Raw genomic sequence first — 52753 nt, 5'->3', positions numbered from 1 at the left:
GACTCCACCTACATTCAGATGGAAACCACAGATAATACTGTGGATGAACTATCGGCTACAGAAAATTCTCTAGATATCAGTTTTGGTGAAACTTCCGATTCAGTCGATATCAGTCAAGAAGTGTTAGATACTGAGGGTAATAATTTAGAAACTACCTTTGAGTTTACAGAAAATACAGTTTTTGAAGGTACAGGACTGAGTTTTACAAATGATTTATTGTCTCCAAAAACTGATCTACCAGAAGCAGAAAACCAGGAAGAATTAGGAGAAAACGCAGCAGAAATTGACTCACATCCTGTGAATAACTTCACACAAACGGTTATTCAGGAAGCTGTAGAAACCGATTTATGGGATTTAGGAGAGACATCTGAAACTGTAGTAGTCTCAGAAAGCGAAAATGCTATTGTTGCCTCAACTGAAGAATTGGTAACGACAGAAACCGTTGAAGTAGTTGCTTCAGAAAATGAATTTGCAGACTTAGAAGCATTACTAGGAGAAGAAGTAGCACTTAACCCCAAAGCTACGTCAATACCAGAAGTAGATTTTGCAGCCCTAGAAGAATTGCTCGGTACAGATAACGACAGCGATGTCCACGACGGGCTACACCCACGCCAGCCCTTCAACACTCAACCAGTCTTGGCGAAAAATGTCATTCCATCACCAGGCATAGATGAATTTGGTGACTTGGAGAAGTTGCTGGCAGAAGCAGATCAAACAATATCTCATTCACCAGTAGCAAAATCGAATACCAGCAAAGCTCCCCGTCCCTCTACTCGTCGGGCTGCGAGATTTGAAGAAACGATGAAGGTTCCAGTTAAGCAACTGGATGATATGAGTAATTTAGTTGGTGAGTTGGTGGTAAATCGCAATACCTTAGAGCAGGATCATGAACGGCTGCGGCAGTCATTAGATAACTTACTAATTCAGGTACAACAACTCTCGGATGTGGGCGCAAGGATGCAAGAGTTGTACGAGCGATCGCTATTAGAAGCTTCTCTGTTAGCTGGACGCAAAAAGAAAGACTCCAGCTTCCAAGCGCCTGATTCTAATGCCGATAGGGGTTTTAGCGAGTTAGAAATGGATCGTTTTACTCCCTTCCATACACTCTCACAGCAGATGATTGAACGCATTGTGCGAGTCCGTGAGTCGGCAAGTGACATTGATTTCGTTACCGAAGAAACCGAGCGGGTAGCAAGGCAGTTCCGCCAAGTAACCACCCAGCTACAAGAGGGACTAACAAGAGCGCGAATGGTGCCTTTTGCCCAAACTATCGATCGCTGGCGGCGAGGAGTGCGCGACAACGCCATCAAGTGTGGCAAGCAAGTGGAGTTAGTGATCGAAGGTGGCGATACCTTAATTGACAAGATGATTTTGGATCATCTGACCGATCCGTTAACTCACATGCTGAATAATGCGATCGCTCACGGTATTGAAACGCCAGAAGAACGACAAGCTGCTGGTAAACCACCCGTGGGAATCATTACTATCCGTGCCTTCCACCAAGGTAACCAAACGATCATTTCTGTAGGCGATGATGGTGCTGGTATCGATTCAGCAAAGGTTAAAGCGAAGGCGGTGAAGATTGGCATGATTACGGAAGCGCAAGCAAAAGCCATGTCTCGTCTGGAAGTCTATGATCTGTTGTTCCAGTCTGGTTTTACGATTAAAGACCAGGCAGATGAAATTTCTGGTCGTGGTGTGGGTATGGACGTAGTGCGCTCCGAGATTAGCGAAATCCGTGGGACAGTGAACACCGATTCTGCGATCGGTAAGGGAACCACCTTCACCATCCGTCTGCCACTGACTCTGAGTATTTGTAAAGCTCTCTGCTGCGTCTCTGATCGATCTAGAATTGCTTTCCCGATGGACGGTGTAGAAGATACGCTGGATATACCAGTCAAAAATATTCAGCACGATGCCAATGGGCAATCATTTATTTCCTGGCGCGATACGGTGTTGCCATTCCGTCCTCTGAAGGAACTTTTAACCTTCAATCGCCAGATTAGTCGCGGTAATGTCTATGGCGGCACCAGAGATGATGATATGGTTTCTGTGGTCGTCGTGCGATCGGCAAATACCCTGATTGCTCTACAGATTGACCTAGTGTTAAGTGAACAAGAAATTGTAATTAAGCAATTTGAAGGCCCAGCACCTAAACCTATTGGTGTAGCTGGCGCTACAGTCCTTGGTGATGGTCGCATTATGCCTATTGCTGACGTGCTGGAAATAATTGACATCTTCCAGGGACGGATTTCTACACAAATTGGTGGCAATTCTTGGCAACAGAAAGGGATTCCTGTAGACACCTCTCCTACGAAGATTGACCCGACAGTGCTGATCGTCGATGACTCAATTACAGTCCGAGAATTGCTCTCCTTAACATTTAACAAGGCAGGTTATCGCGTAGAACAGGCACGTGACGGACAGGAAGCTTGGGATAAACTCCGCTCTGGTCTGCCTTGCGATATCGTATTTTGTGACATCGAAATGCCCCGCTGCGATGGTCTGGAATTACTCTCTCGCATTCAGAAAGACTCTAACCTCAACCACCTACCGATCGCTATGCTCACCTCTCGCGGTGCAGACAAGCACAGACAAATAGCAGCTCAACTCGGTGCTAGTGGCTACTTTACCAAGCCCTATCTCGAAGAAGCTCTACTTGAAGCTGCGGCGCGGATGTTGAAAGGGGAGAAACTTGTTAGCACTACAAGTAATGTTTAGTAATTGACACTCCCACCCCTTGAAAGGGTGGGATTCTTGGTTTACCGATGTGACTTGTCTCAACTAAATATTAATCAAGACTGCGGCTAAAGCGCTAACCTAAGCATATTGGAACCTGTATTAGTGTAATCAAGCCAGCAAAGGGATTTTGCCAGTTCTCTATGCATGATCGGCACAAAGCTGGGTAGTTCACTTTTTGCAGATATTAAGGGCAAATGCTTCAGCTAGTTCTTCGACAGGCTGCTAGTGATTAATAAAAAATAATTACTCAGCTTGAATAAATAATCGAAATATACTATACATACATTTTATTTATCAAAACCAAACTAAGATAAGGATCTTTCTCGATTTCTGTGCTTTACTTCAGTACAACTTTTTGAGGATAATCCCAAAATAGCTGAAAATATTGCCTAAATGGCAACATTGCACTGCTGAGTTTAGGTATTGTCAGTGTTGAGTTTATCCATTGTGGATTCTACACTCAGACTTGTCTATTAATTACGTAAAGTTTGTATAAAGGACTATAACTAACCTGCTTTTAATACTGGATCTCAAATTTGCACTGTCATCTGCTCAACTTTATATATACAGAAGGGGGGAATTTGGTATATTTAATCATTTTCCTATACCAAAATCTACGTTATAAAGAGAATAGATGAAACATCTAAGCAAGAGCTATTATAACGATGCAAAACTACGTTATAACCTGTTCTAACAGTCAATTTGGCTGCAAATCGCCAATAAAAGCGAAATATGTAACTTTTCTGTAGTTGACTAGTGCTAGATTTAAGTTACTCTTAAAGCGGAACGCTTCCTGTAAGAATCTACCCTGACAGAAGTGTATAAAGATATAGTTAAATTTAGCAATTCTGTCCGAGATTTTTTATTTGCAAACTGAATAGTTTGATACGGCGCTCAAAACCCTGATCTACTACCCTAAACAAGGTAGTCAATTAACGACTCAATATCATCTGTCTGGTAATTGTAATGAATAGCTTACAATACCAATGGATGAGAAAATCTAAAGAAAATATAAAAGAAACTCAAATGACTGTGGTGTCTGGAGGACAAAAGTGTTTCTGAGACTAGCACATCAACATCGACAATTCGTCCAAGACTTGGTAATGAACCTGCAAGCCTTGGCGGTTGTATTAGAGCGGCGCGGCTATCCTGCGTCCTGTTACACCTGTGGCGACCAAATGAATAGTGCATCGTTTATGGTTAGCTTAGGTGATAACCATCTGATTCGGTTTTTAGTGTCCGATTACGGGATTACTTGGACGGAAATGCGGGATGACCGCGAATTAATGAAGCTAGAAGGTGCGGAGGCAATTAGCCAATTAGACGAACTGGCTGATCTTGTCAAGCAATCTATGCAAACCGATACAGGCTCTAAAACTCTTGCCAAGAAGTATTAAGGTTCCAAAGGTCGATCGCAAATTAGAAATTGATTATCGGTAATTGGTAATGATGGCTTAGTTAGCGATCGCTCTTAACCTCTTCTCCATAAATATTAAGTGATTGGCTCGTGGCTGGCCCATCGCATATTTTTTGGTATCTGCTAAAACCTTGCGAACCAGATTTTGAACCTTTAGCCGGAAGGTTGATAAAACGCACTGCTAATCACAATTAAGATAATTAGTAATTACTAATTCATAATTCATATTAATTAAAAGACAAGTTAAAAAGCTGCAACTATCAAGCAAGAAACACTGTTTTGCTTTGGGTTTAAATCTATTTACATAACGCAATTATGAATTATGAATTATAAATTATGAATTTTTAATGAATTTTCTAGCTGACACATCAACCACAAACTTGAAAAAGACATTCTCTGGCAAAGCTAAAGTCCATTGCCAATCAAAATAAAGGGTGCCCAATAGTATGGGTGACTAAAGCTACTAACTGCTGCTACAGGTGCATTGTGACTTAGAGACTTCCTGTCTCCAGTAATTAATGAGACTTGGGCTTGTCGTAAAGCTTCAGTTTTAGTCAGCTTATCGGTAGATAAGATACCATAAAAAGCACTCATGAGTGCTTGTGTACCACCATCATCCACAGACCACAACGAGGCGATCGCAGCTCTTGCGCCGGTTTGTTGCATTTGATAGCCAAAGCCCAAAATTTCCTCACCGTTACCCAACTTGCCTCCCAAGCCGGTTTCACAGGCGCTCAACACTACCAAATCTACATTGGGGAGTGACCAAGTGGCGACATTTCTAAAGTTAACGCGATCGCCATTCCCAAATAAAATAAACGAATCTTCTGGTTTACCCACCACAAAGGCTGCATGAGTCGCTAAATGGACAATTGTATAGTCATCCATTTGGGGTACAGCGACTTTGGGACTAAAGGCATCGTCTAAAAGCTTCGTAGTTTCAGGAACCGCAGCTGCTAGACTTTCCACCTCCCGCGTTGCAAAGGGTAAGCCAGCGAAAGCAACTTGCCGATTACCAACTTTGATTTGATAATTACCTTTAGTAAAAGCGCCGGCTAACACCCGTAAAGTAGATTGTTGTGGGGTGTTTAAGTTAGTCAGGCTGGCAGATGTAATGTGATTGACACTAAAACGCTGCACTAGCCATTGTTTACCATCATATAAAGCAGTTAAAGGAATGTAGCGTAACTGGTCATCTGGAGCGTAAATCAGAGTTTGTGTACCTGATAGCTTCAGGTCTTTTTCTATTGGTTTAATTAGCCAGTCATACAATTGGCGTGCAGGTGCTTTGATATTTCGACTGGGATTGATTAAAGCTTGGCGGAAAGTACCAATTGTTTGATGAAGGTTTTCGCGTTTTACAGCAACGGTGCGATGAATTGGTGGAGATTCAGGAGTTACCAATACCAATTCCAAACTATCTTTTAAAATCAGTGGGTAGATTAGTGCCGATTTTTGAGGTAATCGCGCCAAATTATCCCGAAGTTCGTTGAGACTCTCCAATTCCAAATTTTGCCGCCTAGCTGTACGGCTAATTTGCTCTACCTGTGCTTTCACTGAAGGACTATTGATAAATTCGTTAAATTCATCCAAGAGTTGCTGTTGATTTAGGACTAATTGCTCGATGCGTTGTTTCTGTTGGAGCGATCGCTCTTTGGGGGAAATCTTCCGTAATGTCGTCAGTTCTTTACCCAGCACAACAGCATTATCCACACTTTGATCCAACTTTTGTTTAATTGGTTTTTCTGTTGCCGCTATATTAATACCTTTGGCAGTACGTTGATTACCTGACACATTCTGGAGATATTCCTCTAGTTCTTCAACTTTGAGTAAATCCATTGTCCTTTGTGCTTCAGCAACACGTTCCTGTTTGAGCAATCGTTCACCCAAAATGCGATAAGTCTGGCTAACAGTTATGCTGTAAGCATCTGGTTGTGGTGCACTCAGTGCTGACGGTTTCAAGCGAGCTTTCTCACGATTAATCAAGCAGTGCTTGTAAAAAAAAATTGCTAAGTCTGGTTTGTTTTGGATATCAAATAAGTAACCTATGTTACTGTAGGTTTTGCCAAGTTGAACGAGATCCCCAAGTTCTTTGTTAATTAATATTGCTTGCTGATAGGATTGAAGTGCTTCGGGATACTTTTTTTGACTTTGGTAGATTCTGCCAATATTATTGAATGTTACTGCTTCCCAAGAGCGCTCTCCAAGTTCTCTAGTTAGGGCTAATGCTTTCTGTAATCTCTGCAACGCTTCTTGCGATTGACCTTGACGAGATTCTTTGATAGCTTCTTCATTGAGCCTTGCAATTTCTGAAAGCTGATTATTGTTGGGTAAAGCTTGAGCTTTTTCTCCAGAGTTGTACCTCAAGCTTGCATTTCTGCTTACCTGGTTATTGTCTGGATACACCATCCCAAAACCTAGTAAACTAAGTAGAGTCAAAGTAACAACACTCACATACCGGAGATTAGGCTGCATAACAAAACACTCCCTATACTCGGAAGTGTAAATATTAAATCAAGAAGTCAGGCAACGCAATTAATTTTTATGCTATTCAATAATTTGGAAAATTTATAGGTGCTGAGAATTTGAACATGTCAGAAGAAAAACCCAGCCAACCAAAACTACCACCAACCAGCGCCCTTGACAATCCATCAAGTCATGAATTTGGGAATTGGTTTGAATATCCTGTCAGAGTGCAACCTCACCACACTGACTATGCAGGTATTGTCTGGCACGGTTCCTATCTAGCTTGGATGGAAGAAGCGCGGATTGAATGCTTGCGCTCTATAGGGATTGAATTTGCTGATTTAGTCGCTATTGGTTGCGATTTACCAGTTGTAGAACTGTCGGTGCGCTATCACCGTTCAATTCGATTGGGTATAGCAGTGGTGGTAAAAACACGCATGGCTGAGGTCACTGGCGTTCGAATCAATTGGGATTATGCCATTGTCTCAACTGATGGACAAGAATTATATGTCACTGCCAAGGTTGCTTTAGTAGCTTTAGATAGCGAAAGAGGCAAAATTATGCGTCAGTTACCGCCGAGTTTTAAGGATGCATTGGCTAAAATTTCAGCATTAAATAATAATTGAGCAACAAAGGTTACAGACACCATTTGCTTGAATGTTGAAAATTTTATCTGTTCCTTTTTCGTAATTCACCTTTTTTAATGAAGGTGAATTTTTAATTTTTTACTTGCCGTTTTGGAACTGTGATATAGTTTGCGTAAACTGCGTTATATGATGCCAAATATCTTGTGGGGTAATGCCAAAACCAATGTTTAATAAAATCAGGATTGCAGCAAGAGTTAATGCATTACTAACGGTTGCTTTCAACAACTTCCACAATATTATAAAGATAATCCAGGCTACAATCAACGTAGCAATCATAATGTAGAAATTCCTTAACAATAGCCCTTACCTGAAAAAGTGTTTATTCAGAAAGGGGAATTTTTTATCTGAAATAAAAATTACTAGTACTAAAGCTATTAGACCTAATTGGGAATAGATACTAAAGCTAAAATTTTTTAACTGTACCAATGCTATTTTACCTGAAAACGAGACAATGATTCAGATAAAAGGCAACTTATTTGGCAATTTGGCAGAATTATTAAAAAGATTTTTTATTGATATTTCTGTATAAATAATTACACTATAAAAAGTTTTATTTTTGGAAGGATACAGTAACGCTATTCGATTTATGACAATCAAAAGGCTCAGAGTAGAGTGTATGGTAACAAAAATTTATACCAAAGTTGGAAAGTTTTATAGCATGGCATATTTAGGGTTGGTTGCCCTAGGTTTTGCAGCTAATGCAATAATTTGGATTATGATAGCTCGAAATAATACTGCTGGGAATGAGATATCTTTTACAACAATATTTTTTCTGGCGATCGCTACTTTCGTGACAGTTGCCACAATAGTTGGAATATTTAAAGAAAAGGTGTGGGCAAAATGGATTACAATTGCGATCTTTAGTTGGTATATTTTTGGTATTACTCAGACAATCATCAGCGTATATTTATCAGGCTCATCTGTAATATCTAGAACGTCCTTTAAAGTAATACATTTAATCGCTTTAATTCTTCCAGTTTTAGGAATTGTTTTGTTATTACAAAAGCCAAAAACAAATGTCTCTAGTTAATCAATAGCTATCTCAGACAAAGAATCTAGCAAGGCAGAGTAGCAAAGTAGCGGATGGACGAAAATGCAGTTGTAGAGGTTACTTATCGCAACTTAATTTAACCGTTAGCCTTCAGCATTAAGCTGAAGGCTAAACAAGAATTGGTCAAGAGCCAGAAAATCTGCCTTTTAGGTATCTGAACTACAGGTTTTTACCGCAGAGAAATTATCCGCGATTGAGTTTCTAACTTTTCAGTCGCTATTAAAACTTCTTGTCTTGCCCATTTATCTGCTGTCAAAATGTCATCTAAAGAGGGATTAGCACGGTTATCATTTTGATGGCGATCGCACACCCATTCGATACACCGGGGAATATCTAAAAATCGAATTTTTTCTTCTAAAAATAAAGCTACAGCTTGCTCATTGGCAGCATTCAACACAGCTGGCATCGAACCACCAGCTTTACCCACAGCATAAGCTAACTTCATGCAAGGATACTTTTGGTGATCTGGTTCACGGAAGGTTAAATTTCCAGCTTTGACTAAATCTAGTCGTTCCCAGTTGGTGTAGATGCGATCGGGCCAAGATAGAGCATACAGTAAGGGTAAACGCATATCCGGCCAACCGAGTTGGGCTAAAACTGAAGTATCTTGCAGTTCAATCAGCGAGTGAATAATGCTCTGGGGATGAATAACAATTTCGATATTGTCATAATCTAACCCAAACAGAAAGTGAGCCTCAATTACTTCCAGTCCTTTATTCATCAAAGTAGCAGAGTCTACTGTGATTTTCCTCCCCATCGACCAATTAGGATGCTTAAGGGCATCAGCAACGGTTACATTTGCTAACTTTTCTACATCCCAGTCCCGGAAAGCCCCACCAGATGCTGTGAGCAAAATTTTTCGCAAGCCTGCCTTTGGTACACCTTGGAGGCATTGAAAAATTGCGGAATGTTCGGAATCTGCTGGGAGTAATTTTACACCGTGTTTTTCGACTAGGGGTAGAACCACAGGGGCCCCAGCAATCAGGGTTTCTTTGTTCGCTAAGGCAATATCTTTACCAGCTTCAATAGCTGCGATCGTTGGTAGTAAGCCAGCACAACCAACGATACCAGTGACAACAGTTTGGGCATCGCCGTAACGTGCGACTTCTATCACTCCGGCTTCGCCTGCCAGTAGAATCGGTTGGGGATCGAGATCAATGATTGCTTCTTTGAGCGCTGGTAATTTATCTTCTGAGCAAATGGCTGCTATTTCCGGCCGAAACTGCCGAATTTGAGCAGCCAACATCTCTACATTGCTCCCAGCTGCCAATCCCACAATCCGAAACTGATCTGGGTACTGAGTGACAATATCTAAAGTCTGAGTACCAATAGAACCAGTGGAACCAACAAGAGTAATCGCTTTCACAATTGCTTAAGGATTTACAGACAACTCCCACTATAAATTGCTGGGGACTCTTTAATAACAGCAATCCCTATAATCGATACACTGACAACGAGTAGAGACGCGGCGAGGGGGAGGTGCAAAGAAGGACTATTTACCCGTGTCCTCGTCACTACGCCCCAATCCGTTAATTTCAACTTGATAGACTGCTAGCCATAAAGTACTAAAGTTGCTCAATTTTCATATAACTAGACAAAAATTGTATTTATAAATACTATACTTTTAAAGATAAATTCCGAGAAAATTGGCAAAAGTAACCAAATAAGAAATAATTTCAATTAATTGCTAATTTGTCCAGTTTGTTAATTATGTTGGTGGAGGATTTAATATGCAAAACATTACTCATAAATTGCTGTGTTGCAGCCATAGGTAAAAGGATGCATAAAGGAGTTTGTTGAAGCACTCAACCTTATGGTCAAAGTTCAGATAGTTATAAAAAAAGTTTTATGGAAAAATTATTTCCTGTTTCCAGCAGCAATATGGTTTGCCAGCCGAATATTCATCTGGACAGCTATGTTGCTGGTTGCGCCAAAGCTACCGTTACCAGCAGAAAAATTATTGCCCCATTTTAGCTGGGGGGTTGTTGATGCATGGGATAGTATGCATTACCGAGCGATCGCTACTTCTGGCTATGAATTTGTAAATGATGGTAAGCAACATAATCTTGCTTTCTTTCCCCTTTTTCCCTTAACCATCTGGGTTTTGATGAAGTTGGGCTTACCGTTTGAATTAGCAGGTACGTTAGTCAACAACCTGGCATTTTTCGCAGCACTTTACTATTTATACTTTTGGGTCAAAGAGCATTATGGCATCAATGCAGCGCAGTGGGCGACTGCTGTGGTTTCTTTGTATCCATCTTCTATGTTTACGGGGGTAATTTACACAGAAGGGCTGTATTTATTTTTGAGTACGGCCGCTTTGCGGGCGTTTGATCAAAAGCAGTATGGTTGGACTGCGCTTTGGGGGGCGATGGCGACAGCAACACGTCCCACAGGTATGGCACTAATTCCAGCATTTGCGATCGCAGCTTGGAAAGAACGCCGACCACCCATTGCCTATATAGCTGGTTTGACTACCGCGATTGGCATACTTCTATTCAGTTTGTATTGTGCGATTTATTTTGGCAACCCTTTAGCATTTATCGAAGCACAACGAGGATGGCGGCCAACTCTGGGGTTTGATTGGCAGGGTTGGTTAAATATGCTTATGCAAATTGCAGTTGGCACAAAAAATTGGCAATATGGTTGGATTCAAAAACCATCTGGGGGCATTCAAGACCCCTGGTATCTCTTGTTGTTTGGCGTGATTGTTGCCAGTAGCTATCTTTTATGGCGTTTCCGTCAACATTTTCGTTCTGGGAAATTATTCTATAGCTTTTATGCTTTAGTCTTATTTTTGTTGATTCTGGCAAGTGAAGAGTGGATCAATAACTTGCTCAACTTGTTCATGGTCTTGGGTGGTGGCTATATGTTGTGGCGCTTACACACGCAACTGACCCCAGTTACAGTTATCTATGGCTTTTGTGGTATTGGTTTGCTGCTAGCCTCTGGGGGGACTATCTCCTTAAGCCGTCTCGCCTACGGTATTGTGCCTCTCAATATAGCCATTGGTGTGCTGCTATCTCGCCATCCTCGCCAGGGATATTTAATATTGGGCGTTTTTGTGACATTACTAGCCAAAATAGCTGTAGGATTTGCCCAAGAGCGCTGGGTTGGTTAGAAGGTTTGATCCATATATTTAAATTTCCTAATGAATGTATCCAATCAAACGAAGATAGCGATCGCTTCATTATTTGTAGGTGTAGGTGCCATTTCTTTTGGCTCTATTTTTATGAAATTGAGCGAAATTGAACTCAGCCCCAATGCCACTGTATTTAATCGTTTTTGGCTTGCTAGTTTGGTCTTCTTGCTGTGGCATGGATACAAGGCAATACGGCAGCGATTTTCCTTAGACAAACCTATAGAACAGCAGACCTACACCAGTCGGGATCTATTGCTATTGCTAGGTGCTGGTATTCTTTGGGCTGCCACTTTAGTCTTTTTAGCTTGGTCACTAACTCAAACTAGCGTTGCGATTTCTAGTGTGTTGCATAATCTCGCCCCGATATTTACTAGCTTAGGGGTGTGGCTGTTATTTCGTCAGCGTTTTGAGAGCCAATTCCTGATTGGGATGATCATCGCCCTTGGAGGAGCGATCGCTATTGAATTTGAGGAACTGCAAATTGCTACAGACGAAGTTCAAGGAAGCTTTGCTGCGATCGTTTCTGCGGTTTTCTTGGGTGGATACCTGCTGATCGTAGAAAAATTACGAACCAAATTTTCTCCCGCCACAATCCAGTTGTGGATCTGTGCGATCGCTGCTTTAGTCATCTTCCCCATACTTTTGTTCACTCAAGATCAGCTTTTCCCCTCTACACTCAGTGGCTGGCTTTGGGTAATTTCCTTAGCGCTGATCTGCCAAGTTTTAGGTCATGGGCTTTTGACCTATAGCCTTGCTAGGTTTTCCTCCGTGGTTGTCTCCTTGGTGCATCTGTTAGAGCCTGTATTTAGCGGCATTTTCGCTCTTGTAATTTTTTCGGAAAAATTAACTTTCTCAAATTGGATAGGTTTCGCTGTAGTTTTAATAGGTTTATACTTAGCCGTATCTAGCCAAGCTGCTATTAATTACCCGTTCCAAGAATCAGTCAAAAATATAATTACCATTCTCGTTAAAAGTATGACGCTCAAACTGTCATTACTAAAGCAACAATTCTCTGAAACACCAGCTTTATTAGGAACTATCTCATTATTTATTGCCCTGATTCCCATATCTTTAGCACCATCTCTGACCAAATTGTGTCAACAAGAAATTGGTGCAAATGCTGTAGTATTTCATCGCAGTTGGATCGCCACAGTCGTCTTTGCGCTATGGAATGGACTTGAGGCTTTCCGCAGCCAAAAGTCCGATAACCAATCTATAGAACAGAAGCCTTTTACGAGTCAAGATGTGTGGTTGTTGTTGGCAATGGGAACAGCTGCTGCAACCTACCTCCTCTTGTGGGCTTGGTCGCTGAGTCAAACTAGCGTTGCCAACGTGGCTTTACTGTCTAATTTGAACTCCTTATTTGTTGCTTTGGCTGGGTATCTTTTATTCGGTCGGCGCTTCGATAACAGATTCGTTATTGGTCTGGTTATGGCACTTTTAGGAGCGATCGCATTTGAACTCAATAAGGTGCAATTCGCAACTGACCAAATACTCGGTGATGCCTTAGCATTGCTAACTGCGATTTTTATGGCTACGTGTATGCTGCTAATAGAACGACTCCGAACCCGTTTTAGCACCGCAACCATCATGCTATGGCGCTGTGGAATCACAACAATGTTTCTACTACCCGTCCTCCCATTTCTCGAAGATAGACTGCTTCCCTATTCCTGGATGGGTTGGTTTTTCATCATTTTCCAAGCCCTCTTTTGCCAAGTGTTAGGTCAGGGACTTTTGGCTTATAGCCTCAGCAGAATCTCTTCAAGTGTCGTCGCCGTCACGCTTCTTATCGAACCAGTCCTAGCCTCCATTTTTGCTTGGTTTATTTTTTCAGAACAAGTAGGTTTGTTTGACTGGGCAACTTTTGCCGTAGTTTTAGCGGGTATCTATCTAGCCCAATCTAGTCAATCCACAGTTCAAGTAACGAACGAAGGATCGTAGCACCATGATAGGTAGTGAACAAACCCAGCATCCTCATTGGGGATAACCAATTATCTAATTTTTTAGGTAATATCCTATCTAATATTCGTTGGTGTAATTAATTTTTGGTAACCAGAGTAAATCCGTTAGCTGCTCCTATAATTTGACTACCAGTTAAATTGATTTGCTTTAAAGCCGCATTGTCTAACAGTAAATAAGATTTATTAGATAACATTTTTTGTAAAAGTGGCACAGTTGCAGCAGTGACCTTGCAATCGCTGTAAAAGTCTAAACTAGGACGCTCATAAGCAAAAGAGGTATAAATTTGTGTTCCTGGTGAAACATTTGCCCGAATTAAGGCTGCGACTGGTTTAACTGGAAAAGCTTCATTTAATTCCCAAATCCAAGATTGCGAACTTACTAACAGAGTTAAAACTAAATACATCCCTGTAAATAACACTGGAATAAAGTTGCGATCGCGTTGCTTAATTAGCCAAGCTACGATGCCCATAGTTATTGCCAAAACAATGCTCATAACCATTAAAACAGGTTCTTTATTTGCAATAACAAAGTAAACAAAACCTCCTAGACCAGCAATAGCAATAATAGCTATAAATATTGTCCAACTTCGTACCTTAAAATGACCATGCTGCCAAATTTCGCTCAGTTTAGCACCAATCGCCAAGGCTAAAAATGGATATACAGGCATAATATACCACGGCAGTTTAGTTCTCATTAAAGAGATAGTTACTAAGTAAATAATTGTGCCGATAATAATTAGGTTTCCCCAGGTAGTGCGACGTTTTTTCCAAGCTAGATAAATACTTTCCGGTAAAAATAATAGCCAAGGAGAACTATACTTAATTAACTCGATTAAATAGTACCAGGGAGGCCCAGTATGACCTTCAACAGATTGTGTAAGGCGATCAAAAGTTTGTGCTTGAAAATTCACTTTGAAGAAATTTTCACCATAATATTGCCATTGAGCAGCAAACCAAGCGATCGCTGGTGCATTTCCTAAAAATATTCCCACTACTAGGTAGGGGCTTGTTAACAAAGCAAGCTGCCGATCTGCAATCAGGAATAAACAAGCTATTGTTCCTAGTGGCAAAACCATCATCCCTTTAGTTAGAGTGATTAACCCTAGACAAAATCCCACACCGAGAGCATACCGATGATTCTGCCTTGCTTTTAGCAAACAAACCAATAACAGCAAGAAAAAGGTAATAGTTGCACCATCTAGCATTGCTAGCCGTCCGTGACGCAGCACAGGCAACATCGTCAGGTAAACTAAAGCGGCAAACAAAGCTGGTAAAGTTTGGTTAAAAAGCAAGCATCCCACCAAGTAAAGCAAAGGCACTCCCAAGGCAGTTAACACTGCACCTGGTAGACGTGTTGTCCATTCATTCACACCCCCGATGGAGTAAGTCCAAGCAATTAGCAAGTGCATCAGAGGTGGCTTATTATGATAAGGTTCACCTCCCAAAGTGGGGTAAAGCCAACGCATTGAACCAAGTGGGGCACGCCAAATTTCACGGGCAACCTGTGCCACAGTACCTTCATCCCAGTCTCGTAAAGGGGAGTTTCCTAAAAATATCAGCCATAGAACTAGAGATATTACCAGCAAGCTTAATAACCATTCTTTTTCTTTGAATAGACGCATATCTAAAATCGGGATCATCATCTCAAAGGCTGTCAGGCGGGATTGTACCCCAGATTCTACAATGGGAGTTTGGTTACTTTTGTTGGAAAAGCGGTGTTTATATGGAGCGATCGCGATCGTTCTTTGTAATGGTGTGTGGCCATCCAAGGTAGATAGCGGTTTCAAGCTCCTAACTCAATCCCATTAACCTTGCTCCTTGATAAAACAACGTACTCACAACCCACGCTAATCCTAGCCCGTAAACAATCGATATCAAGGTAAACCGAATACTCTTAGACTCGCTACGAATAGTTGCCACCGTTGCCAAACAAGGTGTGTAGAGCAGACAAAACAGCATGAAACTATAGGCTTGAATTGGTGAAATTGTCTGAGCTAGAGTTGCTTGGACAGCATTGGCATCGGCGAGATGATAGATGCTTGCTAGAGAACCCACTAAAATTTCCTTGGCAATGAAGCCAAACAGTAAAGCAATGGTTAATTCTTTGGGAATACCAGCCGACTAAAAGCGGGATGGCGATTAATATCTGCCCAGCATTACCAATTGAGTTGGCTGTGTCTTGAGGTAAATTGCTCAACAGCCAAACACCAGCGACACCTGCTGTAATAAATCCTGTGGCCCGTTGCAAAAAGTGTTTTAATTCACCCCAACCACGTAAAAATATTTGCTTAAGTGTGGGGAAGCGGTAAGCACTAGGGGAATAAACGACGCTACCGTAGCTAACCCGCCATAAACCCCATCAACTAAAAAGCCCCGCCAAAACTCTGATAAATTAACTGCACGGATGCAGGGATAGGGGGGAAAGAGTAATAATCAATACTTCTCGCTTAAGCTCTAAGTTAAGAACATGAGGAGTGAGGAAAATTTCTCCTCATCACTCCTCATAAGCTACTCCTTACACTTGCTTCAATACAACAGTTTACTGATGCACTAAACCTCTAACTAAAGATGCACATTATTGTTAAATAAAAAAGTATCTATCTAAACAGATGCTAGGAGATACAGTACTTACACAGTATATATTGCTAGTTGTCAACCATGATTGAAGAAGAATTAATACAGAAATCTGAGTGGAGGAAGCTTCTAATCAGAAGTTCAGAGAGTCAGAATTTATGGTTTTATTCTGGTAAGCGATGCCTTTATTCTTTCTTGATAAATCAGTGAATAATAACTAAGTAGGCATAATTAACATAGAATAAAATCCTAGTACGTAGTGAGCGATTCGTTGCTCAGATAGGAGTTTATGAGGGCTAAAGTCCTGATTACAAAATTTAATTTATTTACGCCTAGCTATTTAAACAATGAGTAGTTATTTTCAAAACACAATAATTTACTTAGCACCAGTCAATATACTTTCGATATCTGCAAGCTGCACCACTCCTGAAAAAGTTGGACTATTAATTACAAAGAAAGGTGTGCCAGAAACAGCTAATTTTTCTGCTAGTTGGATATCTTTCGTAATTGCAGAAGTAGTAAGAGTAAGATTGCCTTTAAATTTACCCAAATCCAAATTTAGATTTTTAGCAATATCTAAATATAATGCCTCACCTAGTTGCTTTTGATTAGTAAATAGAGCATCATGATATTCCCAAAATTTTCCCTGCTGATGTGCCGCCCAAGCCGCTGTCGCCGCTGGCAACGCTTCAGCATGAATTGAAGTCAGCGGGAAATTTTTGTAAACTAATCTGACTGTATCTGGATACTTTGCTAACAATTCTTTCAATGTTTTATGCGCCTCAGCACAGTAGGGACATTGAAAATCTGAAAATTCTATTAGCACAATTTTTGATTGAGTTGAACCTGTGGTGGGAGACTCACCAATCACTGTTTGAGGATTTGTCTTTAAATCCTGTAAAAATGCTTGCCGTACTTGCTTGATTTTTTGTTGTTGTTGCTGCTGATACGCTTGAACAGATTCAATAATTTCCTCTGGATGTTCGCGGATAATTTGCAATACTTGCTGTTCCAGTTGCGGATCAATGCGGCTAGCAGCTTGTGCAGGAAATGGACAGGTGACAACCAAAAATAGTACACCTATTGCTGTCCAAGTACGCATAAACCAATCAAAGAATGTACTCATACAAAAACTCATAAATATTTTTTCAAAAGGATTCTATGCATTACTTTTTACTTATTAGGGATTTCCAAATAAAGAAAGATAGATGCGCAGGCTACCACAGGGAGACGAGAAATAGAGAGGGTTTTTGCGTCAGTTTTGGGATATTTTTTATTTGCAAGTGCCTTAAAACGATCCAGCAATCATCCCAGCAAGTAAAATAAAGCCAATCCACACATTCTGCCGGAACATCTGACCATAAATAGGATTAGGTAAGTCTCGCTGTCTTAATCGCAGAAACTGCGAAACCCATCCGATAGTAGCAACTGCAAGGCTAATCCAGAAGGATAAGTGCAGATGTATGAGTATGCCTAACCAAGCCAATAATAAGATTGTGCCAGCAAAGAAAATTCCAATAGCTACAGGGGCATAATTCCCGAAAAATAGGGCGCTAGAATTAACACCAATGCGGCGATCGTCTTCCTTGTCGCTCATGGCGTAAACTGTATCAAATCCCAATGTCCAAAGTACAGTCGCGCCCCAAAGTAACCAAGTTGCTTGGGAGATGGTTTGTGTCACCGCACTCCAGCTAATCAATACGCCAAAACCCCAAGCGATGGAAAGCACCAGTTGCGGCACAGGAAACACCCGCTTTGCACCTGGATAAAGCAGAATTACTGGCACTGCTGCCACGCATAACCAGAAACTCAAGGGGTTAAGATAAAAGGCCAGGATCGCTGCACATGCTAGCGATACGATCGCAACTACAATCCCAACTTTCACAGACAAGGCACGAGAAGCGAGGGGGCGATCGCGTGTTCTCTCCACTTCTGGATCAATATCCCGATCCCACAAATCATTGACTACACACCCAGCTGCACTTGTGGCCAGAGTACCCAATATAATCACACCAACCAGAGGTAAAGGCGGTTTCCCCGAAGCTGCCAAAAATACAGCCCAAAGGGCAGGAATCATTAAAATTAACCGTCCTTCTGGTTTATGCCAGCGCAAAAGCCGGATAATTACAAGCCAAACTGGTTCCTGGGGGCGTTCTGGCGTCCTTAACATAGAAATCAACAAATAACTTTAGATAGATGAATTAACACATCTTTACATCTATAGAATAACGTTATTTGTTATTTGTAAAAACATAACCTCAAGTGGCAACTTTAAATATCTTTAAATAGTCACTAGGTTAGAAGCAGTAGGGTGAATATACTTAGCTCAGTTACCCTCGTCCGACGATGAACCGGACATGGAGACACAAAGACACGTAGACACGGAGAAAAAATCACTGCGTCTCACCCCTCCCCGCGTCTCCACTTTCAGAGCAAGTATGTTGTAACAAATATCAGTGCCAGCTACCCCGACATACCACCGTTTGCCATCATTTCTTATAGAGAGAGAAAACTAGATGCTGAATTTAGTTTCTAGCTGGGAGAGTGTTCCAACTCAACCACCTAAGCAACATCGGATTATTGCTGCCATTGACCTGGGAACAAATTCTCTACACATGGTAGTAGTCAAGATTGACCCCACACTACCAGCTTTCAGCATTATCGCCAGAGAAAAAGAAACTGTGAGACTTGGCGATCGCAATCTCACTACAGGGGAACTCAAACCGGAGATAATTAAAAAGGCGATCGCAGCTTTAGGACGCTTCCAAGAAGTTGCCAAAACTATCAATGCTGAAACAATCATTGCTGTGGCAACTAGTGCTGTACGGGAAGCCCCGAATGGTAAAGATTTTTTGCACAGAGTAAAAACGGAGTTGGGTTTAAGCGTTGACTTGATTTCTGGTCAAGAAGAAGCGCGACGAATCTACCTTGGTGTACTATCGGGGATGGAATTTCACAACCAGCCCCACATGATTGTTGATATTGGCGGTGGTTCCACAGAGTTAGTTTTAGGCGATAGTCACCAAGCACGCACTCTCACCAGTACTAAAGTCGGTGCAGTGCGACTCACTAGCGAGTTAATTACTACTGACCCCATCAGCAACATCGAGTTTCAGTATCTGCAAGCATATGCACGCGGGATGTTAGAACGTTCCGTGGATGAGATACTAGCAAACCTAGAGTTTGGGGAATCTCCTCGTTTGGTGGGTACATCTGGCACAATTGAAACCCTGGCGATGATTCATGCGCGAGAAAAGTCGGGTGTTATTCCTTCCACCCTCAATGGCTACCAGTTCAGTCTTAAAGACTTGCGAGAGTTGGTAAATCGCTTGCGGAAACTAAGTAACTCAGAAAGGGCTACCATACCTGGGATGCCAGATAAGCGCCCTGAAGTTATACTCGCTGGTGCAGTGATATTACAGGAAGCGATGACCCTTTTGGGTAGTGAATCGGTAACAGTCTGTGAGCGTTCTTTGAGGGAAGGCGTAATCGTAGATTGGATGCTAACCCACGGTTTAATTGAAGATAAGCTGCGCTACCAAAGTTCAGTTCGGGAACGCAATGTTTTAAAACTTGCTAATAAATACCACGTCAATTTAGAATATAGCGATCGCGTCGCCACATTTGCCCAGAGTTTATTTGACCAAACTCAAGGTACCCTACACCACTGGGGATCTGATGAGCGACAACTGCTGTGGGCGGCTGCAATATTACACAATTGCGGTCATTATATCAGCCATTCATCTCACCATAAACACTCTTACTATCTAATTCGCAATGGTGAATTGCTCGGTTATACAGAAACCGAGATTGAAATTATTGCCAATTTAGCGCGTTATCATCGCAAATCGCCGCCTAAGAAAAAACATGAAAATTCCCAGATATTGCTGACTAAACACCAGCGACAAATGGTCAGTCAATTGAGTGCAATTCTGAGATTGGCAGTGGCTTTAGATAGACGACAAATTGGTGCGATCGCTCAAGTACAATGTGAGTATTATGCACAATTTAGGCAAGTCAACTTGCTGATTTTTCCATCTCAACCTGATGATGATTGTGCTTTAGAACTTTGGAGCTTAGATTATAAAAAAGGAGTGTTTGAGGAAGAATTTGGAGTGAAACTGGTAGCGACTTTAGAAAAGTCTAGAGTTGCTAACTTGTCTTAGACATTAGGGTGCGTTACACTACGTTAACGCACCTGCACATAAGTTGTATTTTCTTCTTGTAAAAATTTATAATTTTTCAGATTAAGCTTTATCTTTAATTTTTGCATCCTACTTAAGGAGCAATTTATAAACTGTCCTAAGAAGTATTTAAAAATAAAAATTGCTAATTATAATATAGTCAACAATCTATTTATATAGGTTATGTTGCTATTGGATATCTAAGCCGGGAAAACTTAGGTATCCTTATATAAAATTTTAATAAAGCAAGCTCAATTGCTCGGTTCTTTACACTGAAGACTACTCACACTTCAGCATAGAGCTTGTTATTTCTTCTTATATTATTTCATATATTTGACAATTTCCCTAGCTTTTTCGTTTCCTAAGCTTGCAGAATTCCGTAAATTTTTCATTTCTTGAAAGTTATTCCCATGCAAATAATGGCTAGCAACACTTAAAAATTAGGCTTCGTCATTATTGGTATTTATCTTAATTGCTTCGTTACAGTCATCTAGAGCATCGATTCAGTAATTAAAAACCTAACCCCTCAGCCCCCTTCCCTAGCAGGGAAGGGGGCTGAGGGGTTCTTTCCGGATTACTGAATTGGTTTTCTAGTTATTTACTATAATCTTTCAATTTAAAATTGACTGAACAACAGTTCACGTAGTCTTTATCAAGGTTGGAATTTGTTGCAGAATTCAAATTGTTAGCAAAAACAATAGGAGTTCATTTATTTCTGGGTTTTCCCCGCAAACGGAGTTTGACCACCAAACAACAACTGATAGATAATTACTGCTAACCGGAAGCGATTTACCTGATAAAGCTTTTTAAAGCTATCTGTCTTCTTACAATCTCCAGTATTTTGTAACTTTAGCTACAAGAGACGCTACGTGATGGTGCAAAGCACCCGCCAGAGGCGATCGCAAAACTACATAATTCGGTAAAATTGGGTAAAGCAATTTTTGCGCTTGTTAAACAAAGGCATCAGCAAACCCATGCAACTGAAACTCAGTGCATCTAAACTTCCCTTCGCCCCTCTCCTCTTAATTGCCCCCTTTTTCCTATGGGGGACGGCAATGGTAGCCATGAAAGGAGTGATACCCCATACCACACCGCTATTCATGGCGGGAGTGCGTCTGATACCAGCAGGGATGTTAATTCTGATTGCAGCAGCATTCATGGGTAAACCCCAGCCGAAGGGTTGGGCTGCATGGCTGTGGATTGCCTTATTTGCCCTCGTAGATGGGACGCTGTTTCAAGGCTTTTTGGCAGAGGGATTAGTCAGAACCAGTGCGGGGTTAGGGTCTGTGATGATTGACTCGCAACCCTTGGCCGTTGCCTTACTATCGTTGTGGCTATTCCAAGAACACATTGGTTTTTGGGGATGGCTGGGACTAGGCTTGGGTGTCACAGGTATTAGTTTAATCGGCTTACCTGATGAGTTGATTTTACATTTTCTCGACTCAGGCGCAAATATCACAATTGGTAACTGGCAAGATTTGTTTGCTAGCGGCGAGTGGTTGATGCTGTTAGCAGCGCTATCAATGGCAGTGGGAACAGTGTTGATTCGGTTTGTGTGCCGACATGCTGACCCAGTAACCGCTACAGGATGGCACATGATTTTGGGTGGATTGCCACTATGGGGAGTTTCATCAGTGGTCGAATCTCAACAGTGGGAGAATCTGGGAGCATCTGATTTAGTGGCTTTGGGTTATGCTACCGTATTTGGCAGTGCGATCGCCTACGGATTATTTTTCTACTTTGCCTCTAGTGGCAGTCTCACTAGTCTTAGTTCTCTCACCTTTCTCACACCGGTCTTTGCCCTACTATTCGGCAATCTCTTCCTCTCAGAAGTCCTCAGTCCATTGCAGTGGGTCGGTGTTTTCCTAACTTTAATCAGCATCTATCTCATTAACCAACGTGATACTTTAGCAGCGCAAAACGACACAGTTACCGTGGGCGAGATAGCTAATATACAGCAACCAGTTTTAGAAACATCTGCTAAAAAATTGAACCCCATAACTCTAGGAGTTAGAGAATCTGAACGAGAAATTTTACCGTAATTCGTAATTTGTAATTCGTAATGACGCTCGTTCCTCTCTATGAGATGCTGCGCGAACGCTTCTCTACCAGACGCTACACGAACGCGAACGTAATTCGTAATTCAGTAGGGAGATGAGGGAAAATAACTAATGCCCAATGCCCAATAAAAAAATGACAGTTAACATTTGGTCATCTTGAAGGTATTGTGGTATCGAAGACTTCAAAAGCACGTTCAGGCTGAAACTTGCAATATGAGGCTATGCCGTTCCTCAATTCTGATAATTACCTGTTTTTCTTGCGTGGGTTTTTACCCAAATCGCTCAAGCACAGCCACACCTAACCTAGCACCTGAAATTTTAGAACTTGCACAAGCTAGTTCAACAGTTACTGCTAGTCCGGCTGTTTTGAGATACGGTAGTCGCAAATCAGATGTGCAGAGATTACAAACCCAATTAAAGCAGTTGGGATATTACAGTGGCATGGTAGATGGACAGTATAACGCCACTACGGAAATCGCTGTAGCTAAATTCCAGAAAGTAAAGGGTTTAAAAGTAGATGGTCTTGCTGGTCTGGCGACTAGGGAGAGACTACAAGCAGCTTTGGCTGCCAAAAATCAGATAGTTGCCTCTCCAATTGTTACCTCTCCTGCTTCGACTTCCCAACCAACTACAACACCCAAAGCAACCGAGAGAGGTTTTGTCTGGTGGTTAATATTTTCCATCGGAATTCTAGGAAGTATTGGCGCATTTATTTACCTGCTGAGGTGGTTTCGTCAGGTCAAACAAGTGCAATCCGAAATATCAAATACTGAAAGTTTGGGTGAAGCCGAAAAAGACCCAATGATAATACCCTCACCAGAGACAGTAACTAGTCTACAAACACCTACGCCACCACTTGCCACACAATTACTGCTACCAGAAAAAACTTCCCGGCTTGCTAAACTCAATATCGTTGACGAATTAATTCAAGACTTACGCAGTTCTGACCCAACGAAGCGGCGCAAGGCTATTTGGGATTTGGGTCAGCAGGGAGATTCGCGGGCAATTCAGCCGATGGTTGACCTGATGATTGATGCTGATTCTCAAGAAAGCAGTTTAATTTTGGCAGCTTTAGCAGAAATTGGCATTCGCACGCTCAAACCGATGAACCGTGCTCTAGCAATTTCAATCCAAGATGAAAGCCCACAAGTGCGGCAAAATGCGATCCGTGATCTGACGCGCGTTTATGACATGATGGGTCAAATGAGTCAAATGTTGCGCCATGCGTTAGATGACCCAGATGCCGAAGTGCAAGCAACAGCACGATATGCTTTAACTCAGATAAATCGAATGCGTGGCTTGGCGGAACAACAAAATCTACCAGAAGATTCACACAGTGATTCACGAGAATAAACCTAAAAATATTTCAATTGGATTTGGATATTAGTGTTTGGGCCTGCTACCAAAAATGCTGCTTCGCTAAATTTGGGCGCTCTTGTGCGAATTTCTGGGTTGCTGGAAAATCCAAAGCCTTCGCTAGGTATACCAAAGCCATTACTATTGAGAGTGCCGTCATTATTTTGATCGTGGAGGACAGCAACGGCGTAACTACCTGCTTTCAAGTTCTCAAAGGTAATGGATAAGGGAGCGCCAGTAATCTTGGTACACTGCTTTTGTAAGCCACGATCGCGATCGCTAGGAAATCCTTCACTGCTAGCAAATATACTGGCGCAGATTTGTCCTTGTTTATTCTTCAAGCCATCAATTTCCACGGTAAGTTTACCGTTAAAATTTGCCTTGGCGCTAAATGACCATGCCAGATTTCCCAGAACTGCCAATAGTAGCATACTAACTCTCAATCCTCTAACCATAAAATTTTCACAAGGTAAAATAAGTATTGCTGAAATTAAGTTTTAACTTTAATTCAGATCACGCAGATTCATAGTGACATTATTCGGTCAATACTCGCAAGCATCCTGCTATATTTCGTCTCTAGATTTGTCTAAGTAAGTCGGCGTAAATAATTAATAGTTTGATTTATTTTCGCCACTTCTCCTGTTAACATAGTATCAATTAATACTAGTTAAAAGAATATTGGCAATACATGAATAGTTGTAGGAGCGTCATCTATACACCCCTACCTATGTATCTGTATTAGCTACTTCGTAAAATAGTACTAGTATTTTTGGCTGCGATCGCAAAATAATAAAGCACCAATCAGGTAAAAATTTGAAAAAGTAGGAGGTATAAAACCCCCTACTTTTCCCCACTTGGATAGAGAATCTTGTGGAATCAGTTCAATCTACTAATGGTGTGTTGGTAGCTGATATTAGAAATATGCCAGAGAGTAAACCAAGGAAATATTTACCCTAAAATTTTCCAATTGAGCTTTGTTCTCCAGAAAATCCAGTTGCATCACCTTCTTTGAGAAATCCACTGTAGGCTTCCATACCGTGTTCACCGATATCTAAACCTTCTAGTTCCTCTTCTTTGGATACTCTGATACCTAAAGTAGCTTTCAGGGCCAGCCAAAAAATACTACTGAGTAAAACAGTGAAACCACCTACTGAGACAACGCCCAGCAACTGAACACCGAACTGTCCAAAGCCACCACCTGCAAATAAACCTTTTGCTGGGCCAAGTGCATCGCCATACCAAGTATAAACACCAGGGCCAACAGACCACAGACCTACTGCTAGAGTTCCCCAGATACCACAAACTAGATGAACTGAGGTAGCTCCCACTGGGTCATCAATGCCAAGTTTGTCAAAGAATGTTACAGAGAAAACTACCAGTATTCCAGCAATGAAGCCAATGAGTAAAGAAGCAGGAATACTTACGTAAGCACAAGATGCTGTAATACCAACCAAGCCAGCTAAAATACCATTGATAATCATTGATAGGTCTGGTTTACCTAAGTACAACCAAGCTGTAATGGTGGCGGCAATTCCACCGGCAGCACCAGCCATGTTAGTGGTGACAGCAATGTGACTGATCGCACTAGGATCGGCAGCCATTACAGAACCTGGGTTGAAACCAAACCAGCCCAACCACAGGATTAGACAGCCCAAAGTGGCAATACTCATGTTGTGACCGGGCAAGGCCACAACTTGCCTATCTTGATATTTACCAAGACGGGGCCCAAGAAACGCTGCTCCCATCAAAGCTGCCCAACCACCGACAGAGTGAACCACCGTAGAACCGGCAAAATCCCAAAAGCCTCTGTCTGCTAGCCAACCACCACCCCAAATCCAGTGTCCGGTAATGGGATAGGCAATACCTACAAGTAGGAGGCTGAAAATCAGGAAGTCAACAAACTTAATTCGTTCGGCTACTGCACCGGACACGATTGTTGCTGCTGTTCCGGCAAACACTAGCTGGAATAAAAACTTCGCACTTAGGGGTACACCAGTCCAACTAATGGCATCGAAGATACCTTTATAAGCATCTCCTGTAGCCGGACTGTTATCTTCGCCTCCTAAGAAAAACCCATTCAATCCAATGAAGTCGTTGCCATCACCGAACATTAAGCCAAAACCGATCACCCAAAAGGCAACGCTAGACAGAGCAAATACAATCAGGTTTTTGGAAAGAACGTTGACAGCATTTTTCTGGCGACAGAAGCCGGTTTCTAACATACAAAAACCAGCGTTCATGAAGAACACTAAAAAGGCTGCGATCGCAACCCACAGCGTATCAAGAGCAACTTTAAGTTCTGCTGTTGTTGGCCCTGCGGCTGGAGTTTGGGCAACTGCGGCATAACCCCAACCCAAGACAATCAGACAAGCTAAAGGTAAACAAGCTTGCCAGCTGGGAGAGAGTCGCTTAATTGCTAGATTAAATAGCTTGACTTTTGAGTTGGTCTGTGAATTTACAGCGTAATTTCTTGAAGACAGACGCCTATTTTTTGTTTTTGATTTTTGTTTGTACATGAATTTGAACATCATCCTCAAAACCATCCTTAAAAAAGGGAAAAAACAGGTTAAGCAGAAAAAACTACCGTCCGAACTTAAATCCAGTGGTTTTTGATATTTTTCCTTTAGACCACTTGTTTAAAAACCAGAAACTCAAATAACCTTAATAGGAGTTTAAGAAACTATTGGCACATCTGTAAATATTTTTCGTAGTTCTTCTTAAGAAATTTATGATGTAATCTCTGAAACAGCCAAGTCTTCTTCACTTAATCTTTAATCTTTAAAAAAGAAGCTTTGGCTAGGAAATTGCTGGAAATTGTCAATATCATCCCTATAAAAAGGATGTAACACACTTACATTCAAGGAAAATTGGGATGGTAGTATTGGTTCAATTTATATGACAGCTTTTGGGGAAGGGCTTTTAATTCAAATTTACTACTCTTGGTTTTGGCACAACTGTTGTGGCACAACTATTTAAAAAACCCAATGCCAATATAGATATGGCTATCCTACAATCATTTTTTTAAGGGAAAAGCGTTACCACTCACTCTAGAATTCACTCTCAAAAGCACTGACTCCAGGATTCTTAGGTGAACTACTGGCAAAGTCATGATAACTCAAGGGATAAATTTGACTGATTGTCTATTTACTCAAACCAAAAAACTGTATCGTTTAATACATTTTTTCGCTTATGTTATGGCAAATAGCTGCTAATGCAACAAATAAAGCAGCTAGACCCTTTATAGGTAAGTATTTTCCGATATCCGGGTCAAACTATTCTGAATGTTATTAAATTTTTATACAAAAAGTTAATTGTTAGAAATCGCCTTGCCCATTAAGCACCAATCAGTGAGGTAAACAACTATCGAAACTCCCATACAAGCTTAGAGCCTGAGTTAAATAGAATCGTAGTGGCAAACAAGGCTAACAATCCTAATTTCCTCAAAGAAACCGGGTTTAGAGTACCTGTAATATGGGAGACTTGGCAATATTCCCTAGAAATCAGATTCAAGATGAGTAACACAATTTCGGATATCGCAGTCAAGACCATCAACGGTGAAGATAAGCAATTAAACGACTACACCGGTAAGGTACTCTTAATTGTGAATGTGGCATCCTACTGCGGTTATACTTCTCAATACGAGGGGCTAGAAAAGTTGAACCAGAAGTATGGGGAAACAGGATTACGTATTTTGGGGTTCCCCTGTAACGATTTTGGTTCACAGGAGCCAGGAAGTAATGAAGAGATAGTGCAATTCTGCACGAGTAAATATGATGTTACCTTTGAACTATTCGATAAAGTTCATGCCAAAGGCTCGCAGCAGCATCCACTTTATGAGCGACTTACCAAAGCCGTTGAGCCAACGGGAACTGTTGCTTGGAATTTTGAAAAATTTTTAGTTAATAAGCAAGGTGAAGTAGTAGCTCGATTTAATAGTAGTGTCCAGCCAAATTCACCAGAATTAATTGCCATAATTGAGAAAGAATTAGCTAAATAGTCATTAGTCATTAGTCACCAGTCATTAGGTTGTACTATTGGTATTGATTTTTGGCTCTGGACTGTTAAATTTATTTACATCCAGTCCCTTAATTTAGAATATTGTCTCGATGAGTAGTTTAATTTATTTGTGTCTAATTTGTCATGAACGTTGCAATCATTGGTTGTGGTTATGTTGGTTATAAAGTCGCTCAATATTGGCAGCAAAAAAAGGATTTTGTTGTCAGTGTAACCACAACTTCCCCTGAGCGTGTGCCGGCACTACAATCAGTAAGCCAAAGAGTTGTAGTTACCTGCGGGAATGACCTAGAGAGTCTAAAATCTGTTTTGCACAATCAAGATGTTGTCGTTTTAAGTGTTGGTGCAAAAGGTGCGGAAGTTTATGAAGAAACTTATCTACAAACTGCCCAGGCTTTAGTTTCATCATTGCAGCAGTTTCCAACTGTAAAACAATTAATATACACAGGTAGCTATGCAGTGTATGGTGATAGGAATGGTGTATGGGTAGATGAAGAAACACCGCTTGCACCCGCCAATTTAAATGCACAAATACTCCGAAAAACAGAAGATGTGTTGCTATCAGCATCTAGCGAAAATCTCCGCGTTTGTATTTTTCGCTTAGGAGGTATTTATGGGACTGGCAGGGAACTGGTGAAAATATTTAGCAAATATTCTGGTACAACCCGTCCCGGCGGTGAGGATATTACAAATTGGATTCACCTGGATGATATTGTTGGTGCGATAGAATTTGCTCGTCACCGTCGTTTGCAAGGGATTTATAATCTGGTAGATGATGCACATCTCACCAGTCGAGACTTGCTAGATAGCTTATTTGAAAAACATAATTTACCCAAAGTTAAATGGGATACTTCTATCAAGAGTACTCGCCCATATAATGCGTGGGTATCGAATGAAAAGCTGAAAGAGGCTGGATACCAGTTAATTCATCCACAGATGATTTTTTAGTAAGTATTAAAAACTAGGAATTATGCAACCATCTGCTGTAACTAACACAACCAATTTGACAGCATCTCCTAGCCAGTTTTACAGTTGGAATAATTATCATTGCGCCTACGCAGTTCATCAACCAACTAACACAACACCTGAGGGTATTCCCTTACTTTTAATTCATCCTATTGGTGTTGGATTGTCGCGGCAATTTTGGCAGCGATTTTGTCGGGAATGGTATAATACAGGACAACGTAATTCAATTTACAACCCTGATTTACTAGGATGTGGCGAAAGTGATATGCCTCATCTGGCTTACACTCCTAGTGATTGGGCAGAACAGTTGCAGTACTTTTTACAAACAGTAGTGCAAAAACCTGTCATTGTTGTAGTACAAGGTGCTTTATTACCAGTTGCTATCGAATTAGTCCAAAAAGAATCAAATTTAATTGCCGGACTTGTACTTTCTGGACCTCCAGCATGGGGTTTGATGACAAATAAATCATCAGAATGGCAGCAAAAACTCCTTTGGAATCTGTTAGATTCGCCTTTTGGGAGTGCTTTTTATCGCTATGCACGCACCCCAAAATTTTTACGTTCTTTCTCGACTCGTCAACTCTTTACTTCTGAAAATTCTGTGGATGCAGAGTGGTTAAATACATTGCTTGTCGGTGCAGAAAATCCTGCTAGTCGCCATGCAGTGTTTTCTTTTCTAGCAGGGTTTTGGCGACAGGATTATACTAGTTTTATCGCCTCTATTCAGCAACCAACATTAGCGGTTGTGGGGGAAACTGCATCGAGTATTAGTGAAAAAAGTAAACAAGAAACGCCAGACGAACGCTTGACTCATTACCTCGCCTGTTTGCCTCAAGGTCGAGGTATAAAAATAAATGGGCGCAATGTTTTACCATATGAATCAACCGCTGAATTTGTAGCAGCGATCGCGACCTTTATTAATGAAGTTTTTTAGCTGATTGATAGTTACATCATACCAGTCTTCCCATGATAGGTTATGACTGGAATTGATTACTTCAGGAAGCAAAACTATGTTCCCCAATCGCCGAGGACAAAGAGTTCCCAATGTCACTTTTCATACTCGTCAGAATAACGAGTGGGTTGATGTGACAACCGATGAATTGTTTGCTGATAAGACAGTAGTTGTCTTCTCCTTACCAGGTGCTTATACTCCAACTTGTTCATCAACTCATCTCCCTGGCTACAACGAGTTGGCAGGGGTTTTCAAAGAAAATGGTGTCGATGACATTATCTGTATTTCTGTCAATGATCCCTTTGTGATGAACGAATGGGCAAAAGTCCAAGAGGCAGAAAATATCACTCTCATTCCCGATGGTAACGGTGAATTTACCGAAGGCATGGGGATGCTGGTAGATAAATCAGACTTGGGGTTTGGGAAGCGATCGTGGCGCTACTCGATGCTGGTGAAAGATGGTGTAATTAACCAGATGTTTATTGAGCCAGACGAGCCAGGAGATCCTTTTAAGGTGTCCGATGCCGAAACAATGCTCAGATATATCAACCCCCAAGCAGTGAAGCCCGAACTAGTTTCCTTGTTTGCAAAAGTCGGTTGTCCCTTCTGTGCTCGTGCTAAGGCGATGCTCAAGGAACATGGTCTTAACTACGAAGAAATTACCTTGGGTAAGGATATCACTACACGCTCTTTACGAGCAGTTACAGGTGCGACAACAGTTCCCCAAGTGTTTATTGATGGTAAATTAATTGGTGGTTCTGAGGCATTAGAAGCTTATTTTGCTGCTAAATAGGTTTCAGTTGGCGCACACAGCCTTCACCTGTGTAAACTTCAGATGAAAGTCATAATATTTTTGACAATAGCCTGATTTGTGAAAATTGAAAGCTACAGATCCCTGACTTCGTAAAAGTTGTCGGGGATTTTGTTTCTATTCAACAATTAACAAATCTTCAGATGAATAGATATATTTTTGTCCAGCTATTTGCTACTTATCAGATAAAATTGATTCGGATTGAATCTCCATTTATTTAAAAGACAATATGTTTGTTAGAATCCGCCGAATTCTGAGTCAATTTTTTAATCAATCAAGGACAATCAACAACGAACCGCTGAATAAAGTGAGTTTGATTGTGATTATTTTAATTGATATTTTTATCTTAATTAATGTTTTTACCGGACTTGATGATATTAGCAGATGGCATATCAGCCCGACTGAGGCTTATCCATGTTATTCAGAGTGGCAAAATTATCGGGAAAAAGCCACTAAAGATAAAGACTATGAACTTGTTAGACTTTCATTGCCAGATTACCAGAATAATCAACTCAGTTTTCAGGACAACTATCAACAAGCTGAAGCCGGACATCTGGGTAAGGTTTCTCAAACGTGCTTGCAATATGCCGGCTACAAAGATAAGAGTAACAATCCTGAGAACCAGCAAATCATAAAAGTTATTGATCAGAAACAAGCAAAAATCAGTAACCTTGAACAAACCAATCGCACTATTAAAGCCCAGTATGACTCAACGCTCTTAGAAAAAATTGCAGGTCAGGGTCGTGAACAATCAATTAATCAAGTTAGTGCTGAAAAAGCTAAACAGACATTAGAACAAAATAATCGCCAAATTTCTATTCTTAAACAAGAAATTTCTACTCTTAAAAATGAACTGCTTGCCAAACCAGAAAGCATTAGTTTTCTAGCCTTTATTAAAGATGACAATCAATTTCGGGAAGTTGATAAAGGGTATCAGCAGGCATCATTTTGGTATCCAAGTATCCAGCTTGCTTTTCAATCCCTCTTTCTTCTACCGCTGATTCTCATTGCCTTATCAGTCCACAAATTTGCTCAAAGAAGAGGATATGGACTCATCTCGCTAATTAGCTGGCATTTGCTAGTTATCTTCTTTATCCCACTAATCGTTAAAATATTTGAATTTCTTCAAGTAGGTGCAATATTTAAATTTTTATTTGATATTATTATTGCCCTTTTTGGTGGTTTACTTTTCCTGATAAATTATGCTTATATTTTGCTGATTCCAATTATTGGTTTTGGAATTATCCAGTTTTTTCAAAATTTTGTCTTTAATGCTAAAGTCCAAGCAGCTAGCAGAGTTCAAAAATCACGCTGTGTCAATTGCGCCAAGAAAATTCGACATCTTGATACTTACTGCCCGCACTGTGGTTATTATCAAGATATTGAATGTCAAAACTGCCATAATCTTACTTATAAACATTTACCGTATTGTAAACATTGTGGAGCTTCTCAAACTTCTAGTATTTTGTAATCGATGAAGTTTTGAAAGTTTCGACATACTTGGCTCATAACATATAGCAATCTAATTGGATTTTTACAAAAATCCAATTAGATTGCTATATATCTCTTCTATACTTTTTTGGTAGGTGTATTTGATGTAATCTTTGCACTTTTTGGAAACTTAATGAGACTTTTGAGTAAGAAGTTAGGGCTTAGGATTCTTCCCGGCTTCTGGCTTCTGAATACTGAAGCGAGAGGGTATTGCACACAATTATGAACAGCGATATGTACTCAGTGGTAAACTTGTCAATTAAGTTTTAAAGAATACAAAAATTATATTGGCATCTTGATATACATGTAAAAAAAAGGAATTAAATTTGACTATTTTAGAATTTTCATTACTAATTTGGATTGGTTCATTTATCGCTGGCTTGTTAGGGGCGCTAACTGGATTAGGGGGCGGAGTAGTAATTCTTCCCTTATTGACTTCAGTATTTGGCGTTGATATTCGATATGCCGTTGGCGCTTCACTGGTATCTGTAATTGCTACTTCTTTGGGTGCAGCATCTACCTACATTAAAAAAGGCTATACCAATTTGCGATTGGGAATGTTTTTAGAAGTAGCCACAACCATTGGTGCGATCGCAGGAGCAATGATTGCTACTTTTGTCTCTGTGAAAGCCCTAACTATCGTGCTAGCGATCGTCCTCATTTATTCAGCATACCTTTCACAACGACCCAGAATAGAACATGGTGAAGATCAAGTAGCAGACCCTATCGCAAATTATCTGAAATTGAATGGTACTTATCCAACTTCTGATGGAGTGATGTCTTACCAAGTTCATTCAGTACCAATGGGATTTGGTGTGATGTTAATAGCCGGAGTGCTTTCTGGGTTGCTTGGTATTGGTTCCGGGGGATTTAAGGTATTGGCGATGGATCAAGCCATGCGTCTACCCTTCAAAGTTTCTACCACCACTAGCAATTTTATGATCGGTGTCACAGCAGCAGCATCAGCCGGAGTTTACTTAGCACGGGGTTACATCGATCCGGGACTATCCATGCCAGTGATGTTGGGGGTATTACCTGGTGCTTTCTTGGGCGCACGAATCCTGACAGGCGCTAAAACACAAATTTTGAGACTTATCTTCAGTCTTGTGCTGGTGGTAATGGCTTTAAAAATGGTCTACAACAGTTTAATAGGGGGGCTATAAAATGTATAAATTTAATAGTAGCTTTCGGTGGACATTACTGACACAGCCAAATAGTGAAGTGGTTGTACTAACCTTACCGCAGGAAGTTCTAGACTGTAATATCGAACAATTAGAACAGTCCACTACTAATAGCTGTCAGATTGATGCTAACAACAAGATTACGAGAATATCAAGTGATCAGCAATTAAAATATTTGCTCAGTAACTTCCTGAAATATGGTGTTTTGATAGCTAGTTCTGTAGTTTTACTGGGAGGTATACTCTACTTAATTCATCACGGTTCTGAACCTGCTGGATATCACTTTTTTCAGGGAGAACCATCCGAATTTAGCTCACCAGTAGGTGTAGTAAAAGCAGTTTTATCAGGTAGCGATGCCTACGGCGGGCTACGCCTACGCGGTATTATTCAACTCGGTTTGTTACTACTAATTGCTACTCCAATTGTGCGAGTTTTTATTTCTCTATTAGCTTTCCTGCTACAGCGAGAATATATCTATGTGATTGTTACCTTATTAGTATTGTCTAGCCTGATTTACAGTCTTGTAGGAGCATCTTATTAGGAATATTTTCAAAGATTAAGGGGAAAAATTAACCTATTTCCCTTAATCTAAAAGTTTGGAGATGCATCCAAAAAAATTTTATGGATATTAAGAACTTTGTAAAATATCATTGATTGAGCTTATACTCTGTTTAATTTGTTCTGTCAGAGAAGTTCTTAATAAATCAAGGGTTTCAGATGAAAGATTTAGTAATCCTAAAGCATATAATAGACTCGAAATTCCAATAAATAAAGCCAAAAATCTCCCCAAACAACCGGGATTAATTTCAATAAAACCCAATTTAGATTGTCCGATAACAGCAATCGTTATAAAAATAATTCCTGTTATTAGAAATGTGCTATTTGGCGTTAAATCTGTCATTTTTATATTAATAAGCTTCGTTACTTTTGTTTTAGCTATTATTATACACTGATTTTATAAAGCCTGTATAAGTTTTTAGAAAAGCGAGTAAAATTGCATCTCTACATTTGAGCTATTATAGTGAGGTAGGGCGTATTCAATTATTATGGTTGTTTTGCGATCGCGCCTAGAACTACCCGCCCATCGCAAAGGCTCAATATTTAGTAAATCAGCTTGGTAAATACGAATGGTAACGGGAATTATTCGTAGCCACCGCCAGAAGGTAAGTAACAAAAATATATCGTACCACCGTCGTAGTATAGCTTCTAACCAGCTTAACGAGCGATCGCGGCGGCTGATGTAAAAAGTACGTGCTAGAAGCTCCAAAGCAAAAATAATGTTTAAAAACAGGAATATATGAAATTCTAGCCTGTGTATTTGTTTCTTCTAGGGCTGGACAGTATTGCAACCATTCAAATAAAGCAGCAGTACCAAGAAAAATGAAAGTTATAGTAGCGACCACTTGAAGCGTGATCCTGTAACGAATAACAAAAATTATGTATATATTTTGTGATAGTAAAATCAAGATTTTTTATTGGAAAAAACAGAAATGTTATGAATATTTCACCTGAAAATTTGCCCACATCACAAAACCATCAATTCGGCAGTCTAAATATTTTAGCCACTCAACGATTTCGTGATTGCTATTGTGTAATAATGTATATTTTCGCTCATCTTTGACTAAAGTTAAACCTGTTTGTGGATTTTCGATGCTCGTTGCAAGATTGCGGTTAAAACGTTCATCTAATAATTTCAGCAGTTGTTTTACTTTGGCTTGCGCTACTTCTAAACTTAATAGGGTGTAATCTTGTTGTTGAATTATCTGCTGAAGTTCGATGATATTGCTAAATTTTCGCCGACCCAGAGTGCCTTGAGTTAGTAGCAATAGTGCTGCCGCACCATTTTTAAAGTCCTGTTGATTTAGTGCAAAATAATTCCAATCACCGTAAGCATACTGGATTAATTCATCTTTGCCAGTCGGTAAAACCATTCTGGAATGCCAACCGTAATCTGTTACATAGATTGTAATTGGCTCAACAGGATCAGCCGGCGGTACAATGGTTGCGGGAGACAACATCCAAACCAATAAGATAGAAAAAATTACTACGGAAGCAAATTTGGTAATGCGGCATAAACGCATATCTGATACATAATCCTATGGCCAAGGTAGCAATAACTGCGGCTTTAGCTCACCGCGCTTGAAGGCTCTAACAAAACTATCGGCTAAAACTTTTGGTGTCCACGGTGCTTGAGCAACAATCACCTCAGCAATGGCAATGCTCATCTGGGTGTCGTCGGTGTAGCTGCCAGGATTGAGTCGAAAACGCGGATGTTCGACGTATCGACTCAAATCGTTGTTAACGATCATTTCATCAGCATATTCAAAGCCTGCACCATAGGCATCTGCAATCGCTAACTCTAACAGCATATTGATATTAAATTAAAAACGGACGCGCCAGAAAAAAGCTAGCAACTGATTTAGCATCTACCGGCTCTCCCTCCAGAATAGCTTTCTCTAATTCTTCGGGAGTCAAAAACACAGTTTCGATATCCTCGTCTCCATCTTGTGGTGGTGGTGTCTCCAGCTTTTCTAAATCTCGCGCCAGAAATGCATAGATAATCTCATCAGAATAGCCGGGAGCTAGGAAAAATTCGCCTAATTTGTCCCATTTTTGGGCACTATAGCCAGTTTCTTCTTCGATTTCACGCTGTATCGTCTCTAGGGGATCTTCATTTGGTTCCAAAGTTCCTGCCGGAAATTCTAATATCCGTCCCTGTATTGCAAAACGATACTGGCGCACGAGTACAAGTTTACCCTCTGGCGTTACCGGCACAGCTAGTGCACCACCAGGGTGACGAATACATTCCCATTCTCCTTCCGATTTATTAGGCAAACGCAAGCGATTAACTTCAAAATCAAACTTGCGTCCTTTATAAAACAGGCGTTGTTTCAGCAGTTGTGGTAATTCTCTACCTAATGGCATAATAAAATCTGATTATCTGTGATACAGAGGCGAAATCAGCGTTCTTCTGCGTTTAAGGATGGTAATTTTAATTGCCCATCAATAAATGTACATCAGAACAGTCTACCTCTTTCAGCAGTTCTTTAATAACACACCCAGAAACTGGTTCTATCCAATCTGGGGCAACTTCTGCTAGTGGCACTAACACAAAGGCCCGATCCCGCATTCGAGGATGGGGAATCTGGAGATTTGGTGTATCCACAATAAAGTCATCAAATAATAACAAATCTAAATCCAGGATTCGTGGCCCCCAGCGTTCCTGACGCACACGCCCAAATTGTTGTTCAATTCTTAACAAAATTTCTAATAACTGCTGGGGTAGCATTTCTACCTGCAATGTGACGCAGCCATTTAGGTAGTCTGGCTGTGGTGGCCCGACAGCTTTGGTTTGATACCAATTGGATTTGGCTTCTAAGACAATACCTGGCGTTTGGGCTAAAGTTTCTATAGCTGCTTCTAAAATTATCTGTGAATCGCCGATATTACTACCAAGGGCAACGGCGCTTCTTCTTGGCTCTGCTTCGGCGTAGCTCACCGTAGGCATCGCACTCTCCTTAAGTAAGCTCTTTTCGCGCTGTATTTGCGAATACTTCGGTACACTTATTCCAGAAAATGCCAATAATTTTTTTATTCTCAATAAATATCAAAATTACAGGGCTTTTACAAAACTAAATTAACCAAATCTAAAAAACATTATTTTATGGTGAATTTAGTTAATTATTTATAGGATATTATACTAACACAATGGTGGTGCGCTAACCCCAAAGTTGATTGATGGTGGTTATATAGTTACTACTTTGAGCGAGGAACTGACATGGGGAAGCTTACCTCCTGGTTCAAGCGAAGACCAACTAATTTGAGTAACTCTGGACAAGGAGGAACAAATGAGAGCTTACCACCAGCACATGTGGCGCAGCCGAGGCAGTTACTGAGCAAGATGAAAATTTTACCATCTAGGATTAAAGCCAATCAGGCAACTGGCGGTAAACCACTCTATCGTCGCGTATGGTTTTGGGCAGGTTTGGGTGTAGGTGGTGGGATAGTTGCCTTGATCTACGGTGTCAGTTTAATAGATCGGTCTTTGCCAGATCAGACCGAATTGAATGCCGTGGTTAGAGAGCAAACACTGACCATCAAAGCCGCCGATGGAACCATATTACAACAACAAGGTGAAGCGGCCAGAGAACAGCTAAAGCTGGAACAAATTCCAGATAATTTAAAAAAAGCTTTCATCGCCTCAGAAGATAAAAGATTTAAGGAACACAACGGAGTTGATCCTCAAGGGATTGTCAGAGCAGGTTTGAATAATTTGCGATCGCAAGGTGTGGTCGAAGGTGCTAGCACCATCACCCAACAGCTAGCACGGATTCTGTTTTTGAAACAAGAACAGACAATCTGGCGCAAACTCAAGGAAATCCGCCTAGCACAAAAAATGGAGAATGAATTAACCAAAGATCAGATTCTAGAGCGTTACCTGAATCTGGTTTATTTGGGAGGTGGAGCTTATGGTGTGGCAGATGCATCCTGGGTATACTTTAGTAAATCGCCAGACCAGCTTTCCCTCGCAGAGATGGCAACGATTGCTGGATTAGCTCCTGCTCCTAGCTTATACGCTCCCGACAAAAATCCAGAAGCTGCAAAACGGCGGCGAAACTTAGTATTGCTAAGGATGCAAGAAGATGGAGTTATTACAACAGAGCAAAGGCAAGCAGCCGTTCAGGAGCCATTAACTCTCAAAAGCAGTTTACCCAAACGAGTACAAGTAGAATCACCCTACTTTACCAGCTACATCCAAAAAGAATTGCCGAAGTACGTTTCTCCTAACGTGCTAAAAAGTGAGGGGTTAGTAGTGGAAACCACGCTGAACCCGGCTTGGCAGAAAGTCGCAGAAGAGGCGGTTGCTAAAACACTGCGAAATCAAGGACGCTGGGAGAACTTTAAGCAAGGAGCAATGGTAGCCATTGACCCCCGCAACGGTGAAATTAAGGCAATGGTTGGGGGAAAAGATTTTGGTAAAAACCAGTTTAATCGGGTTACCCAGGCACAGAGGCAGCCAGGATCTACATTTAAAGGGTTTGTATATGCTACTGCGATCGCTAGCGGTAAAAGCCCCTACGATAGCTATCAGGATGCGCCCTTTGTCGTAGACGGCTATGAACCGAAAAACTATAGTGAAAAATTTCGGGGTTCGATGAACATCCGAGATGCCCTCACCGGCTCTATTAATGTGATTGCGGTAAAGACATTGATTGATGTGGGATTTACACCAACGATTAAACTTGCCCATGATATGGGGGTAAAATCTGAACTCAAGCCCACCTACTCTTTGGCTCTCGGCTCAAATGAAGTCAATCTGCTAGAGTTGACCAGTGCTTATGGTAGCTTTGCTACTCAGGGATTGCATATAGAGCCTCATGGTATTACTCGCATCCTCAACCGCCAAGGCAAGGTCATTTGGTCAGCTAATTTCAAGTCTAAACGCGCCCTTGACGCTGACAGTGCCGCCATCATGACTTGGATGCTACGCAACGTCGTAGAAGCGGGGACTGGTGCTGCTGCTCAATTAGGTAATAGACCAGTTGCTGGCAAGACCGGTACCTCCGATGAAGCCCGCGATTTATGGTTTATTGGCTACATTCCCCAAATGGTAACAGGAGTCTGGCTAGGTAACGATGATAACCGCCCTACATACGGTAGCAGTGGTAGTGCAGCTTACACTTGGCGCGAATTTATGAAAAAAGCGGTAGAGGAGATGCCAGTAGAAAAGTTTCCTAAACGACCCAAGTTAGAAGGTCGTAAAGGCACCATTAAAGCCCAGTCCATCAAGCCCAAACAAGTGCTAAATCGTTCGATTTCCTCTAATGATGACTCAGAAGGGGAAAGTACTAGAAATTCTGAGGATAGTAGTTCATCTAGGAGACGTAGAAGCAGAAGGAGATATTCTCAAGAAGAACAGCAATCAGGCAATTCTACCCCAAGACGGAGAAGGCGCGATCGCAGTGAAGAATCAAGTTCCAATAACTCTTCCTCGGAATCATCTACTCCACGGCGGCGCTCTAGAAGAGTAGAATCTGATTCTCCCCCGCCTCGAAGAACTCGGCGATCTTCCTCTCCCGCAAATAGTTCAGGTTCTTCAGGTTCTTCATCGTCACAGCCATCCTGGCGGGATAAGCTTAGACCTTCTAATTAATTTAATCAGGAGTGGGCATTGGGCATGGAGAAGAGGCAGAGGGGCAGGGGGCAGAGGAGAGAAATTATTTTCCCCCTGCTCCCTGCTCCCTGCTCTTTGCTCCCCATACTCTTTTCTATGCAATATGAAGTTGCTCAAACTAAACTACGGGAGGATGTTAAGTGATACGCTCATTCTATAGTGTGTCAAGTAGTGTTACTTAACATTGGAGAATATACTCATGCATATATTGATGCAGGCAGCCGATTCAGTCGCAACAGGTGGTGGTCATTTTCCTTTTGCTTTCACCTTGGTGTATGTCGTTGGTTTTATTGCTGCTGTAACCATTGGTTCAATAGCTTGGTACAACTCGAAACGCCCCGCAGGTTGGGAAAGCAAAGAGCGTCCTGATTTTGTGCCTAAGGTTGATAAAGAAGAAACTCCGGGTCTGGGCGAACCGAAGTCATAATTTAGTCATTAGTCATTAGTGAGCCAGCGCGGTCTTCTCCTAAAGGGAGAGGCTAGCGCCAAGGGGGTTTCCCCCATGAGTAACTGGCGAACCCGTAAGGGTTATTAGTTATCAGACTATAGACTTTTGACTATGATTAGTTTTGTACGTCAACCCAACGGCGGTAAAGCTTTTGAATTTGTTTGAGAAGTGCAGTATGAGCCGGTTGAGTTGAGTCATTCGGTTTGGCTATATCCTGCAATTGGGTCAGAAGTCTGGCTTCTTCGACGGCAACTTCACCATCGCTATAAATTAAGCCACTGATGGCTTCAATCAGATTTTCACAATCTTCAAGACTGGGGCGATCGCCTAAATACTCCCGCACCCAGTCATAGCATTCTTTTGGCTGTACAGGAACTAATTCGTACAGCCAAGGCTTAATTTCTGGATCGTTAGCTAAACCTTTTGCTTGAGCTATTTCGCGGAGATATTGCCGTTCTTCTGGCTGGATTCTGCCATCAATCCAGGCGGCTCCAATCAGGATTTTAACTAAGTTTTTGACATTGGAAGGGGTAACCATTGCTGCCTCCTCTGGTAGATTCAGGCCTCCACCAAATCGTACAATCCCAAACCGTATTCACTCGGAATTATTGGTTTTTCTTAAGCGCACCATAAAAAAGCCATCCATGTCCTGTTGATGGGGCCAAACTTTGAACCAACCTTGAGGTGTGCTATGGGCAGAATCAAGTATCTCAATGCCGCTGGGAGACTCAATTTGCCAATTAGGTGACTCAGCTAGAAATGCCGAAATCACTTCTTCGTTTTCTGCTGGATGCAATGTGCAGGTGGCATAAACTAGTACACCACCAGGTTTGACAAAAGTAGATGTATGTGTTAACAATTCTTTTTGCAGCACCGAAAGTTCGCGGACAGATTCTGGTGTCTGTCGCCAACGAGCATCAGCATGACGGTGCATGGTTCCCAAACCAGAACATGGAGCATCTAATAATACGCGGTCTGCGCTGTTTTGGAATTGGTTGAAGTGGCGGCTGTCGCCAGTGTAAATTTGAATAGATTGTAAATTCAGCCGTTGAGAATTTTCTTGGAGTTTGCGAAGACGAGAAGGGGTGCGATCGCAAGCCCAAATTTTCCCTTTATCTGCCATTAACTCAGCTATGTGGGTTGTTTTACCCCCTGGTGCAGCACAGGCATCAATTACCACCTCACCCGGTTGTGGGTCAAGTAAATGACTTACCAATTGAGCGCTACCATCTTGTACAGTCCACCAACCCTCTCTGAAACCAGGTAGTTTTTGAATTGACCCAGCACTACCAATCAATCGTAAAGCTTGAGGTAAATGAGGAATCCGTCTCACCAAAATACCAGCAGATTGCAAAGCCGCCTCAACTTCCTCGATGGAAGTGCGAAGTGGGTTGATACGCAAGTCAATTGTTGGTGATTGGTTCATCCATTCACACAGTTGTTCTGTCTCAGCCAAACCCAGTTGTTCTAACCAAACTTGAATAATCCAGTCAGGAAAGCTGTGTAAAATGCCCAAGCGTTCCACTGGGTTTTCTGGAAGTTGTAACGGATCTCCTTTTATCTTCTCTGCTAGGCGGATGTACTGACGTAATAGACCGTTAACAAAACCCGTTAGTCCAGAAAAACCGTTTTCTTTAGCGAGTTGGACGGTGGTATTAACAGCAGCCGAGGCGGGAATACGCTCTTGATAGCGCAGTTGGTAGAAACCCAGGTGTAAGATGGTGCGGAGGTCTTGGGGTTGTTGATCAGATTTCTTTTTAGCGAGTTGATCAATGAGACTATCAAGAGTACGCTGCCTTCTGACGCTCCCATAAACCAATTCTGTCATCAAGCGGCGATCGTTATCAGCCAAACTGACTTTTTGCAGTACTCTATCTAGGGCAACATCAGCATAAGCCCCCTTGTGAACATCTCGCAGGGCGATAAAAGCTAGTTGACGGGGGTTTGTCATGGAAACGTGATTCAGAAGTCAGGAGGCTTTTGTATTCTAACTCCCAACTCTTTACTAATTCGTAATTCGTAATTCGTAATTCGTAATTGTCGGATTTAATTTCCCCTTGTTTATAGGTGGTTTTGTTTCAATCAGGGTCTAAATTCCTGCCTGAAACTGTCTTTTAATTACGAATTACGTTAGCGACGCAGGAGCGTCATTAGAAATTACTAATTATTGCATATACGGGTCTACACTGGCGATTTCAAACTCACATGCTCTAGAAACCTGTTCTGCTGGTAATTTCCCAAAGCTGATTAATGGTAAATAAGTGGGGTTCGCCATCAATTCTTTTGCCAATAAGAACCCAGTAATTGTCCAAGTTTGATATTTCCGAGCTTGTTTGCCAATCAGTCGCCCTTTCTTACCGTCGTAATATTCTGGCCATTCATCTGTACTGAGTCGTCCTTGGGCAGTTTCAATAGCCTTTTGTGCAAGACTTGTTTTGTTAGTTTTCACCGCCGCCGCCGCTAACATCCACATTAAAACTGGCCAACTACCAGCATTATGATACGACCAGGGTATATTTTTGGGGTCACATCCAGTTACAATTCTGTATTCTTCATGTTCCAAAGCTGGGAAACAAATTTTCATAGGCATATCTCCCACTAAGTCATCCCATCGATCCTCAATGAGAGTCATAATTGCTTGTGACTGTTCTTCGGTGGCTAAGTCTGAAATGATTGCCATTAAGTTTCCGAGTGAAAAGAAGCGAGTATCTAGCTGCGACGGCCCGACATTACCTGCTAGATAACCACCTTTTCTTGGCAGCCACTTATCTAATTCATAATAGGGAACAGAATCTACATATATGTTGAACAGATTAACAGCACCCTTGCCATATTCTTCACTTTTGAAGCGATAAATTGCATTCAGACGATTAATATCTATCCAATAATGCTGGCGAATATGAGCACATAAAAGAGGTAAGCGATTGTCAATGGCTGCAACAATATCGGAATTACCTTGGCAAACTAGCAGTTCACGAGATGCACGCAATGCCGTGTAAAAAAGAACTTGTAGTTCTAAAGGATGCCCATAAATGCCCATACGACGGTCAATCATACAAGCACCATCTGGAACCAACAGCGTTGGGTACATATCAAAACGATTCGCCAAGCAGATTTCCATAATTAACCTGATACCATTTTGGAATTCAGGTTGATAGGCTAGAGAAAAATCTTCTGTAGCAACGACATAAGCACGCAACAAAATAATCCACCATAGGCAAGAATCTACTGGCGTAACTCTAGCGATCGCATGTTCACCAAAGTCGGCTTCTAAATATTCTTGCCCATTTTCTGATACAACTTTAAAGCTAGCTGGGATTAATCCTCGTCCCGGCTTATAGGCATCTAATGCCCTTTCTTTAGGCTGTAACTTTAAGGTTTCTTCTAAGAAATTACGAACAATATCTGTTCTACCTTTGATCAGAAAAATTAGAGCTGAGGAGACAAAATCCCGAACAAAGCACTGGTCATAATTGAGCGCCTCTACAGATGCATCATAAGCGGCTACCGTACCAACGGGGCGTCCTTGATAATAGAGAATTGATTTCTCTAGTGTTTGCCACGCTTCTTCCACTTCTTTTAAATTTTCAGTAGTTTCCAATTCGTTTAAGTGCATCGCCAGAATAGCTCCATTTGGATTGTAAAGTTGTGGTAGATGCGTCTTCATTTCTTATTTTTGCCATTCTCAGCATAACAAAAACGATTCTTTGAATAGCAAATATAATTTGGAGAAAAATTAACCAACCAACAATGAATAAATCTGCTGACATTTATGCAGCTTTATTTATAGTTAATTTGCTTATAATCGATTACTCTTTTGGTGAATTATAGTTGTTGTTTTTCACCGCAAGCAGTAACATGATTTTCAAAACAGTCACACAAGATATATTTTTAGATTATTTGTTGTTCCGTTTCATGTACAGAATCTTTGCTTTACCAAATAAAAACATATCTTCAGTGCTGTTTAGTGTTTGCGTGAAGTTAGAACTGGTTGCAGTATATTTACTTGAGCAGGATTACTTTTTGACACTATGAAGTCAGATTATTCCCCCATAACCTAATAATTTATAACGTTTTGTCAAAATATGCAAGACGAATGCTTGAAAAATTTCAGATGTCAATACTTCTGAAGAGTTATATATTTTACCCTACTGAGAGATGACAGGGGGCGTTTATGGAGTCAATTCACGATGGGGTTACACCCCCAATCGCTAAAATCTCGGTGAGAGCGTTGCTTTCTCTCCCTACAATAAATTGCTTGCTCATAGCTAAAGTGCGTTAAAACGAACTGAAATTAAAGAAATTAAGAGTGTATCGCTAACTCCGTTACAGCCTAGAACTGTACGTTTGGAGAATTGGTATTACCTCAGTTAACTTTTCTTAATTCGTCACTGCCAAAGTTGGTTTGCAGTCACTTTTAATCACATTTGTTCTTAATGCTAGAGGTAGCTGAATTCTAATCATGTGTAACCCATTTAAGAGGGAAATATGCGAATCAGTGTTAGTTCCCCAATCTTAACTATTAATCATGGCAGCACCTTTATGGTGACAGATTTAAGCGGAGAGATTCACCATAATAGTCGTAATCAAGGCATTTTTAGCAATGATACTCGTTTTTTAAGCTACTACGCTTGCTCGATGGCTACCTTTGGACTCGTCTAAGTTCTCTACTACGACCACCTATTACGCTGCACGAATTTACCTTACCAATCCAGAATTCACTAGTAGAAATGGCAAAGTCCCTGAAGGTTCTGTTTCACTGTCTATGCGATCGCATTCTCTGAAAATCTTCATCCAATACTTAATTTTTAGTATTTTTAATTGGCTTAGGTCGAGAAAACTTAGAAGGCGTTTTGAAGTTCTCTATTGGTACACCTTTAAGAGCCTTCAGCATAAAATCGCGCCAGATGGGAGTCACCATACCTCCACCTGTCGCACCGCGCACCAATTGTGTATTGTTATCTCTCCCTACCCAGATGGCAGTTGTTAACTGTGGTACTGAACCAATAAACCAAATATCCTTTTCTGAAGAAGTTGTCCCGGTTTTGCCAGCGACTGGACGATCTATAATTGCACCTCTACCAGTTCCTTGTTTAACTGCTGTTTGCATCACATCTAAAATTGTGGCTGACGCCCAAGGGTCAAGAACTAGACGAGGTTTCGGGGTATTATCAAGTAATACATTGCCACTACTGTCAGTGACACGAGCAATGAGCGTTGGGGGCGATTGCCAGCCATAATTAGCAAAAGTAGCATAAGCACTAGCCATTTCTAGCGGTGTCACACCAATTGCACCTAGTGGTAAAGATGTCACAGGTTCCATCGGACTCATAATTCCCAAGGTGCGGCAAGTTGCGATGACTTTATTAATGCCCACAGCTTTGCCAATCTTGACAGCAGGAACATTACGGGATAGGGCTAAGGCAGTACGAATCGGTATTGCACCTTTAAAGCTATTATCGTAGTTGCGGGGAGAGTACTGTGTATCATTATCAGGGTAGCTGACTGGGGTATCTAGCACCGTTGTATCTGGTGTAAACTTACCACTAGCAAAGGCTGTATAGTAAACAAACGGCTTAAAAGAAGAACCAGGCTGACGGAAAGCTTGAGTTACCCGGTTAAATTCGCTAGCTTTTGAGTCTACACCGCCCACTAATGCTTTTATAAAGTGTGTGCGTGGATCAATTGCCACTAAAGCTATTTGATTTTTATTTAACCCTTGACTTTCAAGGGTTTTATGCCACTTTTTAATAGTTTCTTCCGCCATCAATTGAAAGTTTACATCTACGGTGGTTTGCACCTGCATTCCGCCTTTGAGTACTGCATCACGCCCAAACTTTTGAATTAGTTCCTGTGCCACAGTATTAGTAACATAAGGATGCTTACTAGGTTGAAATGACCTAATTTTGCCAAGTTTAATTTCTTGGTTAATGGCGTTATCATACTCTTGCTGGTTAATCCATTTCAATTTCAGCATTCTTTCCAGCACTACTTTTTGCTTTTGCTTGGCCAAATTTAAATTCACAAAAGGGCTAAATTGTTCTGGAGCTTGAATTAAACCCGCCATCATTGCAGACTCGCCCAAAGTCAAATTTTCTGCTGATTTGTCAAAGTAAGTGCCTGCTGCCGTTTCTACACCATAATTATTATGACCCCAGTAAACTTCATTGAGGTACATTTCTAAAATCCGCTCTTTACTGAGAACTTGCTCTACACGAATTGCTAGTATCGCTTCTGCTACTTTGCGTGTAAAAGCACGCTTGTGAGATAGAAACAAATTTTTCACCAGTTGCATGGTGATTGTAGAACCTCCCTCCTTCACACCGCCTGCTATCCAGTTGACTAACGCAGCACGTCCGATACCGCCAGGGTCAACACCGTGGTGGTTATAGAAATAGCTATCTTCACTGGCTAATACTGCTCGTTTTAAATTTGGGGAAATTTTATCTAGCGGTACGACTTTTCTGTTGGCTTCCCCATGTATACCCACCAATAATTTGCCTTTGATGTCATAAATGTAAGTTGTTTCCGCTGGTGATAAGTTTCGTATTTGTCTGACTTCTGGCAAGTTACGGAAACTAATGGCTAAACCAAGCAGCCCTCCGGCCACAAGAGAACTTGCCAGCATAATGATTGAGAAGAGAGTACCACCAGTGATTAAGCCTACTTGCCTCCAAAACTCGAAATTAGGAGAAGTCTGAATTTCTGGTTGCTGCTGTTCAACAGTATTTGATAAAGACATGGCAATTGCACCTCCTCACTTGTTCAATACGATTAGATTTTATTTAACAAAACTAGTTAGATAATTGTTGGCAACTGTAGTTTTATAGCTACGAAACTGAATGAGTTGCTTGCCAATATAATTAATCTAACTTTAGGTAGATTGTAAAAAATAACTAATCCAATATTGCGCTGGTGTTGCCTATATCCTTATGTCCAGATATCAATTCAAGACCAGAAAATCTAACTAAATGCTAAACGATGACTTGTTAGTGTCTAAGAATGAGAGCCACGTTAAATGAGGCTTTGCGTATATCTTCTCTTCGTCGATTCAAACGCGAATATTGGGAATTTTAGGAGTATGATGCTGAAATTTGAATAAAATCCCAGTACATAATTACTTAAGATAATTATGGCAATTATAAAATATGCATAAATGTTGAATATTTTGTCCTCAGAATAAAGAATATCTATCTATTGTGATGATTTTGCAAACAGAATCCTCTGATAAAAGATAGATAAAATGAAGCTAAAGGTTAGAGATGATAATTGCAATTATCAATATTTTGCCAGTTACAACTATCCAACTGCTAAATAAACTGCTGTAAGAAAGTACCAAAAATAAATATAGCGCCCTATCACTTTTCTTACTCTGAAAAAATAAAATATTTGTAGCGACTGTCTTGAATGTCAAGTGCGATCGCACTTGACATTCAAGACAGTCGCTACGCCTAGATTGATGAGGTCTTACTTAATGGTAGTCCTTCTCGTGTCTGCCCGTAAGCCAGTACACCAGGAAAAGCAGTCACTTAAGATTATTGCGTCCATCCTCTTCTTGTTAAATCTCTATCGTGAATTCATAGCCAGTGAAGGTATTGTAATAAAAGTGATTCCTGGATAAAACAAAAAATTTATATGACCTCAGTTTCTCCTCACAAAAAAGCCAGAGCCTTAAAATCTACCAGCCGCCGCCCTGCTAAAGAACTCTGTAGCGAGTGTGGACTATGTGATACATACTATATTCACTATGTCAAGGAAGCCTGCGCTTTTATTAATCAGCAAATAGGCGAACTTGAAGAAGAAACGCACACGCGATCGCGCCATCTCGACAACCCCGATGAACTGTACTTTGGTGTTCACCAAGATATGATGGCGGCGCGGAAACAGCAACCCATCGAAGGTGCACAATGGACGGGTATTGTTAGCAGTATCGCCATTGAAATGCTCAATCGCGGCATGGTTGAAGGTGTTGTCTGTGTGCAGAACACCAAAGAAGACCGCTTTCAACCCATGCCCATCATCGCTCGTACTCCAGAAGAAATACTAGCAGCGCGGGTAAATAAACCAACACTTTCCCCGAATCTTTCTGTGTTGGAACAGATAGAGAAATCAGGGATGAAGCGGCTATTGGTAATTGGTGTTGGTTGTCAAATTCAGGCATTACGAGCCGTAGAAAAACAACTTGGTTTAGAAAAGTTGTATGTTTTGGGTACACCCTGCGTAGATAATGTTAACCGCGCCGGACTGCAAAAATTCTTAGAAACCACCAGCCGATCGCCTGATACAGTTGTGCATTACGAATTCATGCAAGACTTCCGGGTTCACTTCAAACATGAGGATGGCTCAACAGAAACTGTACCTTTCTTTGGCTTAAAGACCAACCAACTCAAAGATGTCTTTGCACCGTCTTGTATGAGTTGCTTTGATTACGTCAACTCCCTAGCCGATTTAGTTGTTGGCTACATGGGCGCACCCTTCGGCTGGCAATGGATTGTAGTTAGAAATGACACTGGTAAGGAAATGCTGGATTTGGTGAAAGACCAGTTAGACACCCAACCAGTGATGTCTAAAGGCAACCGCAAAGAAGCTGTACAGCAAAGTATTCCCGCTTACGATAAAGGCGTTACCCTGCCGATGTGGGCAGCGAAACTCATGGGTGTGGTCATCGAAAAAATCGGCCCCAAAGGTTTGGAATATGCGCGATTTTCCATTGATTCTCACTTTACTCGGAATTATTTGTATGTGAAGCGGAATCATCCAGAGAAATTAGAAGAGCATGTTCCAGAGTTTGCCAAGCGTATTGTTGGGCAATATAAATTACCAGAATAAAAATTGGGCATTGGGATTAGGGGAGAGGTGACAGGTGATAGGTAGTAGGGAATAATCTGTACCCTGTACCCTATTCCCTTCTTTATTCTCGCGCACGGTAGTCGGGAAGCGAGCGTAATCTTGCATAACTACATCAATCCGCGATCGCAATTCTTCTAACGGGAGCGATGCCTACGGCGGGCTACGCCTATGCAAATCCTGCCCATTCCAAATCGCGCAGGGAAGTATATACAAAGCTATTGATGTTAGCGATCGCATCACTCACCAAATTTACCAGCAGTGAACCTGCAATACTGGAGAGTAGCAGAGGTTGAGAAAGTATCAGAGCGATCGCATTCTGTGTTGTCCCCGTGCTCAATAAGCGAGTAATTTCATCAATGATCACCTTGTTGAGCCAAATAGCGATTGCTGGGCCTGCACCACCCAGTAATGTCAAAATTGCCACATAGCGTAGCTCCTTTGGAACTACTTGCATCACCGTCGTCACACTCCGGCGAAATGCTTGGAATGGAGAAATTTCAATTATTTGCATATATCTTAAAGTAGCAAATAATAGCAAAATTCCCAGGCAGAAGTTGTGATCTCAATTTAAATGATCACTAAGTGCGGACAGCGATCGCACTGATATCAAGCTAAGAGCAGACATTAGCGTAGGCGTATCGCGCCACAGATATCGCACTGAAAGAAAATTTTGATAATTGGGCGACAATTTTCCGAAATTGCTAACTTAAGTTTGGTAGTTATTACCAGAACACTGAATAATAAATAACTTCTATAACTAGCCTTGGGGGAATATGGCCCCACAAAAACCTGGTCTTCGTGACCGGGTTTTTTGGCATGGCTGAAATATCTAGATGATGTAGGAATCTACCTCAGACTGTAGCCGCCTTCCAAGGGCAAGGATCGGATAGCATTGGTTATAACTCAATACAGTTCAGATAAGACCAAAACACTTGTAGAGACGGCGATTTATCGCGTCTCGAAAACCCAAAATTTTGTACCAGTAGCGCTTAACTCAACCGTATTGCTCTATAGGACATTAAGGTCTCCGAGTGACATCCCCTCTCCGTTTCGGAGAGGGGGCGAGGGTGAGATTACGCCGGATAAATCCGTAATCTTCGATTTGGTTCTTCACCAAAACTATGCGACTTGAGGCGATAATGTTCTACCAACTCATGTTGCATTTTGCGGACTTGGGGAGAACGCGGCAATAACTCGACTGGCTGTCCTTTAGGAATCACAATTTGCTCAACAGCAAGTCTGGCTTCTTCCAAGGCATCCATCTCATCATCGCTACCGTTGTGCAAAAACAGTTGCAGTTCTCGGTCATCGGCCATTTCTGGGTCGTCCATGTTCAGCAACCGCCGCAAACCACGGGTAATTTGGGGAATGGTGCTGGACTTAATCATGTGGATGGGTACATGACGGGCTTTGGCCATTTGGCGTAATTTGGCGTGGTTTTTGACGTGCGATCGCAGTGCTAAAATTGCATCAGCACTATCTATATCTTTTGTCAATACCACGGGTAAAGTTAGCACGCTAATTACCTGTTCCAGTTGGTGGCGGCTAACCCCATAAGGGTAAACGTGCAGTGGCAAATCTTCACCATTGGGCCCTGGCTGTCTGGTAGCAGCATCCAAATCAATGCTCTCAGAATAATTGAAGGATTCATCGAGTAAACGATCAAATTCACTGCGTCCAGTAACCCGCTCTACAGGTAATTGTGGCAGTGCTACCATTTGTCCAGATGAACGCCAGCCATTAGACGGTCGCGCCGGTGGAAAAGAATCCTCCACTGTCCCTAGCTGTCCACCGCGACCGTTGACAACAGCTAACTGCCTTGTAACAGCGACTTTGCCGTGGTCATCAACGGTTCTCGTTTGTGGGGTAGGCTGACGACCCCGCAGCAGATTATCTACTGTGTCAGCAACACTTTCGTGTATTGTCCAACGTTGGCGTTCCAACATTTCTACAGCAATCTCGAAGGTAGGAGGGGCTTTCCGCTCTAAAACAGTCTTTTGAGAACCTCGGCGTCTAGCTTCATCGTCTCCCAGTGTCACAGCTTGGATACCCCCAACTAAATCAGCCAGGGTGGGGTTTTTAATCAGGTTTTCGATCTGATTTCCGTGAGCAGTACCTACCAACTGTACACCCCGTTCCGCAATGGTACGGGCCGCTAAAGCTTCCAGTTCCGTGCCAATTTCATCAATGACAATGACTTCTGGCATGTGGTTCTCCACTGCCTCAATCATTACCTGATGTTGTTGATCTGGATGAGCCACTTGCATCCGCCGAGCGCGACCAATGGCGGGATGGGCAACATCACCATCCCCAGCGATTTCGTTGGAGGTGTCAATAATCACTACTCGCTTATGCAGATCATCCGCCAAAACACGGGCAATTTCCCGTAAGGCAGTAGTTTTGCCCACGCCTGGACGCCCCAGCATGAGAATCGATTTACCAGTTTCTACCAAATCGCGGATCATGCCAATGGTTCCGAATACCGCTCGACCAACCCGACAGGTCAAGCCAATAATCTTACCCGTGCGGTTGCGGATGGCGCTGATCCGATGCAAAGTTTGCTCAATTCCTGCCCGATTATCTCCGCCAAAGATTCCGACTCGTTGAATGCAATCATCTATCTGTTCTTGAGTAACGGGTACTTCGCTCAGATACTCAGCTTGATTAGGAAAGCGAGCCTCTGGGCGACGACCCAAATCCAAGACCACTTCTACTAAACTATCTCGTTTGGGATGACTCTCTAGTACTTGTCGCAGGTCTTGGGGCAAAATGTCTAATAACTTTTGGAGATCGTCTGTAATCGTCATGCTTTCTATGGTGACGTTTTTAGAGATAGCGAGGACATTTGCGTGCAGGAGAACCCGCCCTGGGTAATTTTCCGAACGAGCGATTAGCGCTCCTGCTGTGATTTGATCTGGGAAACGAGAGAATGGGCAAGTTCTACAGCTTGCCAAAGTAATGTATCATCTTCTTCTAGACTAAGATTCGCCTTTATATTAATGTTACTTACCTCCTTATTCTCTAACTGTTCGAGAATTGGTGACAGCAGTACACGGGCATAGCTACCGTAGGCGACCCCGGAAATGGATGGGAGGGATGAGGGGGATGAGGGAGATGAGAAGATTGTTGCTCCCCCTGCTCCCCCTGCTCCCTCTGCTCTCTTCAGCAGTCCCATTGCTTTCAACTTAGCAACGGTATAGCTATTTGTGCCGCCTGCTAACTGCACATATCCCGGTAATTTAGCTGCCAAAACTTTTTGCCCTAATTTCACCGCCGCTAAAGTAGTACCATCGCCAATATCACCGCTCATGGGGCGGCCGTCGGTTTGCCAAATTAAAGCATTCTTGAGTGGGGCAATCAGGTCATATATTGCTCTTAGGTAGTCAGTCATCCCCTCGCCATCGGGACAGCTGATGGCTAGTAACTTTAGTTGATCTGCCCACGGTGAAATTGCTTGCCACAATCGCTCAAATTCTGCCAACCGCCCTACTTGTGTATGGATTTCTACGGCATCTACTCCCGTTGACATTACCAATGGCGCGATCGCTCCCGGCGTTGACACATACGATGATGTATAAATTATATCGTATGGACAAATTGGGATGCAACGACCGCAGCCATAGCACTTTTCGGATACTACTCCCGAAAAGTCTTCTTTTATACTGTTAAACACAATTGCTTGTGCCGGACAAATCCGTTCACAGGGTCTAGGGCAGTCTGTAGCACACTCAGTAGGATGAAATTCTGCTTTCCGAAAATGGGGGTCTTCTCCATCGTTCAGGCTGACCATCAAGAAGGGTGAGTTGCCTTTGTAGTCAAAGCCTCGCTTTTGGGCATCCCTAGCCAGAGATTTGGCTACTTGTAGCCCTGCTTGCGCTGCTGCAATCACTGCTGGATCAGCTGCAACATCTATGCAGTCAGCGCCCGCCAAAGTATAGGCTAACGTTAAACTTCTGACTGCCGGCAAATGTTGGAAGCTGGCTCCGCAGATAAGCTTGAACCAGTGACCTTGTTTGAGAGATTGTAAAGGGGCGAACAGATCAGTCACACTTCTATTATGCGTTTATGCAACTAAAAATAGTAGTCTGTGATCAAGAAAAAGTCCGGATTTCCTGATTCAGTGATTGTGGCATGGGGCATAGGTCAATAAAAGTTTTCTTTGGCTGCTTGCTCCCCAGCTTTCTTAGGAGCAACTGCACAGGCGGCACTGCCACCCGCTATGAATAAAAGAAACTATTTTGAGGCGACTAGTGAACGGGTATATT

The 52753-nt window shown here is 41.7% G+C and carries 42 protein-coding genes; 20 read left to right on the top strand and 22 right to left on the bottom strand.

The features are described 5' to 3' along the window. Together ACEYW6_RS02365 and ACEYW6_RS02360 are read left to right on the top strand one after the other, a co-directional pair. Window positions 1-2721 (top strand): response regulator (locus tag ACEYW6_RS02365; protein ID WP_412978470.1); only part of this gene is annotated, 2721 nt, incomplete at its 5' end. Between the two features lie 1073 nt (window positions 2722-3794). Further along, window positions 3795-4139: a DUF1815 family protein gene (locus tag ACEYW6_RS02360; RefSeq protein ID WP_118162512.1), complete on the top strand. Its 345-nt coding sequence runs from the start codon at window positions 3795-3797 to the stop codon at window positions 4137-4139. 425 nt (window positions 4140-4564) lie between these two features. Here the strand turns inward: ACEYW6_RS02360 and ACEYW6_RS02355 are convergent, their stop codons facing one another. Beyond that, complete coding sequence (locus ACEYW6_RS02355) at window positions 4565-6634, bottom strand: CHAT domain-containing protein (protein WP_412978469.1); 2070 nt, start codon at window positions 6632-6634, stop codon at window positions 4565-4567. A 116-nt stretch (window positions 6635-6750) separates the two neighbouring features. Here ACEYW6_RS02355 and ACEYW6_RS02350 point away from each other — a divergent pair, with 116 nt between their 5' ends. Then, window positions 6751-7251 carry an acyl-CoA thioesterase gene (locus tag ACEYW6_RS02350; RefSeq protein ID WP_196511309.1) on the top strand — a complete coding sequence of 167 codons (501 nt, stop codon included), beginning with the start codon at window positions 6751-6753 and terminating at the stop codon, window positions 7249-7251. 99 nt (window positions 7252-7350) lie between these two features. Here ACEYW6_RS02350 and ACEYW6_RS02345 read toward each other — a convergent pair whose 3' ends face one another. Then, a complete protein-coding gene (locus ACEYW6_RS02345) occupies window positions 7351-7548 on the bottom strand; it encodes a hypothetical protein (RefSeq protein WP_190891748.1) in 198 nt (65 codons plus the stop codon). Between the two features lie 340 nt (window positions 7549-7888). On the opposite strand from ACEYW6_RS02345, the gene ACEYW6_RS02340 reads away from it, so the two are divergent. Beyond that, the gene (locus tag ACEYW6_RS02340) at window positions 7889-8302 is read left to right on the top strand and encodes a hypothetical protein (RefSeq protein ID WP_412978468.1); all 414 of its coding nucleotides are present in this window, start codon (window positions 7889-7891) and stop codon (window positions 8300-8302) included. 190 nt (window positions 8303-8492) lie between these two features. Here ACEYW6_RS02340 and dxr read toward each other — a convergent pair whose 3' ends face one another. Beyond that, window positions 8493-9689, bottom strand: coding sequence for a 1-deoxy-D-xylulose-5-phosphate reductoisomerase (gene dxr / locus ACEYW6_RS02335; protein WP_412978467.1), 1197 nt, complete (start codon window positions 9687-9689; stop codon window positions 8493-8495). A 447-nt stretch (window positions 9690-10136) separates the two neighbouring features. Between dxr and ACEYW6_RS02330 the strand changes: the two genes are divergently transcribed. Both ACEYW6_RS02330 and ACEYW6_RS02325 read left to right on the top strand, forming a co-directional pair. Next, a complete protein-coding gene (locus ACEYW6_RS02330; RefSeq protein ID WP_412978466.1) occupies window positions 10137-11444 on the top strand; it encodes a mannosyltransferase family protein in 1308 nt (435 codons plus the stop codon). Window positions 11445-11474: 30 nt separating this feature from the next. Continuing rightward, window positions 11475-13406 (top strand): DMT family transporter, encoded by a 1932-nt coding sequence (locus ACEYW6_RS02325; RefSeq protein ID WP_412978465.1) that lies wholly within the window; start codon window positions 11475-11477, stop codon window positions 13404-13406. A 97-nt stretch (window positions 13407-13503) separates the two neighbouring features. On the opposite strand, the gene ACEYW6_RS02320 is transcribed toward ACEYW6_RS02325, so the two are convergent. The 4 genes from ACEYW6_RS02320 to ACEYW6_RS02305 all read right to left on the bottom strand — a co-directional run bounded on the left by ACEYW6_RS02320 (window position 13504) and on the right by ACEYW6_RS02305 (window position 18170). Further along, the gene (locus ACEYW6_RS02320; protein ID WP_412978650.1) at window positions 13504-15048 is read right to left on the bottom strand and encodes an ArnT family glycosyltransferase; all 1545 of its coding nucleotides are present in this window, start codon (window positions 15046-15048) and stop codon (window positions 13504-13506) included. 169 nt (window positions 15049-15217) lie between these two features. Further along, window positions 15218-15481 carry a hypothetical protein gene (locus tag ACEYW6_RS02315; protein WP_412978464.1) on the bottom strand — a complete coding sequence of 88 codons (264 nt, stop codon included), beginning with the start codon at window positions 15479-15481 and terminating at the stop codon, window positions 15218-15220. Between the two features lie 895 nt (window positions 15482-16376). Then, window positions 16377-17126 carry a DsbA family protein gene (locus ACEYW6_RS02310; RefSeq protein WP_412978463.1) on the bottom strand — a complete coding sequence of 250 codons (750 nt, stop codon included), beginning with the start codon at window positions 17124-17126 and terminating at the stop codon, window positions 16377-16379. A 162-nt stretch (window positions 17127-17288) separates the two neighbouring features. Next, window positions 17289-18170 carry a 4-hydroxybenzoate solanesyltransferase gene (locus ACEYW6_RS02305; protein WP_412978462.1) on the bottom strand — a complete coding sequence of 294 codons (882 nt, stop codon included), beginning with the start codon at window positions 18168-18170 and terminating at the stop codon, window positions 17289-17291. Window positions 18171-18516: 346 nt separating this feature from the next. On the opposite strand from ACEYW6_RS02305, the gene ACEYW6_RS02300 reads away from it, so the two are divergent. From ACEYW6_RS02300 to ACEYW6_RS02290, 3 genes are all read left to right on the top strand, one after another. Continuing rightward, a complete protein-coding gene (locus ACEYW6_RS02300) occupies window positions 18517-20166 on the top strand; it encodes a Ppx/GppA phosphatase family protein (RefSeq protein ID WP_412978461.1) in 1650 nt (549 codons plus the stop codon). Window positions 20167-21158: 992 nt separating this feature from the next. Beyond that, window positions 21159-22226 carry a DMT family transporter gene (locus tag ACEYW6_RS02295; RefSeq protein WP_412978460.1) on the top strand — a complete coding sequence of 356 codons (1068 nt, stop codon included), beginning with the start codon at window positions 21159-21161 and terminating at the stop codon, window positions 22224-22226. A gap of 231 nt (window positions 22227-22457) precedes the next feature. Further along, window positions 22458-23597, top strand: a complete 1140-nt coding sequence (locus ACEYW6_RS02290) for a peptidoglycan-binding protein (protein ID WP_412978459.1) — start codon at window positions 22458-22460, stop codon at window positions 23595-23597. Window positions 23598-23599: 2 nt separating this feature from the next. Here ACEYW6_RS02290 and ACEYW6_RS02285 read toward each other — a convergent pair whose 3' ends face one another. Further along, entirely contained in the window at window positions 23600-24055 is a 456-nt protein-coding gene (locus tag ACEYW6_RS02285) for a DUF2141 domain-containing protein (RefSeq protein ID WP_190891774.1), read from the bottom strand. A 498-nt stretch (window positions 24056-24553) separates the two neighbouring features. Then, window positions 24554-26116: an ammonium transporter gene (locus ACEYW6_RS02280; RefSeq protein ID WP_412978458.1), complete on the bottom strand. Its 1563-nt coding sequence runs from the start codon at window positions 26114-26116 to the stop codon at window positions 24554-24556. A gap of 995 nt (window positions 26117-27111) precedes the next feature. Here ACEYW6_RS02280 and ACEYW6_RS02275 point away from each other — a divergent pair. The 7 genes from ACEYW6_RS02275 (at window position 27112) to ACEYW6_RS02245 (ending at window position 33556) form a co-directional block, all read left to right on the top strand. After that, a complete protein-coding gene (locus tag ACEYW6_RS02275; protein WP_196510341.1) occupies window positions 27112-27597 on the top strand; it encodes a glutathione peroxidase in 486 nt (161 codons plus the stop codon). Window positions 27598-27740: 143 nt separating this feature from the next. Continuing rightward, complete coding sequence (locus ACEYW6_RS02270; RefSeq protein ID WP_412978457.1) at window positions 27741-28562, top strand: SDR family oxidoreductase; 822 nt, start codon at window positions 27741-27743, stop codon at window positions 28560-28562. A gap of 22 nt (window positions 28563-28584) precedes the next feature. Beyond that, entirely contained in the window at window positions 28585-29514 is a 930-nt protein-coding gene (locus ACEYW6_RS02265) for an alpha/beta fold hydrolase (protein ID WP_412978456.1), read from the top strand. A gap of 76 nt (window positions 29515-29590) precedes the next feature. Beyond that, window positions 29591-30325, top strand: a complete 735-nt coding sequence (locus tag ACEYW6_RS02260) for a redoxin family protein (protein ID WP_412978455.1) — start codon at window positions 29591-29593, stop codon at window positions 30323-30325. Between the two features lie 247 nt (window positions 30326-30572). Next, window positions 30573-31814, top strand: coding sequence for a hypothetical protein (locus ACEYW6_RS02255; protein WP_412978454.1), 1242 nt, complete (start codon window positions 30573-30575; stop codon window positions 31812-31814). A 346-nt stretch (window positions 31815-32160) separates the two neighbouring features. Further along, window positions 32161-32997, top strand: coding sequence for a sulfite exporter TauE/SafE family protein (locus tag ACEYW6_RS02250; RefSeq protein WP_412978453.1), 837 nt, complete (start codon window positions 32161-32163; stop codon window positions 32995-32997). 1 nt (window position 32998) lies between these two features. Continuing rightward, window positions 32999-33556, top strand: a complete 558-nt coding sequence (locus ACEYW6_RS02245; protein ID WP_412978452.1) for a DUF1634 domain-containing protein — start codon at window positions 32999-33001, stop codon at window positions 33554-33556. Between the two features lie 87 nt (window positions 33557-33643). Here ACEYW6_RS02245 and ACEYW6_RS02240 read toward each other — a convergent pair whose 3' ends face one another. The 6 genes from ACEYW6_RS02240 to folK form a co-directional block, all read right to left on the bottom strand. After that, a complete protein-coding gene (locus ACEYW6_RS02240; RefSeq protein ID WP_412978451.1) occupies window positions 33644-33916 on the bottom strand; it encodes a hypothetical protein in 273 nt (90 codons plus the stop codon). A gap of 75 nt (window positions 33917-33991) precedes the next feature. Beyond that, entirely contained in the window at window positions 33992-34282 is a 291-nt protein-coding gene (locus ACEYW6_RS02235; RefSeq protein ID WP_412978450.1) for a hypothetical protein, read from the bottom strand. 226 nt (window positions 34283-34508) lie between these two features. Continuing rightward, window positions 34509-35096, bottom strand: coding sequence for a DUF2459 domain-containing protein (locus tag ACEYW6_RS02230; protein ID WP_412978449.1), 588 nt, complete (start codon window positions 35094-35096; stop codon window positions 34509-34511). Between the two features lie 15 nt (window positions 35097-35111). Further along, on the bottom strand, window positions 35112-35384 hold the full coding sequence (locus tag ACEYW6_RS02225; protein WP_412978448.1) for an ADP-ribosylglycohydrolase family protein: 273 nt from the start codon (window positions 35382-35384) through the stop codon (window positions 35112-35114). 7 nt (window positions 35385-35391) lie between these two features. Further along, the gene (locus ACEYW6_RS02220; protein ID WP_190891805.1) at window positions 35392-35940 is read right to left on the bottom strand and encodes an NUDIX hydrolase; all 549 of its coding nucleotides are present in this window, start codon (window positions 35938-35940) and stop codon (window positions 35392-35394) included. Window positions 35941-36007: 67 nt separating this feature from the next. Continuing rightward, on the bottom strand, window positions 36008-36523 hold the full coding sequence (gene folK / locus ACEYW6_RS02215) for a 2-amino-4-hydroxy-6-hydroxymethyldihydropteridine diphosphokinase (protein WP_190891807.1): 516 nt from the start codon (window positions 36521-36523) through the stop codon (window positions 36008-36010). 270 nt (window positions 36524-36793) lie between these two features. Here folK and ACEYW6_RS02210 point away from each other — a divergent pair, with 270 nt between their 5' ends. Next, complete coding sequence (locus ACEYW6_RS02210; protein ID WP_412978447.1) at window positions 36794-39169, top strand: transglycosylase domain-containing protein; 2376 nt, start codon at window positions 36794-36796, stop codon at window positions 39167-39169. Between the two features lie 220 nt (window positions 39170-39389). After that, window positions 39390-39617 (top strand): photosystem II assembly protein Psb35, encoded by a 228-nt coding sequence (gene psb35, locus ACEYW6_RS02205; protein WP_190891811.1) that lies wholly within the window; start codon window positions 39390-39392, stop codon window positions 39615-39617. A 136-nt stretch (window positions 39618-39753) separates the two neighbouring features. On the opposite strand, the gene ACEYW6_RS02200 is transcribed toward psb35, so the two are convergent. The 3 genes from ACEYW6_RS02200 to ACEYW6_RS02190 all read right to left on the bottom strand — a co-directional run bounded on the left by ACEYW6_RS02200 (window position 39754) and on the right by ACEYW6_RS02190 (window position 43254). After that, on the bottom strand, window positions 39754-40176 hold the full coding sequence (locus ACEYW6_RS02200; RefSeq protein WP_190891814.1) for a TerB family tellurite resistance protein: 423 nt from the start codon (window positions 40174-40176) through the stop codon (window positions 39754-39756). 57 nt (window positions 40177-40233) lie between these two features. Beyond that, the gene (locus ACEYW6_RS02195) at window positions 40234-41589 is read right to left on the bottom strand and encodes a 16S rRNA (cytosine(967)-C(5))-methyltransferase (RefSeq protein WP_412978446.1); all 1356 of its coding nucleotides are present in this window, start codon (window positions 41587-41589) and stop codon (window positions 40234-40236) included. A 213-nt stretch (window positions 41590-41802) separates the two neighbouring features. Beyond that, window positions 41803-43254: a glycoside hydrolase 100 family protein gene (locus ACEYW6_RS02190; protein WP_196510359.1), complete on the bottom strand. Its 1452-nt coding sequence runs from the start codon at window positions 43252-43254 to the stop codon at window positions 41803-41805. Between the two features lie 872 nt (window positions 43255-44126). Between ACEYW6_RS02190 and ACEYW6_RS02185 the strand changes: the two genes are divergently transcribed. Further along, entirely contained in the window at window positions 44127-44300 is a 174-nt protein-coding gene (locus ACEYW6_RS02185; RefSeq protein WP_230966196.1) for a glycogen debranching N-terminal domain-containing protein, read from the top strand. 139 nt (window positions 44301-44439) lie between these two features. Here ACEYW6_RS02185 and ACEYW6_RS02180 read toward each other — a convergent pair whose 3' ends face one another. Next, window positions 44440-46380: a transglycosylase domain-containing protein gene (locus ACEYW6_RS02180; protein ID WP_412978445.1), complete on the bottom strand. Its 1941-nt coding sequence runs from the start codon at window positions 46378-46380 to the stop codon at window positions 44440-44442. A gap of 893 nt (window positions 46381-47273) precedes the next feature. Here ACEYW6_RS02180 and ACEYW6_RS02175 point away from each other — a divergent pair. Continuing rightward, window positions 47274-48467, top strand: coding sequence for a Coenzyme F420 hydrogenase/dehydrogenase, beta subunit C-terminal domain (locus ACEYW6_RS02175; protein WP_412978444.1), 1194 nt, complete (start codon window positions 47274-47276; stop codon window positions 48465-48467). A 187-nt stretch (window positions 48468-48654) separates the two neighbouring features. On the opposite strand, the gene ACEYW6_RS02170 is transcribed toward ACEYW6_RS02175, so the two are convergent. From ACEYW6_RS02170 to ldpA, 3 genes are all read right to left on the bottom strand, one after another. Then, window positions 48655-48999: a hypothetical protein gene (locus tag ACEYW6_RS02170; protein ID WP_412978443.1), complete on the bottom strand. Its 345-nt coding sequence runs from the start codon at window positions 48997-48999 to the stop codon at window positions 48655-48657. Between the two features lie 562 nt (window positions 49000-49561). Further along, a complete protein-coding gene (locus ACEYW6_RS02165) occupies window positions 49562-51295 on the bottom strand; it encodes a R3H domain-containing nucleic acid-binding protein (protein ID WP_190891839.1) in 1734 nt (577 codons plus the stop codon). Window positions 51296-51378: 83 nt separating this feature from the next. Next, window positions 51379-52536: a circadian clock protein LdpA gene (ldpA, locus tag ACEYW6_RS02160; RefSeq protein ID WP_412978442.1), complete on the bottom strand. Its 1158-nt coding sequence runs from the start codon at window positions 52534-52536 to the stop codon at window positions 51379-51381. Between the last annotated feature and the right edge of the window lie 217 nt (window positions 52537-52753).

The sequence above is a fragment of the Nostoc sp. UIC 10607 genome (assembly GCF_047228265.1).
Classification (GTDB): Bacteria; Cyanobacteriota; Cyanobacteriia; order Cyanobacteriales; family Nostocaceae; genus Nostoc; species Nostoc foliaceum_A.
Note: the sequence above shows the minus strand (reverse complement) of the source record. Positions and strands in the feature narration are given on the sequence as shown.

Bases quoted from the DNA above. Each gene is read 5' to 3' on its own strand.
- ACEYW6_RS02355 (WP_412978469.1), bottom strand. From the start codon at position 6,634: ATGCAGCCTAATCTCCGGTATGTGAGTGTTGTTACTTTGACTCTACTT.
- ACEYW6_RS02350 (WP_196511309.1), top strand. From the start codon at position 6,751: ATGTCAGAAGAAAAACCCAGCCAACCAAAACTACCACCAACCAGCGCC.
- ACEYW6_RS02345 (WP_190891748.1), bottom strand. From the start codon at position 7,548: ATGATTGCTACGTTGATTGTAGCCTGGATTATCTTTATAATATTGTGG.
- ACEYW6_RS02340 (WP_412978468.1), top strand. From the start codon at position 7,889: ATGGTAACAAAAATTTATACCAAAGTTGGAAAGTTTTATAGCATGGCA.
- ACEYW6_RS02330 (WP_412978466.1), top strand. From the start codon at position 10,137: ATGGTCAAAGTTCAGATAGTTATAAAAAAAGTTTTATGGAAAAATTAT.
- ACEYW6_RS02325 (WP_412978465.1), top strand. From the start codon at position 11,475: ATGAATGTATCCAATCAAACGAAGATAGCGATCGCTTCATTATTTGTA.
- ACEYW6_RS02320 (WP_412978650.1), bottom strand. From the start codon at position 15,048: ATGCGTCTATTCAAAGAAAAAGAATGGTTATTAAGCTTGCTGGTAATA.
- ACEYW6_RS02310 (WP_412978463.1), bottom strand. From the start codon at position 17,126: ATGAGTACATTCTTTGATTGGTTTATGCGTACTTGGACAGCAATAGGT.
- ACEYW6_RS02305 (WP_412978462.1), bottom strand. From the start codon at position 18,170: ATGTTAAGGACGCCAGAACGCCCCCAGGAACCAGTTTGGCTTGTAATT.
- ACEYW6_RS02300 (WP_412978461.1), top strand. From the start codon at position 18,517: ATGCTGAATTTAGTTTCTAGCTGGGAGAGTGTTCCAACTCAACCACCT.
- ACEYW6_RS02295 (WP_412978460.1), top strand. From the start codon at position 21,159: ATGCAACTGAAACTCAGTGCATCTAAACTTCCCTTCGCCCCTCTCCTC.
- ACEYW6_RS02290 (WP_412978459.1), top strand. From the start codon at position 22,458: ATGAGGCTATGCCGTTCCTCAATTCTGATAATTACCTGTTTTTCTTGC.
- ACEYW6_RS02285 (WP_190891774.1), bottom strand. From the start codon at position 24,055: ATGGTTAGAGGATTGAGAGTTAGTATGCTACTATTGGCAGTTCTGGGA.
- ACEYW6_RS02280 (WP_412978458.1), bottom strand. From the start codon at position 26,116: ATGTACAAACAAAAATCAAAAACAAAAAATAGGCGTCTGTCTTCAAGA.
- ACEYW6_RS02275 (WP_196510341.1), top strand. From the start codon at position 27,112: ATGAGTAACACAATTTCGGATATCGCAGTCAAGACCATCAACGGTGAA.
- ACEYW6_RS02270 (WP_412978457.1), top strand. From the start codon at position 27,741: ATGAACGTTGCAATCATTGGTTGTGGTTATGTTGGTTATAAAGTCGCT.
- ACEYW6_RS02265 (WP_412978456.1), top strand. From the start codon at position 28,585: ATGCAACCATCTGCTGTAACTAACACAACCAATTTGACAGCATCTCCT.
- ACEYW6_RS02260 (WP_412978455.1), top strand. From the start codon at position 29,591: ATGTTCCCCAATCGCCGAGGACAAAGAGTTCCCAATGTCACTTTTCAT.
- ACEYW6_RS02255 (WP_412978454.1), top strand. From the start codon at position 30,573: ATGTTTGTTAGAATCCGCCGAATTCTGAGTCAATTTTTTAATCAATCA.
- ACEYW6_RS02245 (WP_412978452.1), top strand. From the start codon at position 32,999: ATGTATAAATTTAATAGTAGCTTTCGGTGGACATTACTGACACAGCCA.
- ACEYW6_RS02240 (WP_412978451.1), bottom strand. From the start codon at position 33,916: ATGACAGATTTAACGCCAAATAGCACATTTCTAATAACAGGAATTATT.
- ACEYW6_RS02230 (WP_412978449.1), bottom strand. From the start codon at position 35,096: ATGCGTTTATGCCGCATTACCAAATTTGCTTCCGTAGTAATTTTTTCT.
- ACEYW6_RS02225 (WP_412978448.1), bottom strand. From the start codon at position 35,384: ATGCTGTTAGAGTTAGCGATTGCAGATGCCTATGGTGCAGGCTTTGAA.
- ACEYW6_RS02220 (WP_190891805.1), bottom strand. From the start codon at position 35,940: ATGCCATTAGGTAGAGAATTACCACAACTGCTGAAACAACGCCTGTTT.
- folK (WP_190891807.1), bottom strand. From the start codon at position 36,523: ATGCCTACGGTGAGCTACGCCGAAGCAGAGCCAAGAAGAAGCGCCGTT.
- ACEYW6_RS02210 (WP_412978447.1), top strand. From the start codon at position 36,794: ATGGGGAAGCTTACCTCCTGGTTCAAGCGAAGACCAACTAATTTGAGT.
- psb35 (WP_190891811.1), top strand. From the start codon at position 39,390: ATGCATATATTGATGCAGGCAGCCGATTCAGTCGCAACAGGTGGTGGT.
- ACEYW6_RS02200 (WP_190891814.1), bottom strand. From the start codon at position 40,176: ATGGTTACCCCTTCCAATGTCAAAAACTTAGTTAAAATCCTGATTGGA.
- ACEYW6_RS02195 (WP_412978446.1), bottom strand. From the start codon at position 41,589: ATGACAAACCCCCGTCAACTAGCTTTTATCGCCCTGCGAGATGTTCAC.
- ACEYW6_RS02190 (WP_196510359.1), bottom strand. From the start codon at position 43,254: ATGCACTTAAACGAATTGGAAACTACTGAAAATTTAAAAGAAGTGGAA.
- ACEYW6_RS02185 (WP_230966196.1), top strand. From the start codon at position 44,127: ATGCGAATCAGTGTTAGTTCCCCAATCTTAACTATTAATCATGGCAGC.
- ACEYW6_RS02180 (WP_412978445.1), bottom strand. From the start codon at position 46,380: ATGTCTTTATCAAATACTGTTGAACAGCAGCAACCAGAAATTCAGACT.
- ACEYW6_RS02175 (WP_412978444.1), top strand. From the start codon at position 47,274: ATGACCTCAGTTTCTCCTCACAAAAAAGCCAGAGCCTTAAAATCTACC.
- ACEYW6_RS02170 (WP_412978443.1), bottom strand. From the start codon at position 48,999: ATGCAAATAATTGAAATTTCTCCATTCCAAGCATTTCGCCGGAGTGTG.
- ACEYW6_RS02165 (WP_190891839.1), bottom strand. From the start codon at position 51,295: ATGACGATTACAGACGATCTCCAAAAGTTATTAGACATTTTGCCCCAA.